The following is a 57,671-nucleotide window of genomic DNA, read 5'->3' as shown; positions in this document are numbered from 1 at the left end:
CCGGTCAAATCGTCAAACAAATTGAGTCGATACCCGGGGTAACCAGGGTTACGGGGCGAATACAAAAGGATGTGCCGCTGCTCAAAGAGGGACAGCAAAGAGCCACCGCACGGTTGATCAGTTACCCTTTGCCCATGGATAATGAAGTAAACCGGCTTGATTTGCAGCAGGGGCGTCTTTTTGAAAAATACCCCCAGAGCGGTGGAATTGAAATCTTAGCTGATCCTCAATTTGTCAAAGCCAATAACCTTTCCTACGGCAGTATGGTAGACATTGTGGCTGAGGGTAAAAAGGTTCCATTAACCCTGGTGGGCAGCGCCATCAGCCCTGAGTTTATTATCAACATGAAGGATGCGGCCACACTCATGCCGGACCCTAAAACCTTTGGCATTATCATGCTGCCCCAGAACCAGGCTGAGCAAATTTTGAACCTGTCCGAGCAAATAAACCAGGTGGTTTTAAACCTGGCTCCCGGAGCAGATGAGAAATCAGTGGTGGAGAAGGTTAAAGCTGTTTTGGAGCCATACGGCAATCTGGCCTCTTACCCGCGTAAAAACCAGTTGAGTCACACGGTTTTGCAGGGTGAACTGAATAATTTGCAGGCGCTGGCCAGATTTATGCCGGCCATATTTTTAGGTGTTGCTGCCGCCATCCAGTTTATCATGCTGGGCAGGATGCTCAAAGCCCAGCGTTTGCAAATAGGAGTTATGAAAGCATTGGGTTACGGAAGTGGACAAATCATGCTGCATTACACTTGTTATTCTCTGGCTGTGGCTTTTGCCGGGGCTTTATTGGGCACCTTGACGGGGGTATTGCTGGCCTCGGTTTTGTCTCAGGTCTATACACAGTATTTTAACTTGCCGGAAACCATTGGATCACTGAATTTAAAAGCCATTTTATACGGTTTTATACTCAGTTTGGGAGTCAGCCTGCTGGCCGGGCTAAGCGCTGCCCGGGCAGTTATATCCATTAACCCGGCTGAATCCATGCGCCCTGAGCCTCCCAAAGGAAAGGGAAAAATATTTCTTGAGGATTGGGCTTGGTTATGGAACAGACTGGGTGCAACCTGGAAGATGAGCATAAGATCTCTCGGGCGAAAATGGGGCCGCTTTGCCATTACCCTGTTGGGCGTGGTTTTTGCTGTAGCTCTCTTAGTGCTTTCACTTTTTTCGAATGATTCTGTTAATTATTTAATAAATAAGCATTTTTATCAGGAGCAGCATTACGATTTACTGGTCCGTTTCGGTACTCCGGTTAAAGAGGCTGAACTGCTTAACCTTTCCCGCCTGGAAGGGGTAATAAAGACAGAGGCCATTTTTGAAATCCCGGTAAAGCTGCATTTTAAAGGGCGTTCAGAGGACGATTCTCTGCAGGGGTTGCCCGCGGGATTAACTCTAAAAGAATTAACCGACGATACGGGAAAGCCCTTGCATTTACCGGAGGAAGGCATTTTGATCAGCCGGAGGGCGGCAGACAAACTGGGCGCGGAGACCGGTGACGTTGTAGAGGCGGAAACGCTGTTAAGCCTCGGTCCTTCTCATCGAGTCGGTTTGAAAGTAATGGGTGCAAACCGACAGCTTGTCGGAAGCGCCTCATACATCAGTATTGAGCAGGCCAACCTGATTCTGCGGGAGAGGGGTCTGGTTACAGGAGCTATGTTGAAAGTTGATCCCGGCAGAATTACGCTGTTAGAAGAAGAATTAAATGAAATGACCAATGTTTCTTCCATCTCCAGCTTGCGCAAAGAACTGAACAACTTGAACCAGAACCTGGACAGTATGATTTATTCAATGTCTGTTATGGTTGCTTTTGCTGTCCTGTTGGGTTTTGCTCTTGTTTATAATTCGTCGGTAATCAGCTTTGCCGAGCGTAAAAGAGAACTGGCCTCACTGAGGGTAATTGGTTTTACCTCTGGGGAGGTATCCGGACTCCTGCTGAAAGAAACCCTCTTGCAGTCAATACTGGGAGTGATCCTGGGGCTGCCTTTCGGTCGCCTGATGACCGGGTGGTATATTAAGGCTGTCAGTACTGATCTTTTTACGTTACCCGTCATTGTTTCTCCTCAAACCTATTTTTTCTCTGCCATGGGGGGAATATTTTTTATAGCTTTGGCTCACCTTTTTGCGGTCAGAGGGATTAAAAAACTGGATTTGTCAGAGGTATTGAAAAACAGAGATTAACGGAGGGCGGTTATGAAGAAGAGGACAATGCTATACCTGGCAGCTGCGATTCTGATCTCTCTGGCTATCACCGCGCTGGCGCTTAAGAATAGCGGTCAGGAAGTGGCAGCAGTGCAGGTGCGGCAAGGCAGTATTATGCGCACAGTATCTGATACCGGTTATGTACAAGCAGCCGTCAGCTATGATATCCATGCCACGCAGAATGCAAGGGTGCTCAGGGTTCCGGTGAAAATCGGACAAACAGTTAAACAGGGCCAAATTTTGGTTGTGCTGGAGAATTTGGATTTGGCTTTGCAGATCAGTGATATGCGCTCCCAGTTGTCTCAGGCAAGAACTGCTGCTGAGGGTTCCATGGCCGCTCTGGAAAGGATTCAACTGGAACAAAAAGATGCCGCTGAGAATTTTGACAGGCTTCAGAGGCTTTATCAGGAAGGTGCAGCCAGCCGGGTGGATTATGATAAGGCCAGGCTGCAGGTGGAAACAATCCGGCAAAATATGGAGGAACAGAAATCGAAATTGAACAGTGCTCTGGAACAGTCTGCAGGTTTTGAACAATCACTGCAGCAGCTTAATACTAAAGAGCAGCAGCTAGTGGTAAAAACTCCTGTCAAAGGTACGGTGCTGGAATTGCCGGTAAAACAGGAACAGGTGTTAAATTCCGGTGACTTGCTGGCCGGTGTAGCGGTTGCGGAGCAACTGGAAGTTAAGGCGGATATTTTGAGCGATGACCTGGCGGAGGTCAAAGTCGGACAAAAAGTTGACATTACTGCACCGGTGTTGGGACAAAAAGTACTTTTGGGTGAAGTTAAGCAAATCTACCCCAGTGCGGAGGAAAAACAGTCCGCTTTGGGTATTATTCAGCGCCGGGTACCTGTTATCATTGCTTTGTCTGACAGGGCTAATTTAAAGCCCGGCTATGAGGTAAGGGCAGCTATTAGAACGATTACCAGGCAGGATGTTTTAGTTTTGCCAAAGGAAGCGGTTATAACCAATGGTGATGACCGTAAAGAAGTTATGGTGGTGGTGGATAACCATGTTCAGCATCGGGTTATTCAGACCGGTATCAGTGATAATGAGAATATAGAAATTACCTCCGGCCTGGTTGCCGGTGAGCAGGTTATCAAGGACGGAAGCTTGGATTTGCAGGATAAGACCAGGGTTAAAGTTGTTGCATAAAGGATTATATGAAAGTGGCACTTCATCCAAAATGACGCGGAGAGGCACCAAAGCATGCCTCTCCGTATTTTAAAAATAAGCCGGGCCAGCTTAAATTCAGCGCTGTTTTTATCTTATCACATATTATCCCGGCATGGACAAATCCTATGAGCCTGTGGAGAAAAATCAGCAAAACCCTGACAGCGCCTGAATGGGTATATGAGAATTTTATTTATTTTTTCCGATTAAGTGTAAAATTTTACTCAGATATTTAAGGAGATAGGACAGGTCTTCTTTTTGGGTTTGGAGTCCGAAGCTGAAACGTATTGTGGCATACTTTTTTGTGTCAGCTCCTATTGCTTTTAAAACATGTGAATTATTGATTTTTTTTGAACTGCAGGCCGACCCTGCCGAAACGCTTATGCCAATCCTGTTGAGACTGCGCAGCAAAGCACCGCTGTCCACACCGGGGAAGCCAATGCTTAAGTTGTTGGCGATACGGTGTTCCAGAGAGCCGTTGACAATATAACCTGGTTCAACGTTTTTCAAGCCTTCAAGAAAGAAGCTTCGCAGTTCAAGGAGGCGTGCCGTTTCCTTTGCCATTTCCGAATGAGCCAGTTCTGCCGCTCTGGCAAAGGCAAGAATGGCCCCCACATTTTCGGTGCCCGAACGTCTTCCTGATTCCTGACCGCCCCCGTGAATCTGTGGAACAAGGGACAGATCCTTTTCAATATAAAGGCCGCCGATTCCTTTGGGCGCATAAATCTTATGTCCCGAAAAGGATAGCAGGGAAATTCCCATGTCCTTGGGATTGAGAGGTATTTTTGCAAAAGCCTGAATGGCATCAACCATAAAGAGGATATTATGTTTTTTACATATTCGCCCTATTTTGCTTATTGGATTGATGGTCCCAATCTCATTATTAGCTGCCATGACGGATACAAGAACAGTGTCCTGTCTGATAGCCCGCTGCACTGAATCCGGCGAAACCATGCCGTATTGGTCGACATCAAGGTAGGTAACGGAAAAATCCAGAGTTTCTAAGTATTCCATGACTCTGAGCACGGAAGGGTGTTCTGCCTTGCTGGTAATAAGATGTCCTTTCTTATTCAAATATTTAAAAGCAGCCCCTTTGATAGCAAGGTTGTTGGCTTCGGTGCCTGAAGCGGTAAAGAATATTTCTTCGGGAACTGCCGAGAGGCAATTGGCAATTCTTCGCCTGGCCTCATTAATAAATGCCGTTGTGAAATAACCCTGTGCCGTATTACTGCTTGGATTATCATAGCCGTATTTGCCGTTATAATATTCTGCCAGTATGCGGCCTACTTCGGGACGGACAGGGGTTGTGGCGTTATGATCAAGGTAAACTTCACGAAAATCAGGAGTTTTTAATGGTGCCCATGGCTTGCAGGGTTCGGCCTCCGGGTCCTTTTTTTGTTCCATTTCAAAGAAAATACCGTATCTCTTTTCGTAAGCCTGTTTTTGCTCAAGGTGGAATAATTTCCTTTCCTGCTCGGCTACAAATTTTTCGATTTCTTGTTCACTGAAATTCACAGCATCAGTACCTGCAGGGTTTTCCAAGAGGTGATTCATAAATTCGTGATTATTTTTAGAGACTATTAGATTGTGCAGATATTCCGGATTAGCTGCAGCTGCATATAATACTTCAGATGAAACGGGGTTATTTAATCCCAAAAACCTCCCAAATTTTAATTTTTGATCAGTTTGTTTGCTGCCGGTTATTGTTGCTGATTTCATATGTATCCCTCTTTCTCTGAAAACACTAAATACGTAGGGTTTAATTATGTCTTATCGAACAAGACGGTTCAGAGAAGCACTTAAGTGTGCCTCTCTGAGCTTTTGTAAGATTTTAAATACTTTCCTTTTGCCGGTGTCTAGGACACCGAATTAAGAAATTAAATGACAATTAGAATTAATAGGGAAGTGATTGCAAGACAGTCCTGCTAGACCAGTTTAAGCTGGATGCTGTTGTTTTGGGGATCAACAGTAGAGCCATCCTTAGATTTTAAATATTTCGAAACGGTCAAAGTATATTCCGTCTCCTTCTGCAAACGAGCGGTGAGCCACAGGACGGCGGGATCCTTCTCATCTACTCCGGCATGCATAATATTGCTTTCGGGTTCTAACTCATAGCTGCCGACAGCAGATGCCTTTTCGGCAGACAGCGGCAGATTAAAGGTCAGGCGGATTCTGGCAGGTACATGTCTTAAGATGAAACGAATCTCCTCAGTAAGATACCTGTTAAGATTATCAGGCTTATCTTTAAATAAAAAGGAAAGATCTGTGTCAATGCTGAATTTAGTGTTCAGTACTCCCTGGTCGTCCAAGACTTTGTTCTCCTTCAACCGGTCAAAGACCTGCCGGGAAGCTGCCGCGTCAATGTCCTCAGTTATAAAAGAGTTCGGGGCAAGTGCCGGCGGAAAAGCTTTTGCAGCCTGCACTTGCAATCCCTGGAATACCGGTCCGCCTATCCCTTCCGGCGGAAAGTCCATGGCATAACCCGCGTCTATGGCGTCTAGGCGGGTTTCCCAGGTTGGGGCATACGGGTCTTCCTCAAAGGCCTCATGCTGTTTGTTTATATATGCATAGATACCGTCTTCAAGCTGTTTTTTGCCCTTTTTCAGGACATCGGCGTACAGTTTGTCAAACAGCACTGTCTGCAGTACACCTGGGCTGTAATAATCTGCCATGGCTGCGGAAGTAAAACCGTTATAGTCAACTGGATTGATTTTTTGCAGGCGTGTAACCATGTGGCTCAATACCATCGTCATCCCTTCCAACTGCAGGTTTTTAATCCTGGTCAACCCTCCGGACAGGACGACTATATCCTTTCCATACTGGTTGAAGGCGAATGCATTGGGCTCAAGCCGTGCTATGTCATGATGAAAGATGATGTCCGGGTAAAATCCTCTGAACAGTTTAAGAGCGTAATTAACCGCGGCGTTTCCGAGGCTCATTTCGGAAAAACTGCGCCTTTCGGCGTTGTCGTTGACATCTATCTCTTGTAAGCTGCTCAAGTATTTGGCTGCCGTTTGTGGAATATAGGAGATATTTTGCCCGTGCACGTAAAACTTCGACGGCTGGGGCACAGGGTTAACTTCATTTATGCCGGAGGCTTGAAAACTCAAATACCTGCCCTCCAGCAGCTCGGTATTTTGCTCTTTATATTCATTGGTACCGATTTTGGGATAGCTGTCATGGTCATCGATAAAGTAGTTTTCTTTTAATTCCGAGGCATGTATCTGCAGATTAAAGTCGCCGGAAACCACTCCTTCCGACAGAAGCAGGTGGCCGTTCAGGCTTCCCGTAAAGCTGTTATCAGTGGCAATATGGTGGACTCCGCCTTCATATTCGCCTAAGTGTACTTCATGAACAGGCACAGCCTGGCCTTCGTAGGAGACAAGTTGATCTTTGCCGGGAACGAGGCGATCTGCCCTTTTCAGCTTTCCTTCGGGCATCAGAAACAAGTGGTCCGGAGTAACTATAATGGAACCTGTTTCGCCGTGTCTGATGTATATCATGGCCGGCTGGTGGCTGTCGGGTCCCGTGCCGGAACTGAAAGATACTTTCAGCGGCGACCAGTTTAACTTTATGCCTCCGGCATTGCTTTCGAGACTGGCTGCCAGAACTAAATCGCCTACTGCGAATTGCTCAATTTTCTTAAGCCCGTTGGGTGTGCCTATCTTGGTTCCGTAGGCAAAGCAGGAGCAGCAGCAGTGACAGGTAAGTTGATAATAACTGTCTCCTTGCCTGGTGCAAGCCTTGCTCCTTTTGCCGCTGAAATCGGCGGGATTGTTAATATTTAAGCAAACCTGGGAAGGATAGGGGTACAAATAGTCTTTAGGTTCACAGTTTGGTATTCTTTTGCCTTCCATATCCAGACATTGACAAATCCTGTGGGCCTGCGGAGAAAAGTCGGCAAAATCCTGGCAGTGCCTGGACGGGCAAATGAGAGAAAAGGGTTCTCCCTTTGCGAAAGTATCGTTGTCCAGACTGTCCTGACTTATTGAAGACCAGTTGATTGCATTAATTTCCTTAGCTTTTGGATCAAGAGTGGCCCTAATGTTATCTACACAATTTTCCCAAGCCATAATAAACCCTCCTAGATAAATTTTTTGTAGTTATTTGGCACATGCGTCTTAAGTTATCCGACTTTTATGGCTGAATAGCGGTGATTTTTTTGAAGCCGCGGTTAGATCAACCTTGCTTAGGCTTGTTAAAAACATTTGATTCATAGCCAATCAGGACTACAATATCCAATAAAACACCGGCATTGACAGCACCTTCGGCAAGCAGCACCGCGGGCATGCGGGCGGTGTCCAGTTCCAGAGCCCAGGTTTCCTTTGCCGGGGCGGTCTTGGACAGGTTTATATTGCCGGCATTGTCAGTGATCGAAACAGGGCTGCTGGTTCCGTCTCCGGTACGCAAATAAACAAAGCCTGTATTACTGTCTTTATCCGATACCTTTAGCCCCGGCGGGGTTTGCAGGAAGACGGATACTGTACTTAATTGTACATCCGTTAAATTCGGCAGAAGCATTTCATCCGTTATTGGAAAGCAAACCTGCTGAATATTGCCGCTTGGTTGGCTATTGATAAATTTGTTCCATTCTCCCGCATAACTTTGCTTCAAATCAATGGACTTGGCCAGTGTGTAAGGGTACGGCGGGTTATCTGCGTGAAGCAAGGCCTTTACCTGATTGGCTAAATTTTCACCTCCTTCTTGTGCCGTGTATTTTATTTGCAAGATGATGTCGGATATAGAGTTGAAATCAATCCTGTTTGTTTCCGGAGGCAGGTGCAGGGTCCACCTGGAAACTGCTCCCGTTCCCTCGAAGGGCAGGTATTGTTCATCACGAAAATCCAACAGGAAAAGTCCGCTGTCGTCAATACCGCGTGTAATGGCTATCTGCTGGTTGGGCAGCCAGTCTTCACGCAGGGACCCGCCTGGGTTATCCGGGTAAGTCGATGGGTCAATAACGTGTTCAATGGCTTTAATGTCTGGTTTTAGCACAATTTTATTGTTGTTTTGAACCAGGGTGGCGTTGATATTTTGATACGGTCTGACTACCGCAGGTATAGTTACCGAAACGGATTTTATCTTTCTGCAGTAGTGGCCGGGAAAATCAAAGTCAAAGAGCTTCTCGCTCAGTTCAAAGCTGATTTTTCCTCTTTCAGCTCCGTTAATGCCCCATTTGAATTCCATGAATTTTTGTGGGTCTAAATGTAATAGAGAAATAGTTTTTTCAATTTCCAACCTGCGCGGGTTGTTTTCAATATAGGACTTTTCCATCTGGCTTAAGGAAAGCAGCAGGCTTTCTCCACTCAGAAGCCCTTTGCGCAAGCTGTCCCAATAACTGAATTCTATAAACTGATCGTCCCGGCACAGTTCATTACGGTATGCCGCTTGAGCGGCAAGAGCCATGTCCAGGGCCATTCTGTAAGTCTGAAAATAAACAGTTGAAATACGGCCCATCATCCATTGATATAAATCCTGGCCGGTGAATTTGTTTTTGATGAAATCCTCGTATTCATCAGCCTGCTGGATGTTCTTTTGATGAATTTCCAGTTCTCTTGTCAGGTAAGCCTGTCGTGCCTGGTTGGCCGAGATCTGTTTATTAAGCTGTTCCACCTCGTAGCTGGCAATATCGCACTGGAGCTTCCATTCTTCCCGGCGGCGCACATATTGGGCTCCTGTAGCTATGATGCCGGCTGTCTGGTTCATTATTCCGGCCGTTACATCAATAACCTGGGCACCGGCATTTATGGCGTCACCAAATTGCATACCACCGTTGGCAAGACCGTAAACATTGGGAATTAAGTAACCTGCCATGGATAATCCACGTATGCAGCCTGACACTACTTGTAATGCTATCGAAGTGCCGCTAAGAGTCAGGCTGGCGATTTCCAAGGCATTGAGGTTTTCATCATACAAACTCTGGTAATGCTCCAGCCGGTTTTGGGCGCTGCTCCGGTTTTGCTGAAGTGACGCTGTTGTTTCGGTAATTTCCTCAATCTGCTTTTCCTTGGACAGAGTTGTAAGATTGAGAATATTCTTTTCGTGGGTGGAGCGAAGCAGGGCCAGAGCTTCTGCATCCTTTTTCTCCAATACCGAAAGAAGGCTGCTGCCAAGCTGGGATAGAGTTCCTGTAATATTTTTGGCTTTTTCCAGTATATAGTTAAAACGGTAGTGTGGTACGCCGGTGCTTCCATGTGAAATTACGGAAATTATATCGCTTCCCGCGGCCGCCAAACGAGCCAATTGAGCCGGGTCAAGCGGCGGTTCGAACAGCGGCAGGTTTTGTTTAACACCGTTAATATTCAGGCAGTGCCTGATCTTATAAAGCCTGTCCTCCACTCTGTCCCAGTAAGCCATAAATTCTGTGTTTTCAGGTATACAGAAATACGTGTCAAATTCGTTAAAGGGTGTGCCGGTCAGAGTCGGAGGATTCTGGCCGGTTGCATGTTCCAGCTCAATAAGAAATTGTGGAATTTCATATTGGTATTTGTCAAAAATATCTTTAAAGGAGACTGGGGCAGGTGTTTTGCCGGTGCCTATGCTCTCGGGCCTTTCTCCCAGCAAGTTGTATGCGCATATATACAGCAGTGTCGCTGCAGTAATGAATTCCCAGGAATACCTGGCAAACAGTGCGTCGCCCCAATCCAGCAGATTGTCAATATACTGCATGACCACCGATTTTTCATAGGCTCCTATTCTAAGCCGGGCGATGGCATGAGGATCGAAGGGAGTATTGTTATAAGCCGCAATCTCGCCGGGGTTTTTCAACTGGTCAATCAGTGATTCCAGTGTATGATTGCGGAAGGGTTGAAACTGCCAGAAACGTGCCACGGGCTTACTTATTTTGTAATTCAACAATATGTTTTTAACCGATTCAATCTGTACCTGATTCAAAATGGTTTTTAAATAAGTGTCCAGAGGGGTTTTCCTGGTAAAGGAAGGATTGACCAGGCCCTCAGCAGTGATAATTCCATTGTTAAGCAGTATTTTATAGATTGCCCGCGAGTCGCGTATACCCAGGGTGGAAGTCTGGAAAGAATCCTCCCTGACAGGATTTTCAGGCAGACTCGTGTTAAAAATATATTTAAGCCAGTTTTCGGCATCCTGGAATTTCTGGTTGGTTTTTAAAAGGTTGTAGATAAACATCGGTGCGTGGAAAAACAGTTCCCAGTAATAGAGACCGTAAGTGCCGTAAAAGTCAACCTGTGCACCGTCCAAGACTTCGGGAGCTTCTACCTTAAGGTCGTTGAATTGAAATCTTGAAAAGGGCAGTTCACTTTCAACAGGTATTTGCTGGGAATCCAGGCTCAGCAGTTTGTCTATGCTGCCGGTAAACAATGCCGAACTCAGCCTGTGAACGGCCGCAGTAGTCATCCGGGTGGCTTTGAGCTTGAATTCGCAGATATTGTAACCCTGGTCCTTGCTTGCGAAAAAGCCGACAGACGTTGGAAAAGCGCTCTGATACAGTGTATCCACCACGCAGCGTACCTTCTTGTCCTGATCGGGTTGATCTTTCAATACATCGGCAACATCCTGCGTAAGGCTGTAATAGTCGATGTCGCCGTCCAGGCGCCCGTTTTGATCAAGATAACCGTAGAGCATAAGCTGTTTGAAAATAGCCTGGGAACTGCTTTCCTCTATTTTTGCGGCTTCGGATACGAATGAACCTGGCCGGATAACGGGCCTGTGCATAAGTATATTTTTTACAACAGCCACTTTATCGTCTTCTCGGGGCTGCTCCGCAAAAAGGTCACGCAAATCCTTAGTCAGATCAGTCAGCACCGTGTCGGTGGAAAGACGCCCGTCCCGGTACAGATAGCCGTACTGCACAAGCTGATTGAAAATGCTTTCCGAGCTTTTTTCGTTGATTTCCATCGGCAAAGAAATAAAAGAATCAGGCTTGAACAGAGTGTCCGAATTGTAACTGCAGCGGCTGATTGACGGTAAATTTTTATCCGGGTCGCATAGCAGGAAAGATTCTTTTTCACCTTTAAAAACAAAGGCTGCCGGGTGGTTTTTGACCGTAAATATTTCGTAATTTTTGTTTCTCATAGCGCCGGAAAGACACGGGGTACCTGCTGATCTGCATATATTCTCCATGATGCAATTTATTTTCACAAGCTGATCCGGTTGTTGTCCGGTAATGCTTTTTAAGTACTGGTATAGTTTGGAAAAATCAATATTTCCGGGCATTCCCTTACTGTCTATATACGCGCCTTCCAATAGCTGTTTAAAAATCCTTTCGGAATCTGCCGCTTGTATACCGGCAGTTGAGGAAACAAAAGAATCGGGAGTAAGCTTGTCCGGCAGTTTAACAGGGGCAATGTCTGTAATCTGTGCTTCATTGCAATTATCATAAAGGATGTTTTTTGTACTGATCAGGTTCAGCCGCCCCGAAATACTGTCAATGTTTGGCCTGAAGCAGGTTATGCTTTGCGGCGAGTCATTTCTTAAAAGTATGAATTCATTAGGGTCGGCCAGGAATCCCTTTTCCAGATCATCGTTAATAATCACAGGATTGAATACCGGCAGGCAGCCTTCGTAGCCGTAATCCTTCACCGCCTTAAAATTCTTGGCTGCTTGATCCAGCCGGCAGTAAAAATCTTCGTTTGAAGAAGGCTGGCTGAAAGCAGGGGCTGTCCACTCCCCGAAATCACCGGTATTGAGCATGGGGCCGTAAAGGAGCATGATCTTTTCGAATTTGTTGGCTCCGGAACCAAGCACCCAGTAGCGATTCTTTTCCAGCTTATATGCATAGACTTTTTTCCACCATAGATGGTTTGTGTCAAAAAGGCTTTCAGAAAACAGGCCGTTATAACCGGGCAGCTGCGGCCCCCCCTGCACCGATATAACCATGTTTTCCACCAGTGTCTGGGGCTGAACCCAGTCTCCGCTGAAGTTATAGAAGGTATATTTTATCGAAGCCTTGTGTTTAGTGATTTTTTTGCTTGCGTCCTGGGTGTCGTCACTCTTATTAAATTCGACCCAGAAGACAAATAGTCTGTTGAAGGCATACATGGGAGCTATGTGTTCGGAATTGATGGTTAGTTCTACTTTATTCCATTCCGACCACGTTCCGTCATTTTCTTGAATGATGTAATAATAGTTGTAGGGTTGTGTTTGAGTGCGAGCGAATAAAAAGAGAGTAGGTGCGTCTTCTCTTTTTTCATCGCTGATATTGCAGTAGTATGCGTCCACGTATACCAGTTTGGCCAGTTCGGCAAAATTGTCCAAATATTTTTTATAGGCGGTTTCAACTGTTTTGCTGTTGATATCACCTTGCTTGAGTGAATTTTCCAGTTCCTTAAAAAGCTGAGTTTTTGAATTTCTATGAGCGGGATCAATGTAGTTTTCGGGATACAGGAAAATTTTTCGATTTGCTTCCCAAACACGGTAGTTCATCATCCATTCCCACCAGACTTCGGGTATGGAAAAAAACTCTGCCCCCGGTTCCAACTGTTTGCGGCAGCGGGTAAGATAGATCTGGACAGCATTAAGGGCTTCCTTGATATAGGAAATTTGGGCGCAGCCGCTCATCTCAACATCAATCAGCAAATATTCATACAGGTTTCTTGAGTTTTTGATCCATTGGGTTTCCTCTTTGCGGGATAATTCGCTGACAGCTATGCCAATAAGGGCTTCACGCTTACTTTCTTGTTCTTCTCCTTCTATTTGGTCGTAAATTTTATTCCAAACATCGGCAGCATAACGAGCCTTAACAGCGTTAATCAGGTTGTCAGCCGCTGCGGCGTAGGCATCCCAACTGCCTGTCACACTTTTGCCTGCCAGTGTGTGCAAACTAATCAGAAATGACAGGTTTGTTCCGGTTTTTTGTACTAATTCATATACTCGTCCTGTTTTGCATAATATCTCCATGCGGTTGTCATTTTTGAATATTTCTCCAAGCATCTTGATCTGCTCTTCGTCCTGTCCTGTAAGGGCGGCCAGCTCCCTGGCAGCGTCACCGCCATTTGCCGCGTTCATGTATGTTGTCAGGTGGTCCTGAGGATCGTCATAGACTGATCCCGCGTCTTTAAAACGCAAGATATTTATTATGTTGCCGGCGCTTAGTTTTTTTGCGTCTTGTATACCGTAGCTTGCCGAATAATCCCGGATGCTTTCAATTTCCTGGCTCTTGAGCTTGAGTTTCCGGACCAGTACCAGGTATCGTGATAAATCCTTGAGTATACTTCTGGCTTCCTCTTTTTTGGCGGTGTCCAGAAACACAGGGACAATGCCGGTATGACCGGCAAGAGAAAGCAAAGCCTTTATTTGCTCAGTTTTGGCGTTAAAGAAAGCGGCAAGCTGTTCAATAATTTTTTCCTCCTGCTCTTTTTGCTGCTCTTCAGCGGTCAGGGCAGTGCTTTTGGCCAGTGCAGGAAGGGTTTTCAGCCACGCTTCGGTATCCTGCTCCCTGTAGAAAGTATCGACAAAGGGGCTGGTATTTCCGTTTGCTATATAGTCAAGTTCAAAGACGTTTATACCCGAGCGCTTCAGCAGCACAGTTGTTTGAACTGTTTCCAGTATGCTGCCGGCAGTAAAGCCGGGTGCACAAGCACCAAATAAATCCATAAACTTTAGGTATCTGGGCATAGGAAGCCCTATCAAAGCTGCCAGCTTGGCATGGCGGTAAATCATGGAGAGGTTTTCAACTGTAATATTGACTGGGTTCTCAATGCCAAAAAGTTTTACGGCAAGCAGTTTTACGTCTTCTTGGGACATTCCCACACCCGAGGCGATGCGGACAGCTGTTTTGCGGTTTATATCGTTATCGGCTGCAATCTGCCATTGCCTGACATCCTGTGTATACATCGGGTTTAATACAGTATACTTGGGCCTGTATGTTTCCATACCGGGCCCGTTAAAAATGCAGTCAAACGGTGCTTCCGAGTTTGTTGAATTCTTTCCCACGCCATAGGTTTTCAGATCAAAAAGCAGTGCGCAAACTGTGTCCGTTGGGATGTTCAGCTTGCTTTCCAGTTCTTTTATTGCAGCTATCCCTGCCAGCGTACCGTCATCTATGAACGGAATTCCTTTATTTACGCAGTGTAGGATCCAATCCAGTGTGGCATAGCTCCAGCCTGTTTTCCTGACCAGTCTCAGAAAACGGTTTATTTGATCAAGGGCGTTGTTGTTGAGGTTCTTTATTATCTGTCTTTCTCCGTCTGTCTCAAGACTGAGATAAGCGGGCAGACTCTGGTTGATAAAAAACTGTCCGGTCAGCCCATTCTTAATTTCTTCATCCGAAAGATTCTGGTACAGCAAGTCGTGAAGCTGCCGGAATTTGAGTCCTGTCTGACGGCAGAAAGTTTCCGCATCAGCTAATTGACTCAACTCGGTTACACCGTAATATTCCTTCAATTTATCCTCTCCGGTGTTCCGGGTGGTTAAAAGCTGCCACTCTTCCGGAGACAATTCCAGGTATTCCGCCGCCCTGTCCTTGACGGAAGATCCTAAAGACTCATAAATTTCCCATAGTTCAACATTCAGCCGTTTCAAATATTGGCGTATCCTTTCCAGGGGGAGCTGGAAGGGAAGGTTTAAGGGATAGTATTTGTTGGCCAGGGCTTGATAAAGGCCGCACTGTTCCTGTAAGGTTCTGCTAACAATGTCCTCCAGTCTTTCATTCACAATTCTCAGATAGGGCATGGTGCGGTTGGTATTTTCGCAAGTCAACTTGATATTGGCCAGGTCAGGCCTTCTTTCCGACAGTTTCATGCCCGGCGGTATGGTCTTTTCATTGGGCTTGTTTACATATATCTCGGCAATACGCATAAGATCAACGAAATAGGCTGCCGGGCCGAATATGGATTTGCACTGGTCGCACTCGCAGTAATCCAGGCTGCCGAAGATATCCCGGTAGCTGGGCATCCTTTCGAAGAAATCGGTTAAGGTGCTGTTAATACTGTTCACCCTCATGGTCTTGAAATGCGGGGTGGTAATATTTTGAGCTGCCGCCCACATATGCATGACCTGGTTCTTTTTGTTTTCAGCCCGGATGTGGATTTCCACGGCTTTGGCTTCTCCATGTTCACCCAACAGCGGTCCGTATTCCTTAACAAACTGGTTCCGGCTTAAAGCCGTTATTTTAAAAGCAGAATCAATCCCCTTCTCCTGTAAAGTTTGGGCTGCTGTAATATCCGGATAAATTCGCAGTAAACGCTGATATGTCTTTAATTCGCCCAAAAGATTCTCTTTATCACCCCCGTCCCATTTTAAATTGGCCAGTTGTTCATTGTCATGAAAGTTAAAATCAAGAATACTGAATTCCGGGTTTTGTTTTTGGAAAGGTTCCATTCCTTTGATTTTTACTTTATTGAAGTCCATCTTTTTTCCTCCTTGAGACCGGGTTAGAACAGGGTATTTATTAACTAACAAATATTAACTGGGTGTAAATTTTACCCATACTCCTTTTTCGTCAACACTGACCGGCCAGCGGGATGCGTAAACATCGGTCTTCAGCTTATTGGCTACTGTTTGTGCGGTGCTGAACAACCCTTCATAAAATCCGCCGAAACAGCTGACAAGTTTAATGGGTACATTATTCATGCCGTCTTTGTGCGGGAACCCCTGATCATGCAAGAGATCGGCAAGGTCCTCTTTAGTTATAAACTGGTTGTATTTTCCGCCTTTTGCCTCTGGGAATACGTAACGCGGGTATCCGTGCACCATCACCAGATCACACAATACGGTTTTCTTAGTTTTATCATCAGTGACTTCAAAATAGCTTTTGGGAGGATTGGTTTCTATTTCTTTCGGATTAAGTTCCAGATAATGCCGGCTGTGATGCTGCGTAAGGCTGATGTTCAGGTCCGTTAATTTTGCTTTTACAGGCATAGTCGGCAGGTCTGCGTCTCCAAGTTGAAAAAGGCCGAAATGGGCACCCGAAGCCAGGACTCCTCCTCCGAAACCAGCGACAGCTCCAACTACGGCATTATGCCAGCTGAACTGTTTGGTGGCAGACAGTGTGGCCAGGGAACTGATTGCACCTGTTAAACCGGAAGTTATCAGTCCTGTTCTGGCAACAGATGTAGAAGGCTGGTTTTTGTCTTTTGCCCGGGACATCTCCTGCCGGCCGATTATTCCGCCAATGATTGAACCTACCATACCTGCTCCGGCCATTGCCAGAGCACCTAAACGGCTTTTATCTTTGTTGAAATACATACCGGCTAAGCCGGCCAGAGCGCCTACAACCGGGGAGGAATAATTCCCTGTCCCTACGGCGGCCCCGCCAATCAATCCTACAGCAAGAGTTGTCAGCCCGCCGTAGAGCAAACTTAACCAGGGACTGCCTTCCTTCCCGTTTGGGTCTATAAACTTGATAGGATTGCCCTTTACGAAGGCGTACAGGTTAAGCCCGTCGGCAGTGCCGGCAGGGTCTGGGTTTATCCACCGGCCCAGCCACGGCGGATAATAGCGGGCGCCGTAGTAATAAAGACCTGTGAAATCGTCTCGTTCCTTGCCGCAGTAGCGGTATTCCTTGAGCTTGACTTCGCTTTTATCTCTTCCGGCTGTAAATGATGTACCGCCGTAAGGAAGGTATTCCTCATAGCTTATAATATTTGCCTGATCGTCCGCCTCCAGGCAGGATGAACCCAGGTGGTTGTTCAACTGGAAGCGGAACTTGCGTTCCATAATCTTCCCGATTTCCCGGTTAAAATCGTCTTTAAGCCAGATGTCGGTTATGGCAATGCGGCTTTTACCGTCCATGACATGAAGGGACTGCCTGTCCAGGATTACCGTTTCCGAGCTTTCAGATTTCTTTTTTATACGTTTTATTTCCAGGCTGCCCAGATAAATCTTCTCTTCTATTTCTGTGAGGGAGTCGCTGCATTTGCGTTCTGTCACCTTTCTGACACGCTGTCCACCGCTGTCGTAGACGAAATAGTCGCTGTCGGAGCTGTTGTTTTCTCTCAAAATAACATCGACACGGGATATGTTATTCCTATAGCTCCATTTTATATCTGCCAGGTTTTCAAGGTTTTGCATATTTCCGCAGTTGTCGTATATAGTTTTACAAAAATCCTTTGTGCCGTTGAACGAAGTAATTTGGACGGTGCGGTTGGAGTCGGCTGAAATGTCAATCTGCCTTGTCCATGACGCCGATGCCGAAATGTGTCTTATGGTCGTCAGATTTCCGGCTTCGTCGTAATTATAGTTCTCACGGTAGTTTTCCAAGTTGTTCCCGTCATTGAGGTTGGGCGGGTTAATTGGCCTGAATATGCTTTGCTTGAACCCGTACCTGTGGGTGTCGGCCAGAATGCCGGGATGCTGGCGGCCTGTGGCACTGACAAGCTGGTACAAAGCGTTGTATGAATAATCGCTCAAGGGTTCTATTATTTGCTGGCTGCAGAATACAGTCCGGTAAGAGTTGTCCCTTATCCTGGTTACATTGCCGGCCGGATCATAGGCATAGACAATGTCTTGAAGCTTGCGTCCCTTGGTATCCATTGCATTATTGTTGTCCGGCCCTGTTGATATAATGCCGGTTAAACGCAGGGTTGGATCATCATAGTAATACTGGGTTGTTATGCCGTTTCCATAGGCAATATTGAGGCGCTGGCTGTTGGCGTTGTATTGAATATCTTCAACAACCACCTGCTTGCTGCCGTCCGGGAAGGTTATCGCAGTCTTCCAGAGCAGACCCGCCTGGTTGTATTCATGAGTATAAATGCCGGCACCGGGTACTGTTTCCGAGCAAACCCTGTTTAGAGCATCATAAGTGTAGCCGGTGCTGAATGCTTCATATTGCAGGGCCTGATTGTTGTTATTCCAGTTAGCCTCATTTTTGTAATCAGACAGGAATTGTCTGGCGGTTTGTGCCGCTTTGCCTTTTATGTTATAAAGGTCGTATGTTATAACACCGGCCTGATCGAAGTGCTTATAGACCTGTCCCCGCAAATTTTTGTCTTGTGAAGCTTCTTTATTGCCGTCGTATAATTCTCCATAGATGAACTTTTCAACTGTTTGATTTAGGACAAGACCACGACCGTCTTCGCCTTCAACATTAATCTGAACAGGCCGCTGAAAGCAGTCGTACAGAGTTGTTGTATGGAAACCGCGGCTGTCCCAGGTATGAACTGTATTGCCGAAAATATTTTTAAAATTAAGCTTCAGACCGGCGTCGGGGCTGTTTATCGAGATAAGATTTTTTTGCATATCGTACACATATTTAAAGTTGTAATAACTGGTATTATTCTTTATATTGGAATAATAAAGGCGTGGATCTGCGGAGAAAAGAACATTGCCTTCAATATCCAGTTCATGATAGGTAACCAGGCAGTTTTCCTTCAATATGCTTATGATCTTATCTTCGTACTGTTTGTATCTGTCAGTTAATTGCAGCAGGAAATTTCTTTCATACGGCTGAAATTTGTCCGGGACCCAACCGTTTGTCGAAATCGTGTCACTTTCAATATATCCTTTTGACTTAAGCTCGTTCCATAACTCTTCCGGTTCTACTGTCGAATTTTTAATAATATCGCTAAAAGTATCCCTGGTTATCTCCCCCAGGTTGTTGCGTATTTCCAGGAAGGTATGGCCTGCATTATCCAAAACCTTTATTTCCGGTGTATTGTAAAAACGAGAAGCCTTATCCAGAGCATCGTTTTCGTCTTTTTGTTCCGGAGCCGGGTCTGGTGGATAAGTAGCCTTGAAACTTTTATAGTATGTGCTGTCACGTACTGTGTCATTTTCATCAAAATGTTTTTCTTCCCAGGGCGTGAATTCTATCTTTGTGAAAAAGCCTTTGGGATTTACAGTTTTGACCGGTCGGAGCATAGGATCGTAATATAGTTCCGTTGGATTGGGTAAAACAGAATCCATATCCTTTTGCAGTTCGTAATTCGGTGTAGGGGAAAAATAGGGAATATACTGTTTTACAGGTTTGCCCTTGTTGTTGTAAACGGTTCTGCCCGATACTATCCAGCGGTCTTGGACCAAACCCTGTGTAATTTGGTCTGATGCATTCAAAACCGGTTTTCCGTCCTTATCTCTTAAAACGGCTTCACCTGGGTCGGTTTTTAACTTCTTTTCAATTTCCCGGCCAAACCCGTCGCTGTAGTCTATCTGAATTTGCATGCGGCTTTCTTCTCCGGCGGGTATGGCACTGGTGTGGGTCTCTCTGAGCAGTTTTATAGAACATGCCGGCTCACCCTTGTTTTTCCAGGTAAATAGATCATAATAGAAGTAGGTTGTAGCCGATTGCAGGTATTTTCCGGGATTAACAAGCACATCGTCAAATGTCGTATTCTCACCGGGTATTGCACGGTAGTCTTTTAGATCGCAGTCTCCTTCCGGTTTGCCTCCGGCAGTGCCAAAAACAGAGGTGACGGTAACCATGCCCAGCGGATCAAAAAGAACTTGTGAGACGTTATCGTTGGTGTCTGTAATTTGTTTGCTTGCCAGTACGGTATAGTCAATCAGAGCACTGGAAACGTTTGCTGTTTCACCGGTAAGGAATTTTGTCATTTTAACAGGTGCCAGGAAGTACCGGTCATATTCATAAACAGTCTGGGCATACAGGGACGAAGCAGGGGGGGCATAAGAATTTTCAGTTTTCCATGGCAGAAAAAAGCTGTTATCGGTTTCTTTAAAAAAATGCTGTGTAAGTCCTCTGTTCCACCAGTATCCCTCTTGAAGCACATATCCCCCATCTGTTTCCATAAGACCGGGGACTGCCTTACCGTTAAGCAATGAATTTGCCGTCTCCTGGGTAAAAACCGCTTTTTCGGAGTGATGCGGCAGTGCCTTTTCTGTAATTTCGCCAAGTGGGAGAGGAGCATTTTGGGCTTCATTCCAGAAATAATTCCTTTCCCAGGAAAGCAGCCGAGCTTGGATTATTCCTGCAGAAAACTTCTCGTCGTTGCGGATTTGGTTTTCCAGCGACTGTTTAACCTGGTCATTTACTTGCGCGGAGCTGAAACATGCCTGTCCCTGCAGATCCAATCCGTTTATTTCATAAGTTTTGCTGTCACAGGGGATTCCCAATAGCAGAAAATCCTTGCTGATGTTAATAAAGGATTTTATATCCAAAGTTGCCCGGATACGGGTTTGTTCAGGGTAAATTATCGGGGTTGTGATGCCACTGACCGTGGGACGCCTGGGGTAAAATATGCGACAGGACTTTTTTGTATTGCCATAGTCATCTACCTCAAGACACAATTCTTGCTGCACCTGCGGGTCGGTGGGATTACGCTCATAGTTAAAGCTCACCGTTTCCTTTTGATAAACGAAAAATACAGCTTCCTGATCACTGGTTGCGGGCTGCATTTCCCTGACATGAAAAGAGGTTTCGGTTACGGCATAGGGATTGTCCGTCAATCCCGGCATATTATCGAGAGCGTATACCTCTTCGCGGATAACCCTGCCCTTAAGTGCTCTGTAAGCAAGCCTAACTGTTTCGGCGCTGTCCTGCAGGATGACGCCGTCAAAGCTGCTGTCGGGAATAGAAAAAGCCTTTTTATCCTGCCGATAATATTCTTGCTCGCTCTGTTTTGACAGTACCCCTGCTTCAAGACAGGCTCCCGTATGATACCATCTTTTAGTGTAAACAGGAGGAGCATGGAGCTCTTCAGCTGTGGCATGGAAAGCAATATTCTCAAGCAGGCCGGGTTTTGAGTAAATCTTGAAGTCTTCGGTATCCGTTTCTTCAACAAAGCCAAAACCTCTGAATTCTCTTTCCACAGAGTCGTAGAAGCCGTCATGGTACTTATACCCGGCGGTCAGTTTTGATCCTGAAATTTGATCTATACTTTCTACCTTTTCCACTACCTGGACGGGAAAAGGTAGTTTGGTTTTCCAGGGACGGCCCGATATATTGTCTTCCAGGTAGTACTTGACCGAGCTGGCATAGTTTATGCGAGTTAAAGCTCCGAGGTTGTTGTCAATTCCGGTCAGAATATATGGCTTTGTCCCTTCGGAAAAATTGTAATAGTAATGCTTGGCGCCGACACCTGTCTTGGTAAAAATCAGGCAGGCCGAACCACTGCCTTTCACGTCCGCAAAGCTGATATGGTCCGCGTTGCTGTATCCCTCAGGCAGGGGTATGGATATGGGGTGGCTGAAACTGTTGCCGCCCTGGTTTAAAAAAATCTCGATTCTATCCGAATAGGTATAAGCAATATCTGTCGTGCCGGTTCCGTCCAAATCGGCAAAAAACAGGCGTGAAGCGTCCAGGGTACCCTCAAAACGCGGAGAGTTGCCAAATAAAACCTTTTTGCCAAAACGCCCGTACCCAAGATTGGGCCAGCATTCGACGCTGCCGCACCTGATTCTTACCCGGTGGGACATGCCATCGCCGAACATGTCGGCATAGCTCAATACCTCTTCGGCATACCGGCCGCTTGTTATGGGAAAGTCTTTTGACAGGCCGGTTCTGGTGGGAATACCGTAGCCTTTTTTCTTCAATGAAGGATAAAGCTTGACCGTATTATCCTCGTAAATTAAAAGATTTGCCAGCCCGTCCCCGTCCGTATCAAGCATTTCTTTTCGGGGATTGGTGAAGTCCAAAGGGTAATATTCGAAATCCCGGTATGGTTGCCATGCGCCGCCGGGGCTGCATTCATAAAAACCGCCTCTTTGCGGGGTACCCACCACCAGGTCAAGCTTACCGTTGCCCTCCAGGCTTACCAGCGTGTATTCAGCTTTTTGGAGATCTTTCTCAATGGGAAACTCTAAAGGCGGTTCTGGATACCCGTACGCACCATTGCCTTTAGGCTTCCAGTACAGTGCGGCCTTATCGTCACTATATAAAAGGCCCGGTATGCCGTCCCCGTAAAGATCTACAAAATTGTAGCTCACCTGTCCTGTACTTACAGGCGCCGCTATACTGTCCTCCACCTGCAAAATATCGAATTTTCCGCCTTCCGGGTTCAAATATGAATAGGAAAGCTCAAGCGGCGGCATGGATTTGAATTCATAACTGCCGTTTTCTTGTCTTTTAAAACCCCTTACTTCAACTTTAGAAATCTGTAGTACTTTTGTAGACTGGTTATTAATGATTAGTTTCGATTGTTGTGCTGATTCCCCGTATGTCAGTTGGGTGGCCTTAACCAGGCAGGGTGCTTCTCCCAGCTCATTTTTAAAATGATGGAACATCAGAATGTTTTGGCACAGGCGTAAGGTGCGTATTTCAAAACCGCTCCTGTAAGAAGAGAAGGGATCCTGCCTTGCCGGCCACTTTCTAATCGGAATGTAAGGGTTGCAGTCGGGTTGGCTCAAGTATTGCTCTGAAATATCGTATTGTCCATAATCGAAAACTACTTCGAAATTCCACTCTTCCTGGCCGTTTTCTTCCAAACAGTTGCCGTATCTGATGCTGCTGATATATTTGTTGGCTGTGTAAGTCCGGTTTTTTTCGCAGATATCGTTAGGTACATTTTCATTATCTTCCTGTTTGTATAAATACTCAATTTTGTTGCCTTTTGCATCGCAGGTTTTTTCGATGAGCCATTTAAAAACATGGCTGTTGTTGTCAGGATCTGTTATCCTTGCATTTTCGTTTCTCCCGTAGACGGAGGTGGTATTTTCCCTGGTGGTTACCTTCCAATAGGAGTCGCAGTTGCTCTTCCAGTATTCGATTTCGGCAAACAGTCCCTCTATTCTGGGAATATACGAAAGTACTTTCCAACCAACGCCGTCCTCTTCCACATACCGTTCTTTCTTGAGCCAGTTTCCTTCTTCATCTTTAACCATCTTAGGGACAAGATCCTCGGTGTTGGAGAAAAGAAAAACATCTGTGTCATCATACTTCGGAATTCCTTTTTCGGTTTTCCTGGATATACCGGGAACAGAAATGGAAAAACCTATTCCGAAAATACCATTGCCTGAGCCCGAGTTGTAAGCTAAACTCATTTTAGGTTCAAAGCCTCGGCAGGGTGATATTTGAACAGGTATGGAAAGGCTTGCCGTACCGGAGAAAGGATCGGGCCGGAAAGTTTCTCCGATTCCTTTAATGGTGCCTCCCCCCTTGGGCAGAGACAATTCGGTGACGGATATTTTGTTTCTGCTTCCCTTGCTTGCAGTATTTTGGTTGTTTTTTTCCATTGATATGCTCCTTATTGTTACAAGAGATTTTTATCGGGCAACAGTCAATAAGTGCCTATCGGTTTTGACCCGCTGCTCAAATTACTAAATAAATGTGCTCGTGTTTATGTGTCAGTCAAATATATTGGTATTAATATATATTTTGCATAGATGACCATAATTAGCATATTGTTCAGGCAAAAAATAAAGGCTCTTTTGTTGTATTTTGATTAGTGGCCAATAGAGCACTTAACAAGGAGAAACAAACAAATCTTATTGATACTGCAGCGAAAGACTCCTGCTAATTTTTAAGAATAAGCATCACATAATTGATTTGAATAATATCAAGCTTGTTTCACATATGCTTTAAGATAATTATATCGTGACTATATTAAAAAATATGTTGTAATATGTCATCATTTTAAAAGTTTTAGGAAAGTTGGTTTAACGACTAAACTCGTTTCAAAATATCTAAATTATAGATAAGGATTGACACCGCTTTTTGGAGTTACCAAATGCATTTCCCTGAGAGCAAGAGCTATTTTAGGAGCATCGAAATCGTGCCAGGAAATTGAACATTTTCACTATTAGAAATGTTAATTGATTTGCTGTACTTTTTGCTATCTTCAGTGATTAATTTTCCTAAATTATGGAGAATTCAAAATTGAAAATATATAAAAGGAGATGTGTTATTTGCATCAAAGAAGATAATTGCCATTACAGTAAATACAAAGCCAAAAGCGGGTAACGGCTGTGACAGATTAAATGTCAGATAGCCTTCCCTTTTACTCATGCACTTTATTATGGTTGCAGCAATAACTACAGGTAACACGAAATAGAAAAGTGGTGAAAATATCCAGTTGATGCCGTCAGAGGGGACAAACATTTTATTTATAATTATAAATGCGTCAGTAAAAGTGCTTGCCCTAAAAAACACCCAGCAGACGCATACGAAAATGTATGTTAGAAGCCACGAAAAAGAATTAGATATATAATGATTAATATGTAATTTGTTTAAAATGTTCCACTTGCTAAAAGCTTTTTGTACTATTAATGCAGCGCCATGCAAGCCACCCCACACCAAAAAAGTCCAGCTTGCACCATGCCAGAAACCGCCGAGCAGCATAGTGATTATAATATTGACATTTTGTCTTATCCTACCTTTTCGGTTTCCTCCCAATGTAATGTACAGATAGTCGCGCAGCCATGCAGAAAGTGAGATGTGCCACCTGCGCCAGAATTCTGTAATATTCAGCGAGATATATGGCATATTGAAGTTTCGAGGCAGATCAAAACCCATTATTTTGGCAACACCTAGCGCCATATCAGAATACCCGGAAAAATCGCAGTAAATCTGTATAGAATAGGCAATAACACCACACCATATTGTAGGCGAGTCAAACAACTGTGGAGAATGAAAAACAGCGTCGGCACACACTGCCACTCGATCAGCAAGCACCAGTTTTTTGAAAAGCCCCATGGTAAACAGTTGTATACCTACGACAATATTGTGCTTTTTGATGACTATCTCTTGCTTAAGCTGCGGAAGAAAATCCGCAGGTCTTATAATTGGTCCTGATGCCAGCCTGGGAAAGAAGAAGACGAATGTAAGAAAATCCACAAAACTGTCAGTATGCTTTATTTTATTAGTATAGACATCGGCAAGGTAGCTAATTAACTCGAATATAAAAAAGGAAATACCAAGCGGAAGAATAATGTTGAGTGTAGAAGTGTTAAAACCTAAGCTCGAAAAAATTTCATTTGCATTTTCAATAAAGAAATTAGTGTACTTGAAATATGCAAGCACCAAAAGGTTTACTGTTACACCTATAACCAGTGCAATCTTTCTATTTTTCTTTTTGTCGGAGTTATCCGCAACAATATGACCTACGATGTAATTAAAAACTCCAATCCCCAGTAGTAAGGGTACGAAGCGTATGTCCCAATAAGCATAAAAAAATATACTGGCTATCAGCAAAATATTTTTCTTAATACGCTTTCCTTTTAGCAGTATAAATAACAGAATTAAAAAAGCAAAAAATATAAGGAACTGTATACTGGAAAATACCATTGATTTCCTCCTCTTATTTAGAAACCCTTACTCTTGAGGTAATTTGCTAATTCTACGCCCGTTGCATAATGGCCGAATTTGTTCAGGTGACCCCTGCTGGGATCTGTATTGTTAAATCCACGGGGAAAATGCTGTGTTTTCTTAAAAAGTATATTAAAGGAAGTCTGTAAATCAATAAAATCAACACCATATTTATTGCACGCTGATACTATTTTAAGCTTTGTGTCATTTTCCACATATTCGCTCCACTCAACGGTTCCCTGTTGGCCTATCATGGGGGTAGATGGAAGGTATAAAAAAGCCGCCTTATCACCAAAAATATGTTTAATTTGACTTACTTGCCAATCTATTAGTGAACTGCAATCAATATTTCTAGATATTTCTACTGCATATTTGGGGAGAAAGGGTCTGAGTTTGGGATGCAGAAAATCTGATACAATATCACTCAATCTAAAGTATAGATTGTATACAAATGGACATCTTACCTTTTCCTTTAAATTATCAAAACTGGAATTTTGCATATAATTAACGCGCTTTATGATAGCATAGGTCTGTCCATCTGCAGCAATAAAAGTATCTTTGCTCCTTAAAGTGGCATTAGAAGTAAAATCGTCATATGTTACCTGTATAATCACTTTGTTGGGATTAAAATAATCCATATAGACTTGTCCGTAACCTATATAGTCAGCCATAGATAAGCCGGATACTCCCGCATTATAAATAATTGAAGCCGATGCCAGCTTATTTTCAGCCACACTGCAAAAGTTATCATCCCTTTTCACTTGTTCAGCCTCAGTATGTGAATCGCCAAGAACAAGCACAAATTTTTTGTTATTTCTGATTATTTCGTCATTGTTAAAACCGTTTTTATCCATAATATAATTTCCGGATCCTTCTTTTTCGTTTACCATTTTGGCAAAAGGCTCATAATGGATTATTTCAGTGCTTGTTGTCGGAGTCTTTACGCTGGGCTTATACATGTAGCAACCCAAGATAGTATTCCAAAATATTGCTGACATTATTATGCAGCCGAAGTAAGTCAAAATAAGTTTAACCATTTTTTATCACCGTTTAAAGTATTCTTATATCTTAAAATATCTTAAAATCTTGAAACACTAATTCTATACTGTATGCGGTTAAACTTGAAACTGTAACAAGAAAAAATATACAAAAGCCTTAACCTTTAAATTTATAAACACTTTCACGAACCGTTTTTATTTATAGACAATAACATATGGTAAGGGAGGGAGGTGTGCTTATTGCTTGAAAAAAATAAAACTATAATCTTGCTCAGCATAGTTTCCTTAATTTATTTTATTTCATGTTTTACATATTTCTTTGCTGGCAAGAATGATAAATTAGAAAACCAGTCTAAAACTTCACTAAAAAGTACAACCGGCGAAACTTATGATGTTAAGTCCGAATTAACACAATTGGGAACCACAGTAGATGCTAAGAAAGAATATTTAGTATTTGACGATATTCTTTTTACTATGGAAAAAAATTTACGAAAAGGAGCCCAGGTTGAGCTGAAATTAATAAAAAATGATGGAAGAAATCAGTACGAGGTATATGTTAAAAAAAATGTTATTAAATAAGAGGATTAAGCTAGAATAAAAACATAAATTGCACTTCTTTTTTGAAATGAATATAAACTACAACCTTGTTTTATTTAATAAATGATTGGCCTGCAGTTACTTCTGTAGGTTTTCTTATTTTTTAGTAATGTCAGAGAACCTTTTGAGGGTTTTACCTATATTATGTATAAACCATAAATAATAAATCATTTTACCAATATTCAGCTGCTTAAGGTTTTTTGAAAAGAGGGACAAAAATGTGGTCGAATACAAAAAAAAAGTGTTAATAGTAGGTGCGGGAGTAGCCGGTGGGATCGTAGCAGATGTCTTAAGGCAAAGAACGGAAAGTGATTGGCAGCCAGTGGGTTTTGTGGATGATGATGTAAAGAAACAGAATTTGTATCTTTATGGTTTGCCTGTTTTGGGAAATCGGCACAGGATACCTGCTATTGTACAAGAGACTGGAGTACAGCAGATTATTATCGCTATGCCCTCGGTACATGGTGAGGTTGTGCGGCAAATTGTGGAGATTTGTCATCGAACCAGGACCCAATTAAAAATTTTGCCCGGAATTTATGATTTGATTACCGGAAAAATTAAAATCAGCGAAATTAGGGAAATTGTGGTAGAAGATTTGCTTGGACGCCAACCGGTTTCTTTAAATACTGAAGAAATTGCCGGTTATTTAACAGGCAAGGTGGTATTAATTACCGGTGCAGGTGGGTCAATTGGTTCGGAACTCTGCCGCCAGTTAGCTGTTTTTAAACCAAGGCTGCTTGTACTGTTAGGGCATGGTGAAAATAGTATTTATGATATCGAAAGGGAGTTGCAAGAAGAATATCCGACTCTGGCTCTGGCTGCGGTTATTGCAGATATTAGAGATAGCTCGCAAATCAGCAGTATTTTTAGTCAGTACAGACCTGCAGTGATTTTTCATGCTGCTGCTCACAAACATGTACCACTAATGGAAAAAAACCCTGAAGAGGCTGTAAAAAACAACATTATTGGTACTAAAACAATTGCCGAGGCTGCTCATATGGTTAAGGCGGAGATTTTTGTACTAATTTCCACCGATAAGGCAGTAAACCCTAGCAGTATAATGGGCGCTACAAAAAGGGTTGCGGAAATGATTATCCAATGGATGAATGGAAAAAGCGCTACAAAATTTGTAGGGGTACGCTTTGGAAATGTTCTTGGCAGTAGGGGAAGTGTAATCCCTTTGTTCAAAAAGCAGATTGCTTCCGGTGGGCCGGTAACCGTAACTCACCCAACCATGGAGCGCTATTTTATGACTATTCCTGAAGCAGTACAGTTGGTAATACAGGCCGGATCTTTAGCCAATGGCGGGGAGGTATTTATTTTAGATATGGGTAAGCCGGTATCTATTGTTGAGCTCGCTAAGAACTTAATTAGACTATCCGGTTATGAACCTGACAGGGATATTGCGATAGAGTATACCGGTATTCGTCCAGGGGAAAAATTTTCGGAAAGATTGTATTCGGATCAGGAACAGGTAGTATCTACGGGACATAAGCGAATTTTTAAGGTAGTGTCTTTAAAAAGTAACTTTAATGTTTTGAATAAAATGCTGGTATCTCTTGAAGATGGTCAATTTGTTTATTCTAAAGAGAACATAATATCGTATTTAGTTCAAGTTGTGGGCCTTAAAAACCAGTTAAAAGGAAGTGAGCTTTAGTGTCAGAAAACGAGCAAAGACCATATATAAGTGAAAAACTGGTTGAAAAACTATTAAATAAGAAGGCCCGTATTGCAATCATCGGTTTGGGTTACGTGGGGTTACCGCTGGCCGTGGAACAAGCTAAAATTGGTTTTGAAGTTATAGGTGTGGAAATTGATTCATCCCGCGTCAACATGCTAAAGGAAGGAAAAAGCTATATTCAAGATGTAACTGATGCGGCATTAGGTGAGTTAGTTAATTCGGGTAGATTTAAGGTTATTGATGATTATAGTTTGTTAGCACAAGTTGTTGATGTAGTGGTAATTTGTGTGCCTACTCCGTTGAACGAAATGCGCCAGCCTGATCTTTCTTATATTAATTCAGCAGTAAGTAAGATAGCAAGGAATCTTAGACGCGGTCAATTAATAAGCCTGGAAAGTACTACTTTTCCGGGGACAATAAACGAAATAGTGTTACCCATGCTGGAAGATAGCGGGCTTAAGGTTGGGTTAGATTATTTTTTAGCTTTTTCCCCAGAGAGAGTTGATCCTGGGAATAAAAAATATACTACTGTAAATGTAGCCAAAGTGGTTGGTGGTGTAACTCCCATTTGTACTGATATTGCCGTTACATTTTACCGGCAAAGTCTGGCAAATGTAGTTCCGGTTAGTTCGCCTGATGCAGCCGAAATGACTAAGATTTTTGAGAATACCTACAGGGCGGTGAATATTGCCCTGGTTAATGAGTTTATGCTTTTGTGTGACCGGATGGGCTTAGATATTTGGGAGATACTGGATGCTGCCGCTACAAAACCTTTTGGAATTCAAGTTTTTTATCCCGGGCCGGGTGTCGGTGGTCATTGCATTCCGGTAGATCCCTTTTACCTTGCCTGGAAAGCGAGAGCTTATGGATTTCAACCACGTTTTGTTGAGTTGACGGGCGAATTGAATAATCAGGTCTTAGAATATGTAATCCAGAAAATTATTACCGTTTTAAACGATCATGGTAAATGTTTAAATGGGTCCAAGATATTAATTTTAGGAGTTGCATATAAGAAAGATATTAATGATGTGCGGGAGTCGCCAGCCCTAAAGATTATTAAGCAGCTGCAAGATAAAAAGGCGGTTGTCCAATATTATGATCCTTATATACCGCAAATTTGCTTATCGGATAAAGGGGATTATTTGCATTGTATTGAGTTCACCGGGGAAAAGATTGCAGGATATGATCTTGTAGTAATTGTAACTGATCATTCCTGTATTGATTATCAACAAATCGCAGAAGCTGCCAGATTGATTATTGATACCCGCAACGCCGCTAAAAAAGTAATAAGGGGTAGAGAAAAAATTATTAAGATTTAGGCTCTCGCTTATGATAGGAAGGTGATTTATTGGAAAAACATCCCGAAAGATCTGCTCTTGAGCCGATCCTTTTTTTGGCACTGGCTGTGATAGCCAGTCTCTTAGTATATGACAAGATGGTCATTTTTGCGGTAGTTATCCTTTTTGCCGCTGTGGTGTTTTTTTTAGCTGACGGGTATCGGATTCCGAGAGAAGAAAGTTCTGTAATGTGGAAATTGATTTTGAGTGCCCTTTTGGTGCGAATTGTATTCATTGTTTACACTCTGGCCTTTGATAACCCGTTTATGAGGGCCGACGGTATTACTTACGCGTTGATGGGAGGGTCAATTGCCGAAGCCTGGCATGAGGGCCGTCACGTTGTGATCCATAAACTTAATTACGGGTATTACTATTATAATGCCTTTATCTTTTATATTACCGGTTATCATCCCACAGTTGTTCGGTTGATTAACAGCATTATCGGTGTCGGAGCAGCTCTTAATCTTTATTTTATCTCCTTAAGGTTGAGCGGCAGAAAGGCGGCCAAATTTACTTTTGCGTTAGCGGCGTTTTTCCCTTCCTTTATTGTATGGTCCGCACTTAATCTTAAAGAGAGCATAATTGTTTTCTGTATTACTTATATTACCAAAAAGATTATGGAGATTATTTCGGAATTCAGAATCAGTAATTTAATTGCTATAGCTATAGCTTTGCTGCCGTTGGTTGCTTTACGTTTTTATGTGGGAATCTTAGTGGGAATCGTTTTGGCATTCACGTTTGTAATATCAGGAAATAATTTCAGATGGGATAGACGGATTTCATACACGCTGTTGATTCTATTTGTCGCAGGTGTTGTACTTCTGCAAATGGGCTATGGATTTTTAGGGAAAGATTATGTGGCCAGCCAGAGCCTGGAAACCATTGAGCAGCAGCATAAAGCGGGGGCTATAGGGGATTCATCTTACGCTGAAGATGTTGACTTTAGTTCTCCTATTGGGGCCATGAAATACTTGCCCAAAGGTTTGTTCTACTTTGTTTTTGGCCCGTTACCCTGGCAGTCGGGGGGATATTTAAAGATTATCAGTCTCCCTGAAATGCTTATGCTTTATATCTTATATTTATATGTCATGAGGGGTGTCTCAAGACTGTGGTGCTCAAGGCATGGAGAATGCATGTTTTTAATAATTCTTATCTCCAGTTTTACTTTAATTTATGCCCTGGGCGGATCAAATATGGGGGGGATTTATCGAGTTCGATTTCAGGTGTTATCTTTGCTTTTTATCTTTATTAGTCACGGTATGGTGGGGCAAGTACAGTATAATTGGCTGCAGATTATTCGTGACCGTGTCAAGCTAAGGAGTGGATAATTTGTCTGTATTAATTTTTCTCTCTTCCTCCGGCAAGGGGGGAAGAGAGTTAAACACCATCAGGCTGATACCATATTTACTGAGCCGTGGTTTATCAGTTAGAGTAGTGGTCCTGGATGGTGGCGGATATGTTGCTAACCGGTGTTACTGTACCGGTGTAGATTGCTACACTTTGGGTTTATGGCCGGGGAAATTAAATTTTCTGGCGGTGTGTTTAAGATTCTTCCTTATTTTAAGAAAAACCAGACCGGATGTGGTGCAAGTTTATGGTTTTTTAGCAAGTATAATTTGTCGTTTTACTGCTCGCCTTCTGAGGATAAAGGTTGTGGTGGGAATTGTTGGGGCGGGGCATTTTATTGGAATAAGACCTCTAATGGAGAGAATAACTAAAAGACTGGTTAGCTGTTATACAGCTAATTCCCTGGCAGGAAAAAGCAGAATGCTCGAAATACAAAAAAACAGATCACCAAGAATTGAAGTAATTTATAACGGGATACCCAAGTATAGTGTCCCCGCAGCGGAGCCGAAAAAAATTTTTGTTGTGGGAACGGTAGCCAACCTACGACCTGAAAAGGGCTATGACGTGATGCTCGAGGCTCTGGCTAAAGTCAAAACGGAGTTGAGGGACGTGGTAACCATAAAGTATTTAATTGCCGGAGAGGGTAAGCTCAGAGAAGAACTAACGAAAAAAATAAATAGCCTTGGTTTAAATGAGCAGGTTGAATTACTGGGCATGGTAAATAATGTTGTAAAGGTATTGTATGAATTGGATTTATTTGTACTGCCTTCGTATACTGAGGGAATGCCCAATGCTTTACTTGAGGCTATGTCGGCCGGAAAATGCGTTATAGCTTCCAGAGTCGGAGGTATACCTGAAATTATTGAAGACGGACACAATGGTTTGTTGGTGGAACCGGGTGACCCGGAAAAATTATGCCGTGCATTGATTATAGCCATATTAGACTCTCAGTGGCGGAAAAATATGGCGGTGCAGGGGCAAAAAATAATCCATGAAAAATTCTCCTTATCGCGACAAGTGGAGGACAGCATTCGGGTTTGGACATCGGTCTGTCAGGATAACTCCAGGGAGGTGAGCCGGTGAAAGCACTTATTTTATCCGGCGGCAAAGGTACTCGCCTGAGGCCCCTTACCCATACTATGGCAAAACAGTTGATTCCGGTAGCTAACAAGCCGATTCTCTATTTTGTCATTGAGGAAATATGCGGGGCGGGAATAACCGATATCGGAATAATTATTTCTCCGGAAACAGGAGACAAGGTGAAAGAGGCTGTCGGCAGCGGAGATCGTTGGGGAATTAATGTTACTTATATTTTACAGAGGGAACCTTTAGGTTTGGCTCATGCGGTAATAACGGCCCGTGATTTTCTGGGAACAGATTCGTTTTTAATGTTTCTCGGCGATAATCTTATTCAGGGTGGTGTCAGACATCTGGTAGCCGGCTTTGAAACATCAAAAATTGAGGCAATTATTCAGCTTAAGGAAGTTAAAAACCCTCAGCAGTTTGGTGTGGCCGTAATGGGGGAGAAGGATCGAATTGTCAGGTTGGTGGAAAAACCTAAGGACCCTCCCTCAAACTTGGCTTTAATAGGCATTTATTTATTTAAAACAGATATATTTGATGCTATTGACAGGATTAAACCTTCCTGGCGGGGGGAATTGGAAATCACCGACGCCATTCAAAATTTAATCGACGGGGGTGGTCGGGTTGAAGCCCGCCGCTTGGAGGGTTGGTGGCTGGATACCGGTAAAAAAGATGACATTCTAGAAGCCAACCGTGTGGTTTTGGATGAATATACGCGTAAGGTAAACGAGGGCTTTATAGACAGTGACAGCAGCATTGTAGGGAGGGTTGAGGTTGGGCTAAACAGTAAAATTATTAACAGTACTTTGCGTGGTCCGGTTTGCATCGGTGAAGGAGTAACGATCAAGGATTGCTTTATCGGTCCTTTTACTACTGTAGGGAAAAATAGTTTTTTGGAGAAAGTTGGGGTTGAACATTCGGTAATCCTGGAAAACTGCCATCTGTATAATGTTGATCGGATCGAAGACAGTTTGATTGGCTACAATGCGCTTATTAATAAAGGTGACACCCGGAGGCGGGCTATCCGTCTCTTTGTGGGCGATGACTCACAGGTAATGGTTTAATTTTTGGAGGGTTGACAGTGAACTTAAGTGCATATCAGGAGTATTGTCAAAAATGGTATGGCCTGGCTCTCGGGAGTTAAGGATGCGCGTACTGTTTTTGCCTAATACACCTTCTAACGGGCCTTCAGCCAGGTACAGGGTTTATCAGTTTGTTCCTTACCTTGCACATAATAATATTAAAGCGGTTTGTCACAGTGCCCTAACTCCCTTTATTTACAGTAAATTCTCCCCTGCCGGCGGTTGGTTGCACAAAATTATTTATTTTACTTTATCAGCCCTGTTCAGGATTTTAGCACTGCTGAGATTACCTTTCTATGACGTGATATTTATTCAAAAGCTGGTTTTGCCTCATGTTTACCCGTTTCCTGAGGTTTTGCTGTGTAAACTGGGAAAGTGGCTGGGAAAGCGAGTAATCTTTGATTTTGACGATGCTATCTATACCGTATCTGCTGTTCGAAAAAAAACCTTGATAGAGAGGTTATCCTATCCGGAGCGAGTACAAAGAATTATCGGTCTTTGCGACGATGTTGTGGTTGGTAATGAGTATTTAGCCCATTTTGCCCGTAAATATCATAAGAATGTTCATCTGATTCCCACTTCTATAGATATGACTAAGTATCCTGTGCCGAAGTTTAATGAACAAAAGGCAGGGCCGTTTGTTATAGGCTGGATTGGTACACCCAGCACTTTACCGTATCTTTATTCGATAAAACCTGCTTTGCAGGAAATAGCTTTAAAACACGAAGTTGTTTTAAGAATTGTGGGCGGAAAAGATTATGCTTGTTCTGGAATAGAAGTGGAGTATTTAACATGGTCTCTGGATAACGAGGTTGAATATATCTGTTCTTTTGATATCGGGATTATGCCCCTGACCGATGACCCCTGGTCCCGTGGCAAATGCGGCTTAAAATTGCTGCAATACTTGGCGGCGGGTGTTCCGGCAGTTGCCTCTCCTGTTGGAGTCAATAAAGACATTATTGATGATGGTGTGAATGGTTATTGGGCCGAAAGCACACGCCAGTGGGTTGATAAAATTGAGCGGATAATTTCATTTCCGGCCGAGCATATAAATATGACTCGACTGGCGCGCAAAACTGTTGAGGATGAATATTCACTTGCCGCTAATTTAAATAAGCTGATTAAAGTTTTAAGTGGCTGAGAAAGTCGCTTTAAGCGACTTTCTCAGCAGTCATAAGAACTTACGCTGCCCTGAAAATAAATATGGATGATATTTGCATACTATAATAATGCCGCTATAGTTGTATTGTTGGAAATTATGTAAATTTTATGGGATATAAAGTAAATAAGGGAAAGGCTAAGCCTTTCCCTTATTTACTTCCATATGAAAGAGGTTTTTCCCTGGACCAGTATAGATAAAAACCGTCATACACTTTTACTTTTTCGTATCCGAGCAGTTGAGTCAGAGCGAAATAGATGTAAGAGGCTCTATAGAAATTATTGGAATATGTTATAATTTGTTTGTCCTGGGTAACTCCTTGTTTGGTGAAGATTTCATCTAATTCAGAAGTTGTTTTAAAGGTCTTATCTTCGTTTATAAGCTGATCCCATGTTATATTTACTGCACCTGGTATATGACCGCCACTGTACTCTTGAGGTGAACGTGTATCAATTATAATATTACTGCTCGGGTTTTCCATAGCTGTTACAATATCCCCGGTTTCGGCAATTGCTTTAACCTTTTGATTTGCTTCAGTAATTTTGAATTGTCCTTTATTACCTTTTCTCTCTCGACCGCCTGCGATTTCATACCCTTTAGACTTCCACTGTTCGAATCCACCGTTTAAGATCTGAACATTTTCTAGTCCATACATATGCAGGTAGAACCATAAGCTGGCATGGTAGTAGTTATCGCTGTAGATTACGATGTGGTCTGTCATGTTCACTCCGAATTCCCGAATGGATAAAGATAAAAGCTTAGGAGAAGTAAATCTACCCCGGCGGTTTGGATCAGAAAGTGCCTTCATATTATAACAAATTGCTCCGGGTATATGTGCCAGTTGATATGTATTCCTGTCCCGGGCATCAATGATAGTTAAATTCGCCTGACCTATTTTTTTCTTTAACTGTTCCGCACTGATTAAATATTCCGGGTGCGCAATAGGTTTCTCCTTAGCTTTTTTTTGCATGGCTGTTAAGTCAATTTCCTCCTTATTACAGCCGCTTAGCAGCAATGCAATAAGTGCTAAAAAAACTAAGCCTAACAGATTAGTTTTTTTGATTTTCAATATACTTATAACCTCCCAATTTCATATTATATGGCTAAAAACTATTCACCTCCAGATTTCTTTTTAACTATTACATAAGGCGGAACTAGAATATTTATATGTGTGTAAATAAGAGCTGGTGACATATTTATAGTATTGCAACACTAAAAAATAACTTGTTAAAGCTATTGCGGGTTTATTGTGAAAACAATACCCGCTTTTTTAGGTGTAACAACGAATAAGAGCCGGGCATAAAATAACGAGAAACAAAATTAGTAAGGGAGGTTTTATATGTATTGCGATTTTTGGAGGAAACTTTACTGTCTGGTAAGATCGGTTGCTGGTTGGAAGGTTTAAAAATTATTTATAGAACAGAACACCTCTTTAAACCGGGGATGTTTTGCTAGGGAGCGGTTTATAAATGTGGTCATGGATGATCATTGCTTTAATTTCACTAACTTGTCTTTTCTGTTTTATTAGTGTAATGCAATTAGAATTAAAAAAATCTTCGGCTAAGGTATGGATTTTTTTTACATGCTGTCTTATTGTTGGGGTGGTCATTACCATAATGAATCTTCCTTCAACGGTTATGCCGAAGTATGCTTATGAGCCCCAAAAACCCCAGATTAATCTTAAGGAGTTAAAGGCAGCGGAAAATAAAATAGAGGTAAACCTTATCGGGAAAAGAGTGGTGGTAAAATCATCTGAGCTTTATATCTGGGCAGACAAAAGTTTTAAAGCTAAAGTAGTTGGAACTGTAAAAAGCGGTGAGATTCTAAAAGTTATAGCTGTCCCTCCTAATCATGATTGGCTAAAAATACAAACGGGAACCGGCTTAACAGGTTGGGTAGTAAAAAGTTTCGTAGAAGTTATACTGGATGAATCAGAAAAGCAGAAAGAGGAAGATAAAGCCGTAGAGAAAGATAAAGCCGTAGAGAAAGACAACGCCGTAGAGAAAGACAACGCTAAAGATGAAGATGATAACAAATCCGGTACTGCCGGGACAGGAAAAAAGGTTAGGGTAAAAACTTCCGAGCTATTTGTTCGGGCAGATTCCAGCTACGATGCCAAAGTAATTGGTACAGTTAAAGGTAATGATACTCTAATAATTTTAGAGGCTCCTGTCGGTTTAAATTGGGTAAAGATAAAGACTGATGCCGGTTTAACGGGATGGGTAGCGAAAAACCTCGTAGAGTTTTTACCGTAAGTGTTAGAAAACAGGAATATAATGTAAAGTAATGTTCTGGGAGGTATAATTTGTGAGGGCTAAAGAAGTAGCAAAAGCACTTGGAGAAATAAAATTAGCATTGTTGGCAGTTCCTATTCTGGCGATGATAATTAGTGCGGTTATTAGTTCAACTGTGTTGTCTCCGGTATTTAAGGCATCGACAACTCTGATGGTTTTTAAGCAATCGGAAGTTGCTGTTCCATATGAAGTAAGTATAGGGACAATTACGCTAAACCAAAAAATCGTTAAGACTTATGCGGAATTGGCAAGAAGCACTCTTATACTAGAAGAAGTGATCAAGCAGAATGAGCTTAAAATGTCTATAGAGGATTTAAGACAAAAAGTAAATGTAGAATTGCTGGGTGATACGGAATTTTTAAAAATTTCAGTGGAAAGTTCTAACCCGACTATGTCTGCCATGTTGGCTAATTCAATGGCTAAGGTTTTACTGGAAAAGGTCGCAGATATATTGAATTTTGACAACCTGCGAGTTGTTGATGCCGCTTCGCCGCCGTCCAGCCCAATCTGGCCTAATCGCAATTTAAATGTGTTACTGGCTGGGATATTAGGATTAGTTTTAGTTTTCGGAGTGGCATTATTTAGGACCTCTTTAAGAAATGATTCGGGAGAAGCAAGCAATGTGCCGCAGATAATTTTGCATCCAATTAGCCCAAGCCAAGCAGTAATGTATCAGTCTGTAAAGACTAACGAAACTTGTAAAAATAGTGGGCAAGATCCAAACCAGCAATAATGATTCTATTATTCATGGGGGGTTTTATAATTGAGATGTCTGGTAACCGGTGGCGCCGGTTTTATCGGCTCAAATCTAGTGCATACTTTAATAAATGAAGGATATAAAGTACGGGTCTTAGATAATTTTTCTACCGGAAAGTTCGAAAATATAGAGACTGTGATTAAAAATATTGATCTTATTGTGGGCGATTTGTGTAGAGAGGATGATGTGCGGAGGGCGGTAAAGGGGGTTGATATTGTCTTTCATCAGGCCGCTCTGCCATCTGTGCCCAGATCGGTGGCGGATCCCTATACAACTAATAGAGTTAATATCGAAGGTACCTTAAATGTTTTTTTAGCAGCCCGTGACAGCGGAGTTAAAAGAGTGGTTTACGCATCCTCTTCCTCAGTTTACGGCAGTAATGAGAAACTGCCTAAGGAGGAAACTATGCTGACCAGACCCATGTCACCCTATGCGGCCTCAAAATTGGCTAAAGAGGTTTACGGGCGAATATTTTATGACTTGTATGGCCTGGAAACAGTGGGATTAAGGTACTTTAATGTTTTCGGACCGCGGCAAAACCCCGAGTCTCAGTATGCCGCGGTTATACCGAAATTTATAACCGCTCTGCTAAAAGGAAAATCCCCTGATATATATGGAGACGGAGAGCAGTCCAGAGACTTTACCTATATTTCAGATGTGGTAAAAGCTAACCTTTTAGCTGCCAGGGGTTCAGGAGCTGCCGGGGAAGTTTTTAATATTGCCCGCGGAACTAAGATTAATCTCAATGAATTGCTCAATCTGTTGAAAAAGATTACCGGCAGTAAGGCAGAAGCGGCGTATGCTGCTTCGCGTCCCGGTGATGTGAAACACTCTTTGGCAGCAATTGAAAAGGCACAGTCAATTCTTGGGTACCAACCGGAGGTGAGTCTGGAAGCCGGTCTGCGTCAAACCGTTGCCTGGTTTGGGGGGAGTTCCCTTGTTAATTAATCTGCCCCCCAAAAAAACACTTTTAATTATTCATGTGGCGACTATCGGTATTACGGCCTATAAGGCTCTTTTAACCCAGTGTCTGAGACAAAGAGAGGCTGGTTTGGAGGTAAGGTTTGTCTTTAGTCCTTCTCCGGAAACCGAACTTTTGCGTGAAATGGACTTTGCAGTAAAAGAAATTTATATTGACCGGGATATCAGACCGGTTAAAGATTTAAAAAGTATTTTAGGCCTATCAAGGTATTTTCGGGATGTGAAGCCGGATTTGGTGCATACTCACACCTCTAAGGCCGGAGTGGTTGGGAGAATTGCTGCTCAATTAACTGGTGTCCCCAATATTGTACATACAGTACATGGTTTTCCTTTCCATGAAAATATGCCTTTTTTTAAAAAGCTGTTGTATGAACGGATTGAAAAAATAGCAGCCAGAATGACTGATGTAATGCTTTTTCAGAGTAAGGAAGATGTTCTTACTGCGCAAAAACTGTCTATTTGGCCCCGAAAGGCCGCACCCGTGCATATTGGTAACGGAGTGGACTTAACTCAATTTCACCCGGAAAAATCCACTACGGCTAAGAAAAATGCCCTTAGATTAAGCCTGGGTATTCGAAAAGATGAGCCTGTAATTATTATGATTGGCCGTGTTAACCATGAGAAAGGCTTTAACGATTTGGTAGACGCTTTGCATATTATACGTCATTTATCATGGAAAACATTAGTAGTTGGGCCTGATGAAGGTTATTTGCCGGTTATTTTAGATAAAATCAACCAATATAAACTAAAGGAACGTGTTGAAATTCTCGGATTGCGCAGAGATATTTCTGATTTATTGGCTATCTCAGATATTTTTGTTTTGCCTTCTTATCGGGAAGGCTTACCCCGTTCCTTAATTGAGGCCCAAGCCACGGGTTTACCTTGTATTGCCAGCAATATTAGAGGGTGCCGGGAAATAATTGAGCCGGAGCAAACCGGTTTTCTTATCGAGCCGGGGGATTATATTGCTTTGGGGCGATCTCTGCGGAGGCTTTTGGAAAATCCGGAGCTTAGTAGGGAGATGGGACGGGCTGCCAGAAAGCGGGCTGAGGAATGTTATAGCGAATTGGAAGTTAGCATGAAAATATTGAAAGCTTACCGGATGGTTTTAAACTTTTCTGTAATTTAGGAAACCGTGTTTATGTTAGATTTGTGGATAAATCTAATAAGTTTACCGCAAATCTTCCTTCCAGTGCTTATATTGTTATTACGGGGAAAATACTAATATTGCACAATATTTCTACCTCTTACGTATAATACACTACCCGCTTGACAATAAAAAGAGGTGAAATATGATTTGTTTGAAGTAATTTCCCCATCTCAAACTAACCGGTGGCTTGAAGCGATAAAAAGAATTGATGGCCTGGATTTGCACTATAGGTTGGAGTATTGCCGTCTATGGGCTGACGACGGTTGGCCGGAAATGTTTGTTTACCAGGAAGGTAATGACTATTTGGTCTATCCTTACATTATAAGATCAATTAATCAAATACCTGGTTTTAAAGACAAACTCTCAGAAGAGCTGTACGATATTACCACGCCCTATGGTTTTGGCGGGCCGATAACCTCCCAGGAAGCAGGTATAAAATTTAGAGAGAATTTTTATCAATGTTTTTCCCGGTATTGCTATGAGAAAAATATTATCAGCGAGTTTATCAGATTTCATCCTCTTTTGGAAAATCACCGGCTTTGGGAAGAGCAATTGACTCTAACCCAGGTTTCCTCTAATGTGTATGTTGATTTAACCTGTTCTCCGGAGGAACTTTGGGCTAACTATGATTATAGCAATCGGAAAAATATTAAAAAGGCCTACAAAGAGGGTCTAAAGGTATTAATAGAGGAAGAGCCTTTTCATTTTCAAGAATTTCTGGCTATTTATCATCACACCATGGATCGGAATAAAGCCAGTGGTTCTTATTATTTTCCGCAGGAGTTTTATGAGCAGCTACACTGTGATTTAAAAGGATGTTTTATATATGCTCATACGATTAAGGATGGAAAAATCATTTCCACAGAGTTACTGGTATTTAATGAACGATACATTCATTCCTTTTTAGGCGGAACGTTGTTGGAATACTTTAGTTGTCGTCCCAATAATATCCTTAAGCACGAGATAATTGAGTGGGCCCGGTCCAAAGGTATTAAATATTTTCTTTTGGGGGGCGGTTATGCTGATGAAGATGGCATCTTTCGATACAAACGCTCTTTTTCCCGTAACGGAGTAAAAGACTTTTATGTGGGGAAAAAAGTCCATAACGAGGAGGCTGTGAAAAGGTTGGAGCAGTTAATGATCTTTGAAAAGAGGATGCACGGAGAAAATTATTTTCCACCTTACCGGAGGTAAAATATGTCAATTGGTGCTCGTAATCAGGCTATCAAGCGTATTGTTGACTTAATTTTGGCGATATTATTGATAATTATATTTAGCCCGATCTTTTTAGGAATGGCTTTGTTAATTAAATTTACCTCACCGGGGGAAATCGTTTTTAAGCAGAAGCGTCTGGGCCTTCACGGACAAGTGTTTTGGATGTTTAAATTTCGAAGCATGGTGAAAAACGCAGTCAACATAGGATCAGGAATGTTTGTTGAAGAAAATGATTCCCGGATTACCCCGGTGGGAAAATTATTAAGAAAAACCAGTTTGGATGAACTGCCTCAGCTATTTAATGTTCTTAAAGGTGAAATGAGCTTAATCGGACCCCGTCCGGCACCCCTGCACCACTTTGCTAAATATGATTTGCGTCAGATAGAAAGGCTTAGTGTAAGACCTGGGATAACGGGATGGGCCCAAGTCAATGGGCGAGTTGCCTTGTACTGGCCTGAGCGTATAGAAATGGATTTATGGTATATAAAAAATTATTCTTTGGGGCTGGATCTAAAGATCTTGTTAATGACCTTTATATCTGTGTTCAGGCGAAAGGGAACGGTAGCCAAGACGGATCGCAGAGAAAAAGATCCCTTTATGAAAGAATGAGGAGGTAACTGATTGATTAAAAAAATACTGGTTACCGGAGGAGCAGGGTTCCTTGGTTCCCATCTTTGTGAAAAGCTGTTGACAGAAGGTTACCAGGTAAGAATACTTGATAGTTTTGCCTCCGGTAGGGAGAGCAACCTGAAAAATATTCAGAAGAATATGCAACTGGTGCGAGGCAGTATTTCTGATGAATCAATGGTTAATGAGGCCTGTTGCGGGGTAGACGCAGTCATTCACACTGCCTTTCCCATGACCATTAGGGAGCGGGATTTAAATAGCGGTCTGGTTTCAGATGTTTTAACCGGATTTTTTAATGTTCTAAAGGGGGCTTTAAATAACAATGCTTTATTGGTGTATATTTCTTCTATCGCGGTATACGGGAACCAACTGTACACACCGATAGATGAAAGACATCCTTTAGAGCCGGTGCTCTTGCATGGTGCCCTAAAACTGTCCGGAGAAAATTTTTGCCGGGTTCTCACGAAAAGCCACGGGCTAAGAGCGGTGATTTTACGTGTTGCAGATATTTATGGGCCGCGCAACACCAGGATCAGTGTACCAATTAGATTTTTACGGCAGTCCTTAAAAAATGAATTGATTTCTGTATATGGAGACGGAACACAAAGTCGCACCTATACCTATGTGGGAGATTTTACTGACGCAGTGGCTAAGGTGCTATCAGTCCCGGCAGTGGAAGGAGAAATTTTGAATCTGTCTGCTGACTGGAGCATTTCTATGTATGAATTGGCTCAAATGGTTAGGGATATTACGGGCAGCAAAAGTGAGATTAGAATGTTAAAAGATGCTCCGGTGGAGGACCGCAAGCTGTTAATTGATAATAGAAAAATAAAACAATTTCTGGATTTTAAACCCATGTTTAGTATGAGGCAAGGTCTGTTTTTAACTGTCGAGTGGCTTAAAGAAAATCCTGATTTTTATAGTGTATAAGTAAAATAAAAGAGAAAATTTATGATCATATTTCCTCCCGGTCTTAGTATATTTCTAATATGTTTTGTTTTAATCAAGAAAGTAGCTTTAAGCGACTTTCGAGCAACCAGAGGCATCGTGCTCATTGGAAATTATGCGACACTAACCTTAGCTTATCCACAGATCAGTTAAAAGCATAATTTCCCAGAGTATGAAAAATATTTTAAGAGTTGTCCAAGAATATATTTGGTTAAAAGAATATACGGTGGATATGGGAGGTGATTGCTATGCGTGATATATTAATTATTGCCGGTATAGTTTTAGTATTTTTGTGGTTTTTAGCTCTTGTATATTATTCATCAAAAAAATCACGACGAAAGCAGATAAATACTATCTTTTATGTAGCCCCATGGGGAGATGATCATAACCTTGGAAACCCGGAAAGTCCCTGGCGCAGTATTCAGTACGCTGTAGACCAGTTGAAACCGGGAGACCAGCTTATCTTATTCGGAGGGACTTACATAGAATATATTACTATAAGAAATTCCGGAACACAGGAGAAGCCGGTTACAATTATGGCAAAAACCGGGGAAGAAGTTGTGCTGGATGGTATGGGCCTGGTATGGAAATACGCCATTAATATCGAATTCGGTGCATCATATTTAACAATTGAGGGTTTAAAGATAAGTAACTATATATTTGGTATTGGTCTATGGGGTCAGAATACCCATGTAAAACTTAAGGGCTTGGATATATCCGATTGTGGAACCGCTTTGCAAATCATATCCGGAGAAAAATTAGTGATTGAAAACTGTTCCTTCCACAATAACAAAGGCCCGGGTATGGCTATATCGCCAGGCCCGATAAACGACACTATAATAAAAAATACCCGTTCTTCATATAATGAAGGAACAGAAGTTGCTGACGGGTTTATCCTGGAAAGCGGTAACGGGGTTCTGCTGGAAAAGTGTACGGCAGATCACAATGCCGGTTCCGGTTTTAACTGTGGGATTGACCAGCTTACTATATCTGCGTGTGTCTGTGAAGAAAATGCTAAGATAGGCATCAATTTAAGCAGCAATAATGCAAAGATAGTAAACTCGATAATTAATAGCAACGGAAATGCCGGTTTGGTTTATCGTGGTAAAGACTCCCTGACAATAGTTAACAATCTATTTGTAAACAATGGTTTAAAGGGTGAATACTGCATTCGAGTGAATGATCAGATACTGCCTGCACCGGCAAAAATGTTTTCGGTAAACAACATTTTTGCCTTTAACTACTGCGGGATATTCCTGGGTGGGTTTGTTATATTAGAGAATGAAGATTATAATATTTACTGGAGCAGGGATGATGCTGAGATTGTGATTAATAACCGAATTTATACCAGGGACGAAATAAATTCGAAAGTATGGTATGAAGAAACCGGCCAGGGAAAAAACAGCCGGTCAATAGATCCTTTGTTTGTTAACTTGCAGTACCGTGATTACCGATTGGCACGGAACAGCCCTGCTATAGATCGAGGAACTGGGGCTTTTGCTCCTGATAAGGATATTGACGGTAATATTCGTCCGCAGGGACGTGGCGTTGATATCGGCCCATACGAAGCAGCGGAGGGCAGCATTGTTTTGCCTATCGCGGTTGCACCGAAGACACCCGGTTATTCCAGTGATATTTCAGGGACTTTGGATTTTTGCTTGGACTGGGGTGTGGTCAGTTCTGTGCATAAAGTCGTAAAATATTGTGTTCAGGTGAGAGATGGCTTAAGCGGCAATTGGCAAAACTGGCTTATGGAAACCCCGGACATCGGCGGCGTGTTCAGCGGAATGTCTGATCATACCTATTATTTCCGTGCTAAAGCCAGGGATATCCTGGATAATTGGGGTGATTGGTCGGGAACGTCTTATACTATTGTTCCTATGGATGACCAAAATCCATTAATTAGATATTCCGGCGAATGGTCAACTGTGGTTGATGATTTTGCTTACTTGAACACATTGCACTATTCTTCCGCTCAGGGAGATTATTTTACGTTGAAATTTAACAGTAGTGAAGTTGCCTGGATTGGTGTTAAAGGTCCTGATCGCGGGCAGGCCAAGTTATATCTGGATGGAGAACTGCAGCAAGTGGATTTATATAGTGGGAAGCATCAATACAGAATACCGATATTTAAAGTTATTTTGCCGGAAGGAGTACACGAACTGAAAGTTGAGGTTTCTGGAACAAAAAATAAGCTGTCGGCTGGTTTCAGGGTTGATTTAGATGGTATAGCCATTAAGCGGTAAAGTAATTTCTAAATTATTATTTTTAAAAATCACAGACTCAGGTCTTTTATCATAATATAAATGCAGTAAATTAAGTTAAATTATGGATAAAGGAGTGAGCCCCAAATGAGCGGTCAAGGTTCGTCGCCTAATGAATTGAACTTGAACCTGGGGGAGTCGTGTGATATTGGACCAGCTGGTGCGCGAAAGCGCCGTCAGGAGGCATTTCAAGTTCGTCAGGACGCAACGCTATTTCAAAGGAATCTTCCTCTCCCGGGCCATCCATGCAATGGTGATGAATTTTTGTATCCCAATAAGATTGGTAACTATTCTAAGGCGTTACCACATAATCAGCTGGGCGAGGTTAACCTCAATGCTTATCAAGCCATGATTGAGGCATTAACCACTGGTAACCCGGAGGATTTTGAAAGCATACCTTTGGGAGGTGTTACCAAGCTCACCAACCCCCAGGCTGCTTATGCCTTTGAGCTGGCGGGACCAGATTCTCATCATTTGAGTTTGATTGCACCACCAGCCTTCAGCAGTGCCCAAATTGCCAGCGAAATGGCAGAGCTTTACTGGCAGGCCTTAACCCGGGATGTGTATTTCATGGACTATAATACCAATCCGTTGACTATCGCGGCTGCATCTGATCTGTCGGGATTTGCGGATTTTCCTGGGCCAAAACTCAATGGTGAGGTCACTACGGGAACCCTGTTCCGCGGGAATATGCCAGGTGACCTGGTGGGACCATATATTTCTCAGTTTTTGTGGCAAGACATTCCCTTTGGGGCCGCCAAGTTTGCCCAGCGACAGCGTACCACAATAGTCGGTGACGACCACCTGACCATGTATGAGGAATGGTTGAACATCCAGAACGGATTTGCTCCGGCAGCCCAGAATCAATTCGACCCCGTGCTTCGCTATATCCGCAGCGGACGTGATTTGGGCGAATGGGTGCACCGGGATTTCTCCTGCCAGGGTGTTCTCACTGCTTGTTTGATACTGCTTGGCTATGGGAAGGACGCCCTGGCTCAAACCAATCCCTATCTGCGTTCAGCAACTCAGCTTGGTTTTACCACCTTCGGCATCCCACATATTCTGGATTTTGTGGCCCGGGCGGCGCGGGTAGCGCTGGAAGCAGCCTGGTTCCAGAAATTCCTGGTCCATCGTCAGCTCCGTCCCGAGGAGTATGGAGGACGTGTTCAAAACCTCTTGACGGGTGCCTCTGACTACCCGATCAACTCGCAATTGTTTAATTCGCAGGCGGTTTCCGAGATCTTCAACAAATACGGCACATACCTGCTGCCTCAGGCCTTTGTAGAAGGCTGCCCGACCCATCCGTCCTACCCCTCTGGTCACGCCGTTTATACTGGGGCGGGAGTTACCATGCTTAAGGCGTTCTTTAATGAATCTTTTGTCATACCCAATCCGGTTTTAGCCAGTGCTGATGGTCTCTCGCTGCTTCCTTACTCAGGACCACCTTTGGCGGTAGGTGGGGAATTGAACAAACTGGCTGCAAATATTGCCATAGGCCGGAATTTTGCAGGCATACACTGGCGTAGCGACGCAAGCGAGGGCATAAAGCTGGGTGAGGCAGTGGCTATCAGGATCCTGGAGGATTACAGGGATACCTATAATGAGGATTTTAGCGGATTCTCCTTCACCAAGTTTGACGGGACTACCATAATAATCTAATATGCTGTTCTGTTTCATGTATAAAAAATACTTTTTCATCTTTCCTTTACGGTTGGTATATTTTCTATAGTGGTGCATGTCTTCTAAATAAAAAAACCTGAAAAACACTTAGCTATAAGTGTTTTTCAGGTTTTTTTATTACCTTTCTACATATGGTCTGAGAAGAAGAATAATTTGTCCGGTTCTGTGCACCATAGCACGGTCAGTTAGGTGGTAATTCGTGTCGTAAAATGACGATCTGTCGTACATGAAGTCCTGGGGTGAGCCAAGTACAGGAACATTAATGTCGTGGTAAAACTGTGTAATGTGCTTAAAGGCATTTTCTTTTGGTAATTTGTCGTATTCAGGATAGTAAACTGTGCAGGGAAAAGTAGCGAGCAAGGTTATACCCTGACTATTGCACCATTTATTAAACACCTTTAATTTTTCCCAGGCCAATGTATCTGCGGGGATCCCCTCAGTAATGGATTTAAGGGGGGTTCTACCTATATTTTCTTCTTGTGTGGGAGTCCTGTCGGATTCCCGGTTATTTGTTTCATCTCCATTGGCATTAATGGTTTTAGATTGGTATGTGCGATTAATAGGTGACGGCGTATGCATTTTGCTTATAACGCCGGTAATAAGACGTTTCGGGGGAATAGAAAATATAAAGCGCGTATGCTCAAAAATAGTTAGATCACGAAGATATTGAGGATCACGGGCGAAGACATAATCTACAAGGATTTCATCGGGAGCTCCGGTATAATTGTAAAGTTCATACTCTAAGGGCAGCAGGATGATATCTCCTTTCTTTGCGATACTATGTGCTTGTTTTAGGATGTAGTCCAACTGCAAACCGGCATGAATTGCCATATTGACAGCAGATATGCCTAATTCCTGTTCAATCATCTGAGATTTAATTCCAAACAGTGAATTGGATCCTGATAAGACGATTATCTTAGGTGAGTGTTTTGAATGAGCGATTGTGTTTTTAATTTTTCTTACTTCATGAATCCAACGTGTTGACTCTGTTGGAGCGCCTGTTTGGAACCGAACGAGTCCTACCCATATTAAAACTGCAAGAAGGAACCCCATAAAAATAAACATATAATATTTGTAGTATTTCATATTCCTCACTCTCAAAAATTAAAATATAAGAATTCACTTGGAGTTAGTGTAAAGTAGCTTTGCACAACAAAGAAAAGTAATATTCCGAGTACAATTCCAACGGTGAATGTTGGTTTCCATTGGAGACGCGCCGGATTTTTAACGGGTTCAAGGGCCGGATTCATATGTGCCATCCATTCTTGTGTGTTTGGGGTAAACCAAACAATTCCGAGTAGAATAAAGATCAAAAAAAATCCTCTTCCCTCAAAGGCGCCGAACCCATTAAAAGTAACTCCCAAGGAACTAAAAAAGGATTCAAACGAACCTAAATGACCTTGCAATACCGGCGGAAACGATATTCCATTTTTTCCCATCATGCCGTAAAGTATTGCTATGGCAGCACTGGGACTTTCCGATCTAAAGAAGACCCATCCTACAGCCACCGCAAGAAATGTTAGTATTTTATTAAAGCTTATGCCCAACCAATTATTTGCAGTGCTTTTAAACCCAATAGCTTTTAGGAAAGCCCGCCAAGCATGATTAACAATCAGGTAAAAGCCATGCAAGGTTCCCCAGAACACAAATGTCAAGTTTGCCCCGTGCCATAGTCCGCCTAATATCATGGTAATCATGAGATTTATGTACCTGCGGGTGCTGCCCTTTAGGCTGCCGCCCAGCGGAATGTACAGATAGTCGCGTAGGAAACGGGATAGAGTGATGTGCCAGCGTCTCCAAAAATCGATGATGCTTGTTGCTTTATAAGGTGAATTAAAGTTAACGGGAAACTTGATGCCAAACATTCTGGCAAGACCAATAGCCATGTCCGAGTATCCCGAAAAGTCAAAGTATATCTGCAGTGTGTAGGCCAGTATTCCACCCCATGCTTCGAAAAAGGTTACCTGTGTGCAATTTGCTGCGGCGCTAAACACCGGTGTGGCATAGATAGCGATAGTGTCAGCAAATAACACTTTCTTAAACAACCCGATCAAAAAAATGGTTAGGCCAACACTAAAATCCTCGTGGAAAAAGCGGAATTTTTTATCGGTAATTTGGGGAAATATCTCCCAATGGCGTACAATAGGACCGGCTATGAGGTGAGGAAAAAAGGTGACAAAAAGACAGTAATCCAAGAAGCTGTGTTTTGGGGTACCACCCCGATAAGTATCAACTAAGTAAGCAATCTGAGTGAATGTGAAGAATGAGATTGCCAGTGGCAAAATAATTCTTGGAAGTGTATAAGTTGTATAGGCAACATTATTTAATAGGTCAATGAAAAAATTTGTATACTTGAAGTAGCCTAATACACCTAAATTGACTGAGATTCCGAATACCATGATTAATTTTTTTCTGCAAACGCTGCCTGTATGGGTAAGACAGAAACCGAGAGCATAGTTAAATAGAATTGATGACAGTATTAATGTCAAATAAATGGGGTTCCACCAAGCATAAAAGAACAAGGACGTGATTACCAACCACCCAATAATGATATGTTGATTCTTTTGTCTGGTAAAAATACAAAAGATAAGCATAGTGATTGGTAGAAAGACGATTAGAAAGACATAAGAATTGAATAACATCTATTCGTCCCCTTTTATGTTGATATTTAATTATATTGATATAAGTCAAGAATATGCCTCTGCTTTTTATCACAACATTTATTGTAATAACATATATTATCACAAAGCAGATGGAGAAAGGAGGTATTAGAGGGATATTTGTAATTGCGAATAATCAAGCTCAATTAAAGGTTGTGATCATAGGTGCCGGCTATGTGGGGTTGACTACCAGTGTTTGCCTGGCTTACCTGGGACATAAGATAACCTGTGTGGATCGGAATCATAAAATTATTGATAGTCTTAATGCAGGAGAGGCAACAATTTATGAGCCTGGTTTGCAAAAATTATTGAGAGATGTCAAAAGAAATTTAGCTTTCAGCACGTGTTTAATAGATGCCTTTGATGATGTGGATGTTGTTATTATCGCTGTTGGCACCCCTTCTAAGATTAATGGTGACGCTGATTTATCTGCCGTTGAAAAAGTTGCTGAGGAGATCGGAGATATTCTAAATAAAGACTGCCAGCCTGTAATTGTAAATAAGTCCACCGTATTGATTGGTTCGGCGCGTCGGGTGGAGACCATTGTTAAAACAAGGTTGGAAAGGCGCGGCTTAAAATATAATTTTTTTGTAGCTTCCAATCCCGAGTTTCTGAGAGAAGGGGCTGCCATTATCGATACTCTCTATCCTGATCGAATAGTGGTGGGAGCTAATGATACACATTCCATCAATGTTCTAAGACAGCTTTATGCTCCTATTCTAGAGCAAACTTTTACTCCACCACCCGGCATTTCCCGCCCGATGGCTTACGAAGTACCGGCTTTTATTACTACTAATCCTACCAGTGCCGAATTAATAAAATATGCTGCCAATGCGTTTCTGGCTATGAAAGTTTCCTTTATCAACGAGTTTGCCGGGTTGTCTGAAAAGGTGGGGGCGGACATTAAAGATGTTGCCAGGGGGATTGGATTTGATAAGCGTATAGGTACTCGCTATTTGGAAGCCGGCTTAGGTTGGGGCGGCAGTTGTTTCGGTAAGGATACAAAAGCTATTATGTATATGGCATCTCAATATAGTTATTCAATGGATCTGCTTCAAGCGGCTATTAAAGTGAATTACTGCCAGAGATTTGTGGTTATGGAAAAATTACAGATGATTTTAAAAGTCATTCGGGGTTGTACTGTCGGGTTATTAGGTTTAGCTTTTAAGCCCAATACTGATGACTTAAGGGATGCACCTTCTATAAATATAATTGAAAAATTAATTGAATTGGGAGCTAGGGTTAAGGCTTACGATCCGGTTGCTTTGATTAGATTTCAGCGGCAATTTCCCGAGTTAGATGTGGAGTGCTGCAATGGCGTATTGGAATTAAGCAGGGATTGCGATGCTCTGGTCTTAATTACAGACTGGTTGGAGTTCTCTTCTGTTGATTGGGAGAAAGTTGGTGGATTAATGCGTCAGAAAATATTCATTGACGGGAGAAATATGTTTAATAAGGATGACTTTGAAAAGAATGGTTTTACATATCAAGGTGTAGGGAGATAATCTTAAGAGATTAATCCATCAGTGCATTGGAAGAAAGCAGAAAATTTTTGTTGATTAATTAAGGTGAGTGAATAATGAAAGCTATTATTCTGGCTGGCGGCAGTGGTACCAGACTATGGCCTCTTAGCAGAACTTATTTTCCCAAACAGTTTTTGAAGTTGAATAATATGGATAAATCTATTTTTCAAATGTCTTTAGAAAGATGCTTGAAATTAACTGGTCTAGCCGAAATATATATCGTAACAAATAATAATTATAAATATTTAGTTTTGGGACAGATTGAAGAACTGGGGTATAGATTTAACGAAAATAATATTTTAATTGAGCCGTCAGGCAAAAATACTTTACCCGCCATATATTACGGCGTAAAAGAGATTCAAAAGTTTGCTGAAGATATAGTAGCGGTCTTTCCGTCTGATCATTTAATTGAAGATGAACATAAATTTGTTCATACTGTTCAAAAAGGTCAACAACTAACCAATGAATATATTATCACCTATGGTGTCCGTCCAAGCAAACCTCATACCGGCTATGGCTATATCAAACCCAAAGATCCGCTGTCAATAGGTTATCAGGTTGATGAATTCAAGGAAAAGCCGGATCATAAAACCGCGGTAAACTACCTGGAAAAGGGCTACTTATGGAATAGCGGGATGTTTATGTTCAGAACAGACATTTTTGAAGCAGAGGTCAGACAATATAACCAGGAAGTATATGAAGCTTTTGAAGTAAATGACATTAACAAAACTTATGAGATGGTTTCAAATATATCCATTGATTATGGTATTATGGAAAAATCCCAGCGAATAGCCGTTATTCCCTTGGAAGTTAAATGGAGTGATCTCGGTAGTTTTGATACTTTTTATGATGAATTTACCGGTGATGAAAAAGGTAATATTACGTTTGGCAGAGATATCTTAATTGAATCCAGCAGTAACCTGCTTTACACCGATGAAGATAAAGCGGTAGCATTAATAGGCGTTAATGATTTAATTATTGTTGATGAAAAAGATGCTTTACTAATATGCAAAAAAGAACATTCGCAAAAGGTTAAGGACGTAGTAAACAAATTAAAAGAAATTAATGATTCCAGAGCGGATTATCATCTAACCGCATATAGACCGTGGGGCTCCTATACTATTCTAGAGGAAGGACTTTATTATAAAATAAAGCGTATTACAGTCCTGCCGGGGAAAAAGCTAAGCTTTCAATTACACTATCATCGCAGCGAGCATTGGATAGTAGTAAAAGGAACAGCTAAGGTCGCCGTGGAAGGTAATGAGTATCTTGTGAGAAGTGGCGAAAGCACCTTTGTCAAGGCCGGACTAAAACACAGATTGGAAAACCCCGGTAAAGTCTTATTGGAAGTTATAGAAGTTCAACTGGGCCAGTATCTGGAGGAAGATGATATAGTCAGGTTTGATGATGACTTTGGACGATGCTAAAGGAATAAAGATAAACTATGAGTGGTTTATTTATCACAATTAAAAATCTTTTTTATTCAGGAGATAGTCTATCAGCAAAAGTAGTAAAGAATATTATTTACTCTGCTCTTTTGAAATTTATAAGCATATTGGTGAGTTTTTGTCTGATAAGAGTAACGTATGACTATTTAAGACAAGAAGATATATATGGTATGTGGCTTACTATTTTGTCCTTACTTTCATGGATTAATTTTTTTGATATAGGGTTGGGACAGAGTCTCAGAAATAGGCTTGCTGAGGCCATTGCCTTAAAGGACACAGATAAGGGAAGAGATTATGTAAGCACTTCTTATGTTATAATAGGTATTTTTGTTATAACCTTGTTATTAATTTATTTTGCAATTACTCCATACATTAACTGGAATAAAGTTTTTAATTCATATGTAATTGATAGTTATCATTTGAGAAAACTGATGAATTTGACCGTATTTTTTTACCTTTTAAGTTTCTTCCTTTCATTAATAAAATCAATTTCTTTTGCATTTCAGGATGCTGTATTGCCTTCTTTGTTTGGAGTAATATCCAATACGGCTTTTTTGATTATTTTGTTTATTCTATATAAGTGTAATATGTCCGGAATAATTATTTTAGCCGGGGTTTATTCCGGAATATCAACAGCAGTTTTAGCTATAGCCAGCATATATTTATTTTTCACTAAATACAGGGACATCAGACCACGGTTTAAATCCGTTAAGTTTAATTACGCGCCGGATCTGTTAAGTTTAGGGATAAAGTTTTTTATTATTCAGATTGCCGCATTAATTATTTTTACCACGGATAATATTGTTATAACTCAAGTTTTAGGACCGGCATATGTAACTCCATATCAAATAGCTTTTAAATTATTTAGTATTTTTTCAATGGCTGCAAGTATCATATTAAGTCCTTTTTGGTCAGCGTATACAGACGCCTACTCAAAGGGAGACAACAGGTGGATTATTAAAATTTTAAAAAAACATATGTGCCTAATGATCCCGCTTATAATTGGTGTTGCTTTAACAGTGTTATTTAGCAAGCAAATTATAACTATATGGATGGGTAATAAAATACAAGTTCCTTTTTTGCTTATATTATTAATAGGTATATATACTGTTATGTTTGTTTGGAATAGTATTTTTGCCTATATATTTAATGGAATAGGAAAAATAAGATCATCATTAATTTTCTCTGTTTTTGCCGCAGTTATTAATATCCCAATATCTATTTATTTGGCAAAGCAAATAGGCGTTTCCGGAGTGATTTTGGGTAATATTGTATCTTTATCATTTGGAGCGGTGTTAGAGCCAATAAAATTTTATTATATTTTCTATTCAAAAGAAAAAAGAAGAATTTTGGATGAATTGTTTAGTTAGGAAAGAAGATAAGCCGGTCAAAAGTATTTCTTTTAGACCGGTTTTTATTTTACTGTAACACTCTGGCAGCATGCTGATTAAAATAAATAGAGTTAATTTATCTCGTACTCAAGGAAATTATGCTCTTGATAGATCCGTGGATAACTCATTGTTTAATTTAAGTGTGAATTTATGTTGCATAAGCAAGGTTAGTACTGCATATTTTCCGGCGAGCACAAGTGCCTATGGCTGGCTCGAAAGTTGTTTAAGGTGACTTTCCTGTAAAATCCAACTACCTAACGAGGAGAAAGTAAAATGAAAAAGGTTGCACTTGTTACCGGGGTTACCGGTCAGGATGGAGCATATTTAGCCGAATTCTTATTAAATAAGGGTTATCAGGTACATGGCTTAAAAAGAAGATCATCACTGTTTAACACAGACAGGATAGACCATCTATATCAAGATCTTCATGAAGAAAATGTAAACTTTTATCTGCACTATGGTGACCTGACCGACTCTACAAATCTAATCAGAATTATCTGGGAAATCCAACCCCATGAAATTTACAATTTGGCGGCCCAAAGTCACGTTAAGGTTTCTTTTGAAACCCCGGAATATACCGCCAATGCGGATGCCCTGGGTACACTGAGATTACTGGAAGCCATTAGAATAATGGGATTAACTGCGAAAACCAAGTTTTACCAAGCCTCGACCAGTGAACTTTACGGTAAAGTACAGGAAATTCCCCAGACTGAAAAAACACAGTTTTATCCCCGCAGCCCGTATGCAGTGGCTAAACTGTACTCTTACTGGATTACTGTAAACTATCGTGAGGCCTATAACATTTTTGGTTGCAATGGAATTCTTTTTAATCATGAGTCACCATTGAGGGGAGAAACCTTTGTTACCAGAAAGATTACCAGGGCTGTTACCAGAATTAAACTCGGGCTTCAAGAAAAAATTTACTTGGGAAATCTGGACGCTAAAAGAGACTGGGGTCACGCCGCTGACTATGTTGAGGCTATGTGGCTTATTTTACAGCAGGAAAACCCCGATGACTATGTAATTGCCACCGGTGAGACCTATTCGGTACGGGAGTTTGTAAAGCTGGCCTTCTCTGAAGTTGGAATTGAAATAAAGTGGCAGGGTGAAAGACTTGAAGAGAAAGGCATTGACAGGGCTACGGGAAGGATCTTGGTGGAAATAGACCCTAAATATTTTAGGCCAACAGAGGTAGATGTGCTTTTAGGGGATGCTGCAAAAGCAAGGGAAAGATTAGGCTGGAAACCTAAAGTTTCTTTTAGGGAATTAGTCAAGATGATGGTGGAAGTAGATTTGGCCGGAGCAAAAAAAGATCTGCTTTGCCAGAGAGAAGGATTTAAGGTGAATAACTATCATGAATAATGGGTTAAACGGCAAGATATATATTGCCGGTCACAGAGGACTTGTCGGTTCGGCACTCCGGAGAAGGCTTGAAGAATTAGGCTGCAATAATCTATTATATAGAACCGGCGGAGAGTTGGATCTAAGAAACCAACAAGCAGTGGAGGAGTTTTTTAGTGTGGAAAGGCCGGAATATGTGTTCTTAGCGGCTGCTAAGGTGGGGGGAATATATGCCAATAATGCTTATCCGGCGGAGTTTATCTATGACAACCTAACTATTCAAACAAACGTTATACATGCCTCATACCGGTATGGGGTAAAAAAGCTTCTTTTTCTGGGTAGTTCCTGCATTTATCCTAAATTTGCTCCCCAGCCCATAAAGGAAGAATACTTGCTGACCGGAGAGTTGGAGCCCACTAACGAGCCTTATGCCATAGCAAAAATCGTAGGAATTAAAATGTGCTATGCATATAACAGACAGTATGGTACTAACTTCATTTCAGTGATGCCTACCAATCTTTATGGTCCCAGTGATAACTTTAATCCAGAAAGTTCCCACGTTTTGCCGGCACTTATCAAAAAATTTCATGATGCCAAAACAGAAAATAAGCGCGAAGTAGAAATTTGGGGAACCGGTCAGCCAAAGAGAGAATTTATGTATGCGGATGACCTGGCCGATGCCTGCGTTTTTTTAATGAATAACTATGATTATAATGATACCTGCCCCTTTATCAATATCGGAACAGGAAAAGAACTGACGATAAAACAGCTAGCCGAAATAGTAAAGAATATTATTGGATTTGAGGGTGAGTTGAAATTTAACACTGATATGCCGGACGGAACTCCGCGCAAATTTCTGGATAGTTCTAAACTGCGTTCATTGGGTTGGCAAGCGAAAACCGCTTTGGACGATGGAATAAAGAAAACTTATGAGTGGTTTGTTAAGAATTATGAGAGAGGTTCCGGAAATGGAAAAAGAAAAATGTAGATTATGCGGCAATCGATTAGAATTCGTGTTTTCACATTTTGTATTGGAGAAATATAAAGTAAATTATTTCCTATGCGATACCTGTGAATTATTGCAAACTGAGCAACCCTACTGGCTTGATGAGGCTTACGCTTCTGCAATTGATGCGGCGGATACGGGTATTATGCTGCGTAATATAAACTTGTGCAAAATTGCTTCTGTGATTATTTATTTTCTTTTCGAAAGGGAAGGTAAGTTTATTGATTATGGGGGAGGACATGGAATTTACACCAGATTGATGCGGGATGTGGGGTTTGATTATTATTGGTTTGATAAATATGCAAAAAATCTGTTTGCCCGTAGAAATGAAGCTGTTAAATCTAAAATATATGCAGGGGCAACGGCCTTTGAGGTATTTGAACATCTTGATGACCCAATCAAAACAATGGAAGACATATTTTCATATTTAGAGAAAAAAACTGTTTTATTTACAACTCAGTTGTATGGTGACCGCGTTCCGGATCCAGCTGCCTGGTGGTATTACGCATTTAATACGGGGCAGCATATTTCTTTTTATAACATTAAAACTTTGCATTGGATTGCTGAAAATTATAATTTAAATCTTTGGAGCAACGGATGCTCAATGCACTGTTTTACAGAAGAGAAAATCTCCGATTGGAAGTTCAATATTTTAAATAAGTTTAATAAATATATCTTTTCCTATGTTAACAGATCGATGTCTTCCAGAACTATGTCTGACCATCAAATACTTCTAAAGAATACTGGAATGTGAAAGGAGAATTTGATGAAAGATATATTTGACTCATATGTTGAAAATATTTTTTGCAGCTACGAACAAGCTTCATTAAAATTTATTCAATTTGAAAAAAATTACAAGCGTTTTTTCCCTTCCAATAAGGGTGCTAAACTTCTGGATATAGGTGTCGGAAGAGGTGAAATGCTTTCATGCATGAGAAACTGGGGCTATGAAAATTATATCGGTGTAGATATTTCTCCGAGCACAATTAGGTTTTGCAAATCGCTGGACTTGAATTGTATATTAGTTGATGATTCAACAGCATGGCTTAATGAAAACAAGAATGAGTTTGATTTAATTACTTTGCTTGATGTCCTTGAGCATATAAAAAAAGAACATACAATAGAGTTTTTAAAAGCAATTAAAGCATCATTGAAAAATAACGGAACTTTAATTATTCAAGTTCCAAATCTTCAGGCACCGGATGGCCAGCTTCATAGGTATAATGATTTCACTCATGAAGTCGGATTTATTGAGCATAGTTTGCAGCAAGTGTTAATAACAGCCGGGTTTAAGAACATAAATTTTGATGGTTTTGAAGAGTTTGTCTGTGGTGACTGGAGGGAAAAGGTTAAAAAAATATTAAGATCATTGTTTTGGAGGTATATAAGATTTACTCGATTAATCAACAAGAATATTAACCCTCGTATACTTAATCCTGTTTTTTATGCATTAGTTAAAAATGATGTTTACTAGGTTTCAATCTTTTTGTGTGGAGGATAAATATGAATGAAAAAAGCGTTAATTACAGGAATAAGTGGTCAGGACGGTTCATATCTTGCTGAATTATTGTTGGAAAAAGGTTATGAGGTTCATGGTATTATACGGCACAT

35 protein-coding genes (2 of these 35 running past the window's edge) are annotated in these 57,671 nt (G+C 41.9%); 26 read left to right on the top strand and 9 right to left on the bottom strand.

Annotation, left to right across the window (positions count from 1 at the left end; all coding sequences use genetic code 11):
• Together DTOX_RS13945 and DTOX_RS13940 are read left to right on the top strand one after the other, a co-directional pair.
• A protein-coding gene (locus DTOX_RS13945) for an ABC transporter permease (RefSeq protein ID WP_015758331.1) crosses the window boundary here: on the top strand, nt 1-2,180 show its 3' portion. 199 nt of this gene lie to the left of the window's left edge; only the last 2,180 of its 2,379 coding nucleotides appear in the window; the start codon falls outside the window, past its left edge; the stop codon is at nt 2,178-2,180.
• A 12-nt stretch (nt 2,181-2,192) separates the two neighbouring features.
• Entirely contained in the window at nt 2,193-3,356 is a 1,164-nt protein-coding gene (locus DTOX_RS13940) for an efflux RND transporter periplasmic adaptor subunit (RefSeq protein ID WP_015758330.1), read from the top strand.
• A 207-nt stretch (nt 3,357-3,563) separates the two neighbouring features.
• Here DTOX_RS13940 and DTOX_RS13935 read toward each other — a convergent pair whose 3' ends face one another.
• The 6 genes from DTOX_RS13935 to DTOX_RS13910 form a co-directional block, all read right to left on the bottom strand.
• Entirely contained in the window at nt 3,564-5,093 is a 1,530-nt protein-coding gene (locus tag DTOX_RS13935; RefSeq protein ID WP_015758329.1) for a cysteine desulfurase family protein, read from the bottom strand.
• A gap of 206 nt (nt 5,094-5,299) precedes the next feature.
• Nucleotides 5,300-7,447 carry a Hint domain-containing protein gene (locus DTOX_RS13930; protein ID WP_015758328.1) on the bottom strand — a complete coding sequence of 716 codons (2,148 nt, stop codon included), beginning with the start codon at nt 7,445-7,447 and terminating at the stop codon, nt 5,300-5,302.
• 106 nt (nt 7,448-7,553) lie between these two features.
• Nucleotides 7,554-15,701, bottom strand: coding sequence for a Tc toxin subunit A-related protein (locus tag DTOX_RS24435; protein ID WP_015758327.1), 8,148 nt, complete (start codon nt 15,699-15,701; stop codon nt 7,554-7,556).
• Nucleotides 15,702-15,755: 54 nt separating this feature from the next.
• A complete protein-coding gene (locus DTOX_RS13920) occupies nt 15,756-23,420 on the bottom strand; it encodes a SpvB/TcaC N-terminal domain-containing protein (protein ID WP_015758326.1) in 7,665 nt (2,554 codons plus the stop codon).
• A gap of 637 nt (nt 23,421-24,057) precedes the next feature.
• Nucleotides 24,058-25,470, bottom strand: coding sequence for an MBOAT family O-acyltransferase (locus tag DTOX_RS13915; protein WP_015758325.1), 1,413 nt, complete (start codon nt 25,468-25,470; stop codon nt 24,058-24,060).
• Nucleotides 25,471-25,487: 17 nt separating this feature from the next.
• Nucleotides 25,488-26,489 (bottom strand): SGNH/GDSL hydrolase family protein, encoded by a 1,002-nt coding sequence (locus DTOX_RS13910; RefSeq protein ID WP_162013540.1) that lies wholly within the window; start codon nt 26,487-26,489, stop codon nt 25,488-25,490.
• Nucleotides 26,490-26,729: 240 nt separating this feature from the next.
• Between DTOX_RS13910 and DTOX_RS13905 the strand changes: the two genes are divergently transcribed.
• The 7 genes from DTOX_RS13905 to DTOX_RS13875 all read left to right on the top strand — a co-directional run bounded on the left by DTOX_RS13905 (nt 26,730) and on the right by DTOX_RS13875 (nt 34,757).
• Nucleotides 26,730-27,068, top strand: coding sequence for a hypothetical protein (locus DTOX_RS13905; RefSeq protein WP_015758323.1), 339 nt, complete (start codon nt 26,730-26,732; stop codon nt 27,066-27,068).
• A gap of 238 nt (nt 27,069-27,306) precedes the next feature.
• Nucleotides 27,307-28,743 carry a polysaccharide biosynthesis protein gene (locus DTOX_RS13900; RefSeq protein ID WP_015758322.1) on the top strand — a complete coding sequence of 479 codons (1,437 nt, stop codon included), beginning with the start codon at nt 27,307-27,309 and terminating at the stop codon, nt 28,741-28,743.
• A complete protein-coding gene (locus DTOX_RS13895) occupies nt 28,743-30,086 on the top strand; it encodes a nucleotide sugar dehydrogenase (RefSeq protein WP_015758321.1) in 1,344 nt (447 codons plus the stop codon). Before DTOX_RS13900 ends, DTOX_RS13895 begins: the two co-directional genes overlap by 1 nt.
• 29 nt (nt 30,087-30,115) lie before the next feature.
• Nucleotides 30,116-31,432: a hypothetical protein gene (locus DTOX_RS13890; protein WP_015758320.1), complete on the top strand. Its 1,317-nt coding sequence runs from the start codon at nt 30,116-30,118 to the stop codon at nt 31,430-31,432.
• A gap of 1 nt (nt 31,433) precedes the next feature.
• Nucleotides 31,434-32,534 (top strand): glycosyltransferase family 4 protein, encoded by a 1,101-nt coding sequence (locus DTOX_RS13885; RefSeq protein ID WP_015758319.1) that lies wholly within the window; start codon nt 31,434-31,436, stop codon nt 32,532-32,534.
• On the top strand, nt 32,531-33,598 hold the full coding sequence (locus DTOX_RS13880) for a glucose-1-phosphate thymidylyltransferase (protein WP_015758318.1): 1,068 nt from the start codon (nt 32,531-32,533) through the stop codon (nt 33,596-33,598). Before DTOX_RS13885 ends, DTOX_RS13880 begins: the two co-directional genes overlap by 4 nt.
• Nucleotides 33,599-33,680: 82 nt before the next feature.
• Nucleotides 33,681-34,757, top strand: coding sequence for a glycosyltransferase family 4 protein (locus DTOX_RS13875; RefSeq protein WP_157862965.1), 1,077 nt, complete (start codon nt 33,681-33,683; stop codon nt 34,755-34,757).
• A 169-nt stretch (nt 34,758-34,926) separates the two neighbouring features.
• Here the strand turns inward: DTOX_RS13875 and DTOX_RS13870 are convergent, their stop codons facing one another.
• Nucleotides 34,927-35,844, bottom strand: a complete 918-nt coding sequence (locus tag DTOX_RS13870) for a sulfurtransferase (RefSeq protein ID WP_015758316.1) — start codon at nt 35,842-35,844, stop codon at nt 34,927-34,929.
• A 547-nt stretch (nt 35,845-36,391) separates the two neighbouring features.
• Between DTOX_RS13870 and DTOX_RS13865 the strand changes: the two genes are divergently transcribed.
• The 9 genes from DTOX_RS13865 (at nt 36,392) to DTOX_RS13825 (ending at nt 46,670) form a co-directional block, all read left to right on the top strand.
• On the top strand, nt 36,392-37,030 hold the full coding sequence (locus DTOX_RS13865) for an SH3 domain-containing protein (RefSeq protein ID WP_162013539.1): 639 nt from the start codon (nt 36,392-36,394) through the stop codon (nt 37,028-37,030).
• A 52-nt stretch (nt 37,031-37,082) separates the two neighbouring features.
• Nucleotides 37,083-37,802 carry a YveK family protein gene (locus tag DTOX_RS13860; protein WP_015758314.1) on the top strand — a complete coding sequence of 240 codons (720 nt, stop codon included), beginning with the start codon at nt 37,083-37,085 and terminating at the stop codon, nt 37,800-37,802.
• A 30-nt stretch (nt 37,803-37,832) separates the two neighbouring features.
• Nucleotides 37,833-38,774, top strand: a complete 942-nt coding sequence (locus tag DTOX_RS13855) for an SDR family oxidoreductase (protein WP_015758313.1) — start codon at nt 37,833-37,835, stop codon at nt 38,772-38,774.
• A complete protein-coding gene (locus DTOX_RS13850) occupies nt 38,764-39,936 on the top strand; it encodes a glycosyltransferase family 4 protein (protein WP_015758312.1) in 1,173 nt (390 codons plus the stop codon). The genes DTOX_RS13855 and DTOX_RS13850 overlap by 11 nt, the downstream gene beginning before the upstream one ends.
• A gap of 168 nt (nt 39,937-40,104) precedes the next feature.
• Entirely contained in the window at nt 40,105-41,151 is a 1,047-nt protein-coding gene (locus DTOX_RS13845) for a GNAT family N-acetyltransferase (protein WP_015758311.1), read from the top strand.
• Between the two features lie 3 nt (nt 41,152-41,154).
• Nucleotides 41,155-41,781 (top strand): sugar transferase, encoded by a 627-nt coding sequence (locus DTOX_RS13840; protein ID WP_015758310.1) that lies wholly within the window; start codon nt 41,155-41,157, stop codon nt 41,779-41,781.
• A gap of 12 nt (nt 41,782-41,793) precedes the next feature.
• Entirely contained in the window at nt 41,794-42,729 is a 936-nt protein-coding gene (locus tag DTOX_RS13835; RefSeq protein ID WP_015758309.1) for an NAD-dependent epimerase/dehydratase family protein, read from the top strand.
• A gap of 266 nt (nt 42,730-42,995) precedes the next feature.
• On the top strand, nt 42,996-44,993 hold the full coding sequence (locus DTOX_RS13830; protein ID WP_015758308.1) for a right-handed parallel beta-helix repeat-containing protein: 1,998 nt from the start codon (nt 42,996-42,998) through the stop codon (nt 44,991-44,993).
• A gap of 105 nt (nt 44,994-45,098) precedes the next feature.
• Complete coding sequence (locus tag DTOX_RS13825) at nt 45,099-46,670, top strand: vanadium-dependent haloperoxidase (protein WP_015758307.1); 1,572 nt, start codon at nt 45,099-45,101, stop codon at nt 46,668-46,670.
• A 138-nt stretch (nt 46,671-46,808) separates the two neighbouring features.
• On the opposite strand, the gene DTOX_RS13820 is transcribed toward DTOX_RS13825, so the two are convergent.
• Together DTOX_RS13820 and DTOX_RS13815 are read right to left on the bottom strand one after the other, a co-directional pair.
• Nucleotides 46,809-47,777, bottom strand: a complete 969-nt coding sequence (locus DTOX_RS13820; protein WP_015758306.1) for a hypothetical protein — start codon at nt 47,775-47,777, stop codon at nt 46,809-46,811.
• Between the two features lie 11 nt (nt 47,778-47,788).
• Complete coding sequence (locus DTOX_RS13815; protein WP_015758305.1) at nt 47,789-49,333, bottom strand: MBOAT family O-acyltransferase; 1,545 nt, start codon at nt 49,331-49,333, stop codon at nt 47,789-47,791.
• A gap of 53 nt (nt 49,334-49,386) precedes the next feature.
• Between DTOX_RS13815 and DTOX_RS13810 the strand changes: the two genes are divergently transcribed.
• The 8 genes from DTOX_RS13810 to DTOX_RS13775 form a co-directional block, all read left to right on the top strand.
• Nucleotides 49,387-50,856 carry a UDP-glucose dehydrogenase family protein gene (locus tag DTOX_RS13810; RefSeq protein ID WP_015758304.1) on the top strand — a complete coding sequence of 490 codons (1,470 nt, stop codon included), beginning with the start codon at nt 49,387-49,389 and terminating at the stop codon, nt 50,854-50,856.
• A 74-nt stretch (nt 50,857-50,930) separates the two neighbouring features.
• Nucleotides 50,931-52,301, top strand: a complete 1,371-nt coding sequence (locus DTOX_RS13805) for a mannose-1-phosphate guanylyltransferase/mannose-6-phosphate isomerase (RefSeq protein ID WP_015758303.1) — start codon at nt 50,931-50,933, stop codon at nt 52,299-52,301.
• Between the two features lie 17 nt (nt 52,302-52,318).
• Entirely contained in the window at nt 52,319-53,692 is a 1,374-nt protein-coding gene (locus tag DTOX_RS13800; RefSeq protein WP_015758302.1) for a lipopolysaccharide biosynthesis protein, read from the top strand.
• 294 nt (nt 53,693-53,986) lie between these two features.
• Nucleotides 53,987-55,075 carry a GDP-mannose 4,6-dehydratase gene (gmd, locus tag DTOX_RS13795; protein ID WP_015758301.1) on the top strand — a complete coding sequence of 363 codons (1,089 nt, stop codon included), beginning with the start codon at nt 53,987-53,989 and terminating at the stop codon, nt 55,073-55,075.
• A complete protein-coding gene (locus DTOX_RS13790; RefSeq protein ID WP_015758300.1) occupies nt 55,068-56,042 on the top strand; it encodes a GDP-L-fucose synthase family protein in 975 nt (324 codons plus the stop codon). Before gmd ends, DTOX_RS13790 begins: the two co-directional genes overlap by 8 nt.
• The gene (locus DTOX_RS13785; RefSeq protein ID WP_015758299.1) at nt 56,023-56,814 is read left to right on the top strand and encodes a class I SAM-dependent methyltransferase; all 792 of its coding nucleotides are present in this window, start codon (nt 56,023-56,025) and stop codon (nt 56,812-56,814) included. The genes DTOX_RS13790 and DTOX_RS13785 overlap by 20 nt, the downstream gene beginning before the upstream one ends.
• Nucleotides 56,815-56,826: 12 nt before the next feature.
• A complete protein-coding gene (locus tag DTOX_RS13780) occupies nt 56,827-57,534 on the top strand; it encodes a class I SAM-dependent methyltransferase (RefSeq protein ID WP_015758298.1) in 708 nt (235 codons plus the stop codon).
• A gap of 33 nt (nt 57,535-57,567) precedes the next feature.
• On the top strand, nt 57,568-57,671 hold the 5' end (the start) of the coding sequence (locus DTOX_RS13775) for a GDP-mannose 4,6-dehydratase (RefSeq protein ID WP_015758297.1). Its footprint extends 898 nt past the window's final position; only the first 104 of its 1,002 coding nucleotides appear in the window; it begins with the start codon at nt 57,568-57,570; its stop codon lies beyond the right edge, outside the window.

Origin of the sequence: Desulfofarcimen acetoxidans DSM 771 (genome assembly GCF_000024205.1) — a bacterium.
Classification (GTDB): domain Bacteria; phylum Bacillota; class Desulfotomaculia; order Desulfotomaculales; family Desulfofarciminaceae; genus Desulfofarcimen; species Desulfofarcimen acetoxidans.
This window is presented reverse-complemented; position numbering and strand designations above follow the sequence as displayed.

Excerpts from the sequence above, each read along its gene's own strand:
- DTOX_RS13940 (WP_015758330.1), top strand. The coding sequence starts at position 2,193 with ATGAAGAAGAGGACAATGCTATACCTGGCAGCTGCGATTCTGATCTCT.
- DTOX_RS13935 (WP_015758329.1), bottom strand. The coding sequence starts at position 5,093 with ATGAAATCAGCAACAATAACCGGCAGCAAACAAACTGATCAAAAATTA.
- DTOX_RS13930 (WP_015758328.1), bottom strand. The coding sequence starts at position 7,447 with ATGGCTTGGGAAAATTGTGTAGATAACATTAGGGCCACTCTTGATCCA.
- DTOX_RS24435 (WP_015758327.1), bottom strand. The coding sequence starts at position 15,701 with ATGGACTTCAATAAAGTAAAAATCAAAGGAATGGAACCTTTCCAAAAA.
- DTOX_RS13920 (WP_015758326.1), bottom strand. The coding sequence starts at position 23,420 with ATGGAAAAAAACAACCAAAATACTGCAAGCAAGGGAAGCAGAAACAAA.
- DTOX_RS13915 (WP_015758325.1), bottom strand. The coding sequence starts at position 25,470 with ATGGTATTTTCCAGTATACAGTTCCTTATATTTTTTGCTTTTTTAATT.
- DTOX_RS13910 (WP_162013540.1), bottom strand. The coding sequence starts at position 26,489 with ATGTCAGCAATATTTTGGAATACTATCTTGGGTTGCTACATGTATAAG.
- DTOX_RS13875 (WP_157862965.1), top strand. The coding sequence starts at position 33,681 with ATGCGCGTACTGTTTTTGCCTAATACACCTTCTAACGGGCCTTCAGCC.
- DTOX_RS13865 (WP_162013539.1), top strand. The coding sequence starts at position 36,392 with ATGAATCTTCCTTCAACGGTTATGCCGAAGTATGCTTATGAGCCCCAA.
- DTOX_RS13840 (WP_015758310.1), top strand. The coding sequence starts at position 41,155 with ATGTCAATTGGTGCTCGTAATCAGGCTATCAAGCGTATTGTTGACTTA.
- DTOX_RS13830 (WP_015758308.1), top strand. The coding sequence starts at position 42,996 with ATGCGTGATATATTAATTATTGCCGGTATAGTTTTAGTATTTTTGTGG.
- DTOX_RS13825 (WP_015758307.1), top strand. The coding sequence starts at position 45,099 with ATGAGCGGTCAAGGTTCGTCGCCTAATGAATTGAACTTGAACCTGGGG.
- DTOX_RS13820 (WP_015758306.1), bottom strand. The coding sequence starts at position 47,777 with ATGAAATACTACAAATATTATATGTTTATTTTTATGGGGTTCCTTCTT.
- DTOX_RS13815 (WP_015758305.1), bottom strand. The coding sequence starts at position 49,333 with ATGTTATTCAATTCTTATGTCTTTCTAATCGTCTTTCTACCAATCACT.
- DTOX_RS13810 (WP_015758304.1), top strand. The coding sequence starts at position 49,387 with ATGCCTCTGCTTTTTATCACAACATTTATTGTAATAACATATATTATC.
- DTOX_RS13805 (WP_015758303.1), top strand. The coding sequence starts at position 50,931 with ATGAAAGCTATTATTCTGGCTGGCGGCAGTGGTACCAGACTATGGCCT.
- DTOX_RS13800 (WP_015758302.1), top strand. The coding sequence starts at position 52,319 with ATGAGTGGTTTATTTATCACAATTAAAAATCTTTTTTATTCAGGAGAT.
- gmd (WP_015758301.1), top strand. The coding sequence starts at position 53,987 with ATGAAAAAGGTTGCACTTGTTACCGGGGTTACCGGTCAGGATGGAGCA.
- DTOX_RS13790 (WP_015758300.1), top strand. The coding sequence starts at position 55,068 with ATGAATAATGGGTTAAACGGCAAGATATATATTGCCGGTCACAGAGGA.
- DTOX_RS13785 (WP_015758299.1), top strand. The coding sequence starts at position 56,023 with ATGGAAAAAGAAAAATGTAGATTATGCGGCAATCGATTAGAATTCGTG.
- DTOX_RS13780 (WP_015758298.1), top strand. The coding sequence starts at position 56,827 with ATGAAAGATATATTTGACTCATATGTTGAAAATATTTTTTGCAGCTAC.